The organism is Rhizobacter sp. P2_H3, assembly GCF_056403355.1.
On sequence record NZ_JBFUFQ010000004.1, the window covers coordinates 1 to 55065 of the forward strand.

The following is a 55065-nucleotide window of genomic DNA, read 5'->3' on the forward strand; positions in this document are numbered from 1 at the left end:
GCCCACGGCCGCGTGCCGCGCGTGGTGCGCCGCGGCTGCGCCATCGGCATGCGCCGCCCRCCAGGCCGTGGCGGCCTGGGCGGCCATCGCCGCGAGGCAGGCCACATACGCGAGCACCGGCACGCGCAAGGGCTGCGGCACGCCGTGCCACAGCAACGCGAGGATCGCGCCGGCCACCAGCGCATACGCGGCGAACGCCACCGGCCAGGCGCCGAAGCGCACGCCGCGCGTGAACGCGGCGATGTACGCCAGGTGCGCCAGCAGGAAGGCCACCAGCCCCGGCAGGAAGCCCTGCACCGGCCACAGCAGCGCCACATCGCCGGCCAGCGACAGCAGCAGCCCCACCCGCACCCAGCGCCGCCGCGCCGGCGCATCGGCCCCGCGCGGCCATGCGAACGCGATGATCAGCAGCGTGGTCAGCGGCTTGAACACGAACAGCCAGTGCGCCGCGATCCAGCCGTCGCCCGACGCGATGGCCAGCGCCGCGCTCGCGACGATGGCCCCTGTCCACACCATCCAGGTGATCGGCTTCATTCCGCCCCCGCCGCCGGTGCTGCCGCCTTGGCCAGTTCGGCCCGCGCCTGCGCCGCGGCGCGCAGCGCCTTCAGCTTCTCGCGCGGGTCTTCCTTCGGGCCGGCCTCGTGCAGCTTCATCTCGCCGATGAAGCGGCTCGGGATGCCCTGCACGAAATCGCGCCCGCGCTTGCGCCGGCGCAGCGTGCTCACCGCGAGCGTCGTGCGGGCCCGCGTGATGCCGACGTACATCAGCCGGCGCTCCTCCTCGAGCCGCTGCGGCGTCATCTCCTCGTCGTCGCTGCGGAACGGCAGCAGCCCTTCGTTGACGCCGGCCAGCACCACGTGCGGCCACTCGAGGCCCTTCGACGCGTGCAGCGTCGACAGCGTGATCACGTCCTGCTCCTCGCCGCGCTCGGCCAGGCTCATGATCACCGAGATGGTCTGCGCGACGTCGAGCACGCTGGTGCGCTCGGTCTCGATGCTCATGCCGCCGTCGTTCTCGATCTCGCCGCCGCAGCGCTTGGCGATCCAGTCGATGAAGTCGATCACGTTCGACCAGCGCGATGCGGCCAGCTTCTCGCTGTCTTCGCCGTCGTACAGGTGCTTCTCGTAGTCGATGTCCTTCAGCCAGCCCATCAGCAGCGCCTTCGCGTCCTCGGCGCCGGTGGTGTGGCGCGCGCGGTACTCGAAATCGCTGACGTAGCGGCCGAACTCGTGCAGCGAGCCGATCGCGCGTGCGTTGATCGCGGTGCCCAGGCTCTCGGCGAACAGCGCCTCGTACAGGCTGGTCTTCCACTTGCCGGCGAACTCGCCGAGGCTGCCGAGCGTCTGGTGGCCGATGCCGCGCTTGGGCGTGGTGACCGCGCGCAGGAAGGCCGGGTCGTCGTCGTTGTTGACCAGCAGCCGCAGCCAGGCGCACAGGTCGCGGATCTCGGCGCGGTCGAAGAAGCTCTGGCCGCCCGACACCTTGTACGGCAGCTCGGCCTTGCGCAGGGCTTTCTCGATCACCCGCGCCTGGTGGTTGGCGCGGTACAGGATCGCGAAATCCTTGAACTGCACGCCGTCGGCCGCGCCGTTCGCGCGGATCGCCTGGATGCGCGCCACTGCGCGCTCGGCCTCGTGCTCCTCGTTGTCGCACTCGACCAGCTGCACCGGCTCGCCGTCGCCGAACGCGCTCCACAGCTTCTTCTCGAACAGCTTCGGGTTGTTGCCGATCACGTTGTTGGCGGCGCGCAGGATGTAGCCGGTGGAGCGGTAGTTCTGCTCCAGCGGGATCACCTTCAGGTCGGCGTACTCCTGCGGCAGGCGGCGCAGGTTCTCGATGGTCGCGCCGCGCCAGCCGTAGATGCTCTGGTCGTCGTCGCCCACCGCGGTGAACATGCCGCGCTCGCCGACGATGCTCTTCAGCAGCTCGTACTGGATCGCGTTGGTGTCCTGGTACTCGTCGACGAGCACGTAGCGCAGCGTGTTCTGCCAGGTGGCGCGCGCCTCGGCATCGCGCTTCAGCAGCCGGTACGGCAGGCCGATCAGGTCGTCGAAGTCGACCGCCTGGTAGGCCGCGAGCCGTTCTTCATAGCGCTTCATCACCTTCTGCGCGACCACGTCGTCGTCGGTCTCGGGCTTCACGTCGTCGCTGCCCAGGCCCTCGTTCTTCCACAGGCTGATGGTCCACTGCCAGCGGCGCGCCATCGCGATGTCGGTGGTGCCGCCGGCGTCTTTCAGGATGCCGAGCACGTCGTCGCTGTCGAGGATGCTGAACTTCTCCTTCAGGCCCAGCCGCTCGCCCTCGGCACGCAGGATGCGCACGCCCAGCGAGTGGAAGGTGCTGACCACCAGGTGCTTGGCGGCGCGCGCGCCGATCAGCGACTTGGCGCGCTCGCGCATCTCCTGCGCGGCCTTGTTGGTGAAGGTGATCGCGGCGATCTGCCCCGGCGCATAGCCGGCCTGCAGCAGCCGCGCGATCTTGTGCGTGATCACCCGCGTCTTGCCCGAGCCGGCGCCGGCCAGCACCAGGCAGGGGCCGGACAGGTGCTGCACCGCCTCCATCTGGGCGTTGTTCAGCGTGGAGACGGAATCGGGGGAGGAGGACACGGGGGAACGGCTCGGAAGCAAACTCGCATCGATCATAGGCGAGCGTCCGTCGCGGCGAGTCCGCGTGACTGTGATAGAACAATCGCGATCCCCTCCGAGCTTTCTTGCCGCCCCTTCCATGAGCCCCACTTCCTTCGACCGCCGCCGCCTGTTGCAATGGGCCGCGGCCACGGCATTCGGTACAGGTGCCCCGTTGTTCGTTCGGGCGGCACGTGCCGCCGACATCGACCGCTTCCCGCTCGGCATCGCCTCCGGTTCGCCGCGTGCCGACAGCGTCGTGCTGTGGACGCGCCTGATCGGTGCCGACCTGCCGGCGCGCGTGCCGGTGCAGTGGGAGCTGGCGCGCGACGAGGCCTTCACCCAGGTCGTCGCGCGCGGCACCGAGACCGCCGAGGCCGCCTGGGGCCACAGCGTGCATGCGCAGCCGCGCGAGCTCGCGCCGTCGCGCAGCTACTTCTACCGCTTCACCGCGCTCGGCGCGCGCAGCGCGACCGGCCGCACCCGCACCGCGCCGCCGGCCGGCGCGAGCGAATCGCTGGCCTTCGCGATCGCGTCGTGCCAGCGCTGGGACCATGGCCACTTCGCGGCGTGGCGCCACCTTGCCGACGAATCGCCCGACCTGGTCGTCTTCCTCGGCGACTACATCTACGAGTACGGCCCGGTCGCCGGCCGCGTGCGCGTGCACGAGGGCAGCGGCGACGCGACGACGCTCGCGCAGTACCGGGCCCGCTATGCGCAGTACAAGGGCGATGCCGACCTGCAGCGCATCCATGCCGTGGCGCCGTGGATCGTCACCTGGGACGACCACGAGGTCGCGAACGACTACGCGAACGACCAGGGCCAGGACCTGGCGCCGAACTTCCTCGAACGCCGCGCCGCAGCCTACCAGGCCTGGTGGGAGCACATGCCGCTGCCGCTGTCGGCGCGGCCGGTGCGCGCGAATGCGCAGGTGTTCGACCGCTACGACTGGGGCGCTCTGGCGCGCTTCCATGTGCTCGACGACCGCCAGTACCGCGACCACCAGGCCTGCCCGAAGCCGGGCCGCGGCGGCTCGAGCACCATCGACCTGGCCGCCTGCCCCGAGCTGATGAAGCCCGGACGCACGCTGCTCGGCGCGGCGCAGGAGCGCTGGCTGGGCGAGGGCCTGGCACAGACCGACGCACGCTGGAACCTGCTCGCGCAGCAGACGCTGATGGCGCCGTTCACCTGGACGAAGGAAGGCCGCTTCTGGACCGACGGCTGGGCCGGCTACCCGGTCGCGCGCGAGCGGCTGCTCGACACGCTGGCCGAGCGGCGCGCCGCCAACCCGGTGGTGCTGAGCGGCGATGTGCACTGCAACTACGTCGCCGACCTGAAGCGCCGCCCCGGCGATGCGGCACCGCTCGCCACCGAGTTCTGCGGCACCTCGATCACGAGCCACGGCATGGCGCAGGACCGGCTCGATGCGGCGCTGCCGCTGAACCCGCACATCCGCTATGCGCGCAGCGAGGAGCGCGGCTACATGAGCTTCCGGCTGGATCCGCAGCGCCTGGAGGCCGCGTTGCGCGTGGTCAGCGATGCAAACGATCCCAACGCGAGCATCCGTACTGCGGCGCGCTATGGCGTCGAGGCCGGGCGGGCGGGCGCGCAGGTCGGATGACGAAGAAGGGCCAATCCACCCCTTCAAATGGGTTATTGGCGTTGCGCGCGCAGATGGCGAATACTCGCGGCACACCATGAGACAGTTCATCCGCCACCCTGTCGATCTGCCGGTCGAGATCGGTACCGGCAACCTGCACGGCCCGGCGGCTGCGGCGCATGCGCATGACATCAGCGCGGGCGGCCTGGCGGTGCATGTCGACCGCGCGGTGGCGCCGGGCGAGCATGTGCACATCTGCATTCCCTATGTGCAGCCGGCCTTCGAGGCCGATGCCCGCGTGGCCTGGTGCGAGCCGAGCGAGATCGAAGGCTACGAGGTGGGCGTGACCTTCCTCGATGCCGAGGTCGCGTTCCTCGCGCGCATGGTCGAGCAGGTGTGCCACATCGAGGACTACCGGCAGTCGGTCAGCCGCATCGAGGGCCGGCAGCTCAGCGCGGAGGAAGCGGCGACCGAATGGATCGACCGCTATGCGCGCGACTTTCCGGCCATCGCCGCCGGCCGGCCGCACTGAGCCGCCGCGCATCAGCGCGGCGAGCGCAGATCCTGCAGCAAGCTGCCCACCGCATGGACTTCTTCTTCGTGGCCCTGGTGGCGCCACGGTTCGGCCAGCGCATCGGCGTACCACGACTGCATGGCCGGCAAGGCCAGCAGGCGCGCGAGGTACTCGTTCGAACGCGCCGAGAGCGTCGGTGAATAAGTCTGCGCCCGAAAGGCCAGCGGTGCGAAGAACGCATCCACGGCCGTGAACTGCGGGCCCGCCAGGAACGGCCCGCCGAAGCGGGCGAGCCCTTCATCCCACAACGCCGAGAGCCGGTCCCACTCCGCCTGCAGCGCCGGCGGCACCGGCTCGATCCGCACCCGCACGCCACAGTTCATCGAGCACAGGTTGCGCACGGTGAAGAAGCCGGAATGCATCTCGGCGGCCGCGCTGCGCGCCCAGGCCCGCGCGCCGCGCTCCACCGGCCAGGCCCGTGGATGCGCCTCGGCCAGGTACTCGATGATCGCCAGCGAATCCCAGACCACCGTCTCGCCATCGACCAGGCAGGGCACCTTGCCCGAGGGCGAGAAGGCGCCGAAGACCTCCGCCTGCGAGCCCGCGCCGAACGGCACCAGCTGTTCGTCGAACGGGATCTGCAGCGTGCGCATCAGCACCCACGGGCGCAGCGACCACGACGAGTAGTTCTTGTTGGCGATGAAGAGCTTCAGGGGAGGGTGTGCGGCCATGCGGCAGTGTAGGCAAAGTGGCCAGGCGTGCACCGGACGGCCGGCTGTCTTAGCATCGCGCGATGGATGCCCGCTCCGCCCTCCTGTGCGCCGGATTGCTGCTGTCGCTGCCGTGCACCTCGGCGCAGGCGCAGCCGGTCGACGTGCAGGTGGTGCTGCAGGACGGCAAGGTCGTGCTCGACGTCACAGCGAGCGTGGCCGCCGAGCGCGAGCAGGTGTGGGCGGTGCTGACCGACTACGAGCACATGGCGGGCTTCGTCTCGAACCTGAAGTCGAGCGCGGTGATCGGCCATGAGGGTGGCGCGCTGCAGGTCGAGCAAAGCGGCGAGGCGCGCCACGGCCTGCTGCACTTCGCGTTCCACAGCGTGCGCTCGGTCGAGCTGGTCGCGCCGCAGGAGATCCGCTCGCACCTGGTCAGCGGCGATTTCAAGAGCTACGAGGCGACGACCCGCCTCACGGCACCCGACAGCGGGCACACGTTGATCACCTTCCACGGCGAGTACGTGCCGAACCGCTGGGTGCCGCCGGGCATCGGGCCGTCGCTGATCAAGTCGGAGACGGGCAGGCAGTACGACGAGCTGATCGCCGAGATCCGGCGGCGACAGGGCGCTGCGGCGCACGTGGCCTCGCCGGCGTCGTCGCCTGCCTCGCCCTGAAAGAGGTCCGTACACGGGCGATACTTGCCCGCTGTGCAGTCCATCCTCGCCGTCACCATCCCCTTCTTCGCGTTGGTGCTGTGCGGCTACCTCGCCGCCCGCCAGCACGTGCTGCCCGAAGCCGCGATCCCCGGCCTCAACGCCTTCGTGCTGTTCTTCGCGCTGCCGTGCATGCTGTTCCGCTTCGGCGCCAGCATGCCGTTCGCGCAGCTGATCGATCCGGCGCTGATCGGCATCTACGCCGCCTGTGCGCTGCTGGTGGTGGTGCTGACGGTCACGCTGACGATGCGGCGCGGCCTCGACCTGAAGAACGCCGCCTTCGGCGCGCTGGTCGCCGCGTTCCCGAACACCGGCTTCATGGGTGTGCCGCTGCTGGCCGCGCTGCTCGGCGAGCGCGCCGCCGGGCCGGTGATCGGCACCGTGCTGGTCGACCTGCTGCTCACCAGCTCGCTGTGCGTGGCACTCGCGCAATCGCGCCGGCACGACGGCACGCCGCACGACGACCTCGGCGTCTCGCTGCGCCGCTCRCTGCGCGGCGCGCTCGGCAACCCGCTGCCGTGGGCGATCGGGCTCGGCGCGCTGCTGGCCGCCAGCGGCCGTGAACTGCCGGGGCCGCTCGCGCAGATCGTGCGGATGCTGGGCGATGCGGCGACGCCGGTCGCGCTGTTCACGATCGGCGCCGTGCTGTGGCGCGCCGGCCAGCATGCGCACAGCCGCACGCCGCTCGGGCGCTACCTGCCGGTCGCGCTGATCAAGCTGTTCGTGCACCCGCTGCTGGTGTTCGGCCTCGGGCTGGCGGCGCGCCGGGCCGGCCTCGCGGTCAGCGATTTCGGGCTGGCCGTGCTGACGCTGGCGGCCGCGCTGCCGAGCGCGAGCAACGTCTCGCTGCTGGCCGAGCGCTACCGGGCCGACAACGGCCGCATCGCCCGCATCATCATGGCCAGCACCGTGCTGGCCTTCGCCAGCTTCTCGCTGCTGGCGGGCTGGCTGATCCCGCTGGCGGGCGGCGGCTGAGGTCGATTGAAATTCGCTATTGACGTTCTTTGATCAATTGAATTTACGGCGAGAGGCGGCTTTCCGACACTGAGGGCACCGAACCAGGAGCCCTCGCATGAGCCAAACCCCTTCCCGCCTCACCACCGCCTCCGGCATTCCGGTGGTCGACAACCAGAACTCGATCACCGCCGGCCCGCGCGGCCCGGTGCTGCTGCAGGATTTCCACCTGATCGAGAAACTGCAGCACTTCAACCGCGAACGCATCCCCGAGCGCGTCGTGCACGCGAAGGGCTCGGGTGCCTACGGCACCTTCACCGTCACGCACGACATCAGCCGCTACACCCACGCGAAGCTGTTCAGCGCGATCGGCAAGCAGACCGAGACCTTCGTGCGCTTCTCGACCGTCGGCGGCGAGAAGGGCAGTGCCGACACCGAGCGCGACCCGCGCGGCTTCGCGGTGCGCTTCTACACCGAAGACGGCAACTGGGACCTGGTCGGCAACAACACGCCGATGTTCTTCATCAAGGACGCGATCAAGTTCCCCGATTTCGTCCACACGCAGAAGCGCGATCCGCAGACGAACCTGAAGTCGGCGACGATGATGTGGGACTTCTGGAGCCGCGCGCCGGAAAGCCTGCACCAGGTGACGATGCTGTTCAGCGACCGGGGCACGCCGGACGGCTACCGCCACATGGACGGCTTCGGCAGCCACACCTTCAGCCTGGTCAACGCGGGCGGCGAGCGGGTGTGGGTCAAGTGGCACCTGAAGACGCAGCAGGGGATCAAGAACCTGCTGCCCGAGGACGCGGCACGGCTGGCCGGCAGCGACCCCGACCATGCGCAGCGCGACCTGTTCGGTGCCATCGCGGCGGGCGACTTCCCGAAGTGGAACGTGTTCATCCAGGTGATGACCGAGGCCGAGGCGGCGACGTGGGAAGCGCGCACCGGCTGGAACCCGTTCGACCTGACCAAGGTGTGGCCGCACAAGGATTTCCCGCGCATCCCGGTCGGCGTGCTGGAGCTGAACCGCAACCCGGTGAACTACCACGCCGAGGTGGAGCAGGCCGCGCTGTCGCCGGCCAACATCGTGCCGGGCCTGGGCTTCAGCCCCGACAAGATGCTGCAGGGCCGGCTGTTCGCGTACCACGATGCGCAGCTGTACCGCGTGGGCACCAACCACCAGCACCTGCCGGTGAACCGGCCGCGCTGCCCGGTGCACCACCAGCAGCGCGACGGCAGCATGGCCGGCAGCGCGGGCGACCCGAACGGCAGCAGCGCCGCGCAGAACTACGCGCCGGTGGATGCGCGCGGCAGTGCGCCGCAGGGCTTCGGGCACGGCGACGCCGGCTGGCCGCTGGATGGCGCGGCCGCTCGCTACGACGAGCGCGGCGAGTCGGACGACTTCACGCAGGCCGGCAACCTGTTCCGCCTGCTGCCGGCCGACGAGCAGGAGCGCCTGACGAGCAACATCGCGAACGCGATGCGCGGCGTGCCGTCGGATGAGATCCGCCTGCGGCAGATCGGGCACTTCACGAAGGCCGATCCGGCCTACGGCGCCGCGGTGGCCCGCAAGCTGGCCGAAGGGGGTGCACGATGAAGACCGTCCGCCTCGCGATCGGGATGCTGATCAACGGCCTCGGCTTCGGCATCCTGATCACCCACTGGATAGCCTGATCGGCATACTGGCGAGATGCATGCAGCCACCCTGAACGCACTCGCCAGTTTCCCCGATCAGCTCGCGGCCTTCTACGCCGAGGTTCCCCGCGGGTACGAGACCTTCGTGCCCGACAGTTGGGACGGCGTGCCGAGCGAGGCCTTGTCGCCGCTCGCGCAGCTGTGCCACGTGCGCGACATCGAGATCGACGGCTACCACGTGCGCCTGCGGCGCACGCTGGACGAAGACCGGCCGCTGCTCGCGTCGATCGACACCGATGCGCTCGCGATCGAGCGCGACTATGCACATGCCGATGCGGCGCAGGCGCTGGCGGCGTTCCGCGTGGCGCGCGAGCAGACGCTGGCGCTGCTGCGGCGCATCGAGCCGCCCCAGTGGGAGCGCACCGCCGTGTTCGAGGGCTATGGCGCGCTGACGCTGCTCAGCCTGGTGCACTACCTCGCGAGCCACGACCAGCAGCACCTGGCCGGCCTGCAGTGGCTGCTCGGCAAGATCGACGCGGCGCGCGCGGCTTCGGCCGTCAGCTGAATCCTTACCAGCTGAGCGGATTGACGCGGTAGAACCGGCTCAGTTCGGCGAACAGCGCCGGATGCTGCGCGGCCATCTGCGGCGCCTGCTCGAAGAACACCTCGCTCGCGACCGCGAAGAACTCGGCCGGGTTGGTGGCGCCGTAGTGGCTCAACAGCGTCTCCTCGCCGCGCTCGGCCTGCTGCTGCAGCAGCGCGAATTCGCTGCCGAACACCTGCGCCCAGCGCGCGCGGTGGCGGCGGCCGATCCACGGTGCGCCGTTCGCGTCGCCGTTCTCCTGGTCGAGCTGGTGCGCGAACTCGTGGATCACGACGTTGCGGCCGTCGTCCGCCTCGGCGGCGCCTTCCAGCGCGTCGTGCCACGACAGGATCACCTGGCCCTGCGACCACGATTCGCCGGCCAGCACCTGGCGCTGCTCCTGCAGCACGCCGGCCGGGCCGGTGTGCACCTTGTCGACGACGAAAGCGCCCGGGTAGACCAGCACCTGGCTCAGGTTCGGGAAGTAGCCGGGCCGGCGCTTGTTCAGCAGCAGCAGGCAGGCCTGCGCGGCGATCGTCACGCGCATCGCCTCGGTGACCTCGAGGCCGCCGCAGCCGATGAACACCTTTTCGGCGAGGAACACCTGCATGTGCTTCTTCAGCTGCAACTGCAGGTCGGCCGGCATGCCGCGCACATAGGGCACGTGCCGGCGCAGGATCTGCCGCCATTCGGCCGGGAACGGGCGGGCGCGCACCCGGCGGCGGCGCAGTTCGATCCACGACGGTTCGCCGATCAGCCAGGCGATGAAGGCGCCGACGAGGCACACGACGATGATGAGGGTCAGCACGGTGTGGTGTCCTTGTCGGTGGAGATTCCCACGTGGAGCCGGGCTCCGGCATTTCAATGCGAGTGTGCGGCGGGAGCTTGCCTCCAAAGGTAACCGCCGGCCCCACTGCTACAGTGGCGACCGCTTTTCACGGCCCGCGCCCATGTCACATCCCATCGTCATCCTCGGCACCGGCCTCGCCGGTTTCACGCTCGCGCGCGAACTGCGCAAGCTCGACACCACGACCCCGCTCGTCATCGTCAGCCGCGACCAGGCCGGCTTCTATTCGAAGCCGATGCTGTCGAACGCGCTGGCCGGCAAGAAGACCGCCGCGTCGCTGGTGATGAAGCCGGCCGAGAAGATGGCGGCCGAGTTGAACGCGACGCTGCGCGCGAACGCGGTCGTCGCGCGCATCGACACGGCCGCGCAGGTGGTCGAGCTCGATGGCGGCGAGGCGATCGCCTACCGCGACCTGGTGCTCGCGCTCGGTGCCGACCCGATCCGCGTGCCGCTTGCCGGCGATGGCGCCGACGACGTGCTGTCGGTCAACGACCTCGACGACTACGCCCGCTTCGCCGACCGGCTCGACGGCGTGCAGCGCGTCGCGATCCTCGGCGCCGGGCTGATCGGCTGCGAGTTCGCGAACGACCTGCTCGCGCGCGGCATCGCGCCGACGGTGATCGATCTTGCACCGCGCGCGCTGCCGCGCTTGCTGCCGGAGCAGGCCAGCACGCGGCTGCGCGAGAAGCTGGAGGCGGCCGGGGTGGGCTTCCGCTTCAACACCTCGGTCGCGGCGGTGCAGCGCGACGGCAGCGGCTTCACGCTGACGTTGAAAGATGGCGGCACGCTCGCCGCCGACCTGGTGCTGTCGGCCGTCGGCCTGCGCCCGCGCACGGGGCTCGCGCACGCAGCCGGCATCACCACCAACCGCGGCATCGTGACGAACCGGCTGCTCGCGACCAGCGCCGCGAACGTGCATGCACTCGGCGACTGCGCCGAGGTCGACGGCCACACGCTGCCCTATGTGATGCCGATCATGCAGCAGGCCCGCGCGCTGGCCGCGACGCTGGCCGGCAAGCCGACGCCCGTCGTCTACCCGGCGATGCCGGTGATCGTGAAGACGCCGGCCTGCCCGACGGTGGTGTGCCCGCCGCCGCTCGACGCGTCGGGCGCGTGGACGGTGACGCTCAGCGACGACGGCTGCGATGCGCGCTTCCACAGCGGCGACGGGCAGCTGCTCGGCTTCGCGCTGCTCGGCAGTGCCACGGCGCAGCGGCAGGCGCTGGTGCCGCAGGTGCCGGGGCTGCTGGTGTAGCTGACGCGTCAGCCGGCCTTCCGGCGTGCCGCAATGCGCCGCGCCGCCGCGTTGCCGTGGAAGAACGCCTCCTCGAACACCGAGTACCCCGACAGGTCCGCATGCGCGAACTGCACCCGGCCGCTGCCTGAGGCCAGTGCCGCCAGCGCGGGGTTGCCGCGCACGCCGGGCAGCGGAATGCTCATCGCATGGCCGTAGCGCATCAGGTCCATGCGCACCAGCTTGTCGGGCAGGTCCGGATGGGCGCCGACCAGCGTCTGCACGACGGCCTGCGACCAGGCCTGCCACGGCTGCTCCAGCAGGCGCTTGCGCTGCGCGATCAGCTGCGCCTCGTTGTCGCCGCCCAGCGCCCAGTAGACCGTCAGCACCATCGGCCCGGGGTAGGGCCGCGTCGCCTGGTGCATCGCGTCGACATACCCGAGCGTGCTGCTGCCGTACAGCACGTTGTCCCACGACGGCGGCGCGCCGGGCTGGTCGACCAGCGCGTCCGACAGCTGCAGGTTCGCGACCAGCCACGGGGCATGCCGCATCCCGGCCACCGCCGCCTGCAGCGCGGCCGGCGGCGTGCGCAGTACGCGGGCCGAGATGAACAGCGGCGTCGCGAGCACCGCGTGTGGCGCGATCCAGCGTTCGGTGCGCTGCGCCTTCGCGTTCCACAGGTCCAGCGTCACCTCGTGCCGGCCTTCCTCGAGCGCCAGCGCGACGCAGCCATCGTGCAGCCGGCCGCTCAGCGGCGTCGCCAACCGCTGCGCGAGCCAGGCGTTGCCTTCGGGCCAGGTCAGCACGCCGTCGTCGCGCGCCCGCGCGTCCCGGGGGTCATCCCCCGGGGCATGGAAGCCGTGCCGGCTCGCGAAGTAGTGCAGCCCGGCCCAGGCCGATACCTGTGCGGCCCCGGCGCCGTAGTCGTCGCGGCAGCAGTAGTCCAGGTACCAGCGCAACGGCGGGGCGGTGATGCCCTGGTCGTCGAGCCAGCGCGCGAATGTCACGCCGTCGAGGGCCTGCATCGCCGGCGTCCACGCGGCGCGTGCTGTCGGCAGCGCGAAGCTGCCGGTCGGCCCGGCCAGCGACACCAGCTCGGCGAAGCGCCGATACTGCGCCAGCGTCGCGTCGCGCTGCGATTCGGGCAGCGCCGCGATCGGCGGCAGCAGGCCGTCGTGCCAGTGGCCGTCGATGAAGAGCCGCTCCTGCGGGCTGTGGCACAGGTGGCGCTCGTCCCACACCGCGCGCCCGCCCTCGCTGCGGCGCAGCCCCAGCGATTCGAGCAGGCCGATCAGCTCCACCGCGTCGTCGCCCGGCACCGGCAGGTAGTGCGCGCCGAGCGGGCAGGCCATGCCGCCCATGCGGTGCGCGCGGCTGTTGCCGCCGGCGCCATCCTCCAGGTCGAACACGTGCACGTCGTCGATGCCGGCCAGGCCGAGTTGACGCGCACACGACAGCCCGGCGATGCCGGCGCCGACGACGATCACGCCGGCGCGCTTGTGCACCGTCGGCTCGGCCAGCGTGCGGCCGCCGTCGCGCAGCCGGTGGCCGCGCTCGTGCTGCGCGCCGACCCATTCGCCGCCGTAGGCTGCAGGACGTTTCGCATCGCAGCCGGCCAGGCCGGTGAGGGCAGGCGCCGCCAGCGCGGCGGCCGTTGCGGCGAGCAGCGTGCGCCGGTCGCGGTCGGGGAGCTCGCTCACTGGTGCACCTTGCCCCATTCGTCCTCGAAGGTCTGCACCAGCACCTGGTTCGACAGCCGGTTCACGTCGGCCGGCACGCGCGCCATGTCGATCGGGAAATCGAACAGCGCCGGCAGCCCACCGAGGCTGATGAAGCGCAGCCCCTCGGGCAGCTGCGTCGGCATGCGGTACGGCCGGCGGCTCGCGAGGATGAATCCCCATTCGCCGAAGCTCGGCACGTGCGCGTGGTACGGCGTCACCTGCAGGCCGGCGGCCTCCAGCGTGGTCGCCACCGTCCAGAAGCTCTTGCGCGCGATCAGCGGCGAGGTGGTCTGCACCACCGCGTAGCCGCTCGCGTTCAGATGCTGCTCCACCAGCCGGTAGAAGCCGGTGGTGTAGAGCTTGCCGATCGAGAAATTGGTCGGATCGGGGAAGTCGATGACGATCACGTCGAACGCGCCCGGGTTCTGCTCCAGCCACGCGAAGGCGTCGGCGTTGACGATGCGCAGCTTCGGCGAATGCAGCGCATCGGCGTTCAGCGCGCGCAGCATCGGCGACTGCGCGAACAGCGTCGTCATGTGCGGGTCGAGCTCGACCAGCGTGACCTGCTCGACGCCGGGGTACTTCAGGATCTCGCGCACCGCCATGCCGTCGCCGCCGCCCAGCACCAGCACCTGGCGCGGCGCGCCGTGGCCGGCCATCGCCGGGTGCACCAGCGCCTCGTGGTAGCGGTACTCGTCGCGCGAGTGGAACTGCAGGTTGCCGTTCAGGAACAGCCGCACGCCGACGCTGCTCGAGGTGACGACGATGCGCTGGTAGGCGCTGCTCGCGCTGTAGACGATGCGGTCGGCGTAGAAGCGGTCCTCGGCCCAGCTGCTGACGCGCTCCGCGCCGGCGAAGGCCGCGAGCAGCGCGGCGATGACGCCGCCGCACGCGAGCGCATGCAGGCCCCAGCGCCGCAGCTCGCCCCTGAACAGCCACAGCGCCCACACCGCGACCGCGGCATTCAGCAGCCCGAAGAACGCGCCGGTGCGGATCAGCCCGAGCTGCGGCACGAACAGCAGCGGGAACGCGATCGCGACGACCAGCGCGCCGAGGTAGTCGAAGGTCAGCACCTGCGAGACCAGGTCCTTCAGCGCATAGCGTTCGCGGAAGTGGCGCTTCAGGATGCGCATCACCAGCGGGATCTCCAGCCCCACCAGCGTGCCCACCAGCAGCACCAGCGCATACAGCGCGAAGCGGAACGACGGTGCGGCCAGCGTCTGCAGCGCGAACAGCGCGAGCGGCATCAGCCCGCCGACCAGCCCCACCAGCAGCTCGATGCGCAGGAAGTGCGCAATGATCTGCCGCTCGAAGAAGCGCGACAGGTACGAGCCGATGCCCATCGCGAACAGGTAGCTGCCGATGATGGTCGAGAACTGCAGGATCGAATCGCCCAGCAGGTAGCTCGCCAGCGTGCCGGCCGCGAGCTCGTAGACGAGCCCGCAGGCGGCGACGACGAAGACGGACGCGAGCAGCGCCACCTCGGCCGGGCGGATGCCTGTTGCGGCGCCCGTTGGATGCGCCGGGCCGAGCGCCGGGCCGTCCCAAGCCGGCCCGGATCCCCCTGGGGGATCGGACGATGTACTCATCGGACGAGGGGTTGTCAGTTCGTCAGCCGTGGATCGCCGCGGAGACGATCATCCCGATCGCGATGCACATCGAGCCGACGACGATCGCGAGCGCCACGTTCTTCTTCTCGACGATCTCGGCCCACAGGTCATAGGGCGTGATCTTGTCGACGATGATGAAGCTGATCCAGAAGACCAGCACGCCGATCAGTGCAAACAGGATGGAGCCGACGAAGATGCCGGGCTTCATCCATTCGATTCCCATCATGAGAGCCTCCTGTGTGGGGTTGTCTTCACTTGTGGCCGCCGCCGCTCGAGAAGCCGCCGAACGAGCCGCCGCCGGTGCGAAAACCGCTGCCGCCGCTGCGGTTGCTGTTCAGGCAATTGACGTACTCCTGCGAATTCTCGCCGTAGGTGCTGCGCAGGCCGCTGCAATCGGCCGAGCTGCTGCTGCTGCAGCGGAACAGCATCAGCAGCACCGCGATCACGAACATCGCAACGAAGATCTTGGCCAGCAGCCCGCCCGAGCCTGACGTGGGCAGTGCATCCCGCTGCAGCGCCGCGCGCCGGCCGCTGTCCAGCCGGAAGGCCTTCATCACGTCGTCGGCGCTCATCGCGTCGCCGGCCGACCAGACGATCTCGTCGCCCGTCTGCTCGCGGTTCAGCCGCTTGCTGCCGGACTGGTAGTCGGTGTTGAGTGTGCGCTGCGCGCGCGTGAGCTGCCAGTAGAACTCGCCGAGCACGTAGGTGACCTGCCCGGTGTAGGTGTAGAGCTTGCGGTAGGTCGCGCCCTGGTACACCGCCGCGTCACCGCGCAGCTGCGGCACGCCGGTGATCGGCGCCGTCCAGCTCCAGCCGTCCTCCGCATCGACGATGAACGCGAAGCCCTCGGTGCGGTGGTACAGCAGGTACTCGCGCCAGAAGGTCTGCTCGTCGTCGGCGCCGTCGGGCAGCTCGCAGCGCTCGACATAGCCGACCACCTGCCACGGCAGCGGCGCCTTGCCGCCGAGCGCCAGCGTGCCGACGCTGCCGAGCGGGATCTGCGGCTCGCTGCCGTTGTCCTGCACGTAGTGCGCGAGGTCGCCGCCGACGCCCTGCGACACGTCGACCACCGAATGGCACTGGTGGCAGACGATCGATTGCGTCGTCGCGAGCTTCACCTCCAGCGAGGTGCCGCAGTTCGGGCATTCGATGCTGCGCGCCTTCAGCGTCTTCTGCGCCTGCTCGGCGAGGCCCGTCATCGCGAGCTCGCTGATCGCGACCGCGCGGCCGACCGACCACTTCGGCGCGGCCGGATCGCTGTAGTCGAGCGTGCCGACCTCGTCGCGCGTGCTGCGCAGGTCGCTGACGACGAAGCCGCGCTCCGTGTTCGGCTTGACCGGCAGCTCGCCCTGCGCCGCGATCAGCTTCGCGGCCGAGACCGACGCGACCGACCACGGCTGGCCGTTGACGATCTGCTGCTGGCCCGGCCGCAGGCTGGCCGCCTCGGGCACCGCGGCCTGCAGCGGCTGGTCGAACGCGAGCACGTAGCGGCCGTTGTCCTCCGACAGCCAGCCGCTGCGCCCGTTGTCGAACAGCGCATGCCATTCGTTCCACGTGCCCTCGGCGTAGCGGTACTGCAGCCGGCCCACCAGCGTGAAGGCGGCACCCTGCACGCGCCCGCTCGCACCGAGCTGCAGCGGCGAATGGTCGTCGAACAGCTCGGCGCTCTGGCCGATCCTGCGCAGCGCGTCGCCGTCGCGCACGATGGTGCTGCGACAGAAGCTGCAGACCGCGAACGCCGACGCGGCCGAGCGGAACTCGACCTCGGCGCCGCAGTTGGGGCAGGGCGCGCGGTAGGCGCGCTGAGGGCTGGGTTCGGTTGCCAAGAACTGGGTTCTAGACCAGCTTCTTCAGCAATTCGGCCTTCTTGGCGTCGAACTCGTCCTGCGTCAGGATGCCCTTGGCCTTCAGGTCGCCCAGCTTCTCGAGCGTGGCCATCACCTCGTCGGGGCGGATCGCTGCCGCGGCGGCTCCCGCGACCGGCGCTGCCGCCGGCTGCTGCAGCCCATGGCTCAGCTGTTGCGCCAGCACCTGGCCGAGCGCGACACCGGCGCCCAGGCCCATCGCATCGCCGGCGATGCCGCCACCGCCACCGCCGCCCTCGGCGAACTTCGGCAGCGCCTGCGCCGTCTGGTACTGCATGAACTTGCCCATGTCGTTGCCGACCATGCCCATGCCGATCTTCTGGTCGAGGATCTTCTGCAGCTCCTCGGGCAGCGAGATGTTCTGCAGCGTGACGCTCTCGAGCAGCAGGCCGAGCTTGTTGAACGACGGCTGCGTCGCTTCCTGCAGCGCCTTCGCGAACTCGACCTGGTTGGCTGCGAGGTCGAGGAAGGCGATGCCGCTGGACGCGACCGCGTCGGAGATGTGCTGCAGCATCAGCGCGCGCAGCTGGCCGTCGAGTTCGGCGGTGGTGTAGCTGGCGCGCGTGCCCGAGACCTCGGTGTGGAACAGCTTCGGGTCGGCGATGCGGTAGCTGTAGTTGCCGAAGCCGCGCAGGCGCACCGCGCCGAAGTCCTTGTCGCGGATCGTCACCGGCTGGGTCGTGCCCCAGCGCTGGTCGATCTGCTGGCGGGTGCTGAAGAAGTAGACGTCGCTCTTGAACGGGCTCTGGAACAGCTTGTCCCAGTTCTTCAGGTAGGTGAGCACCGGCAGCGTCTGCGTCGTCAGCTTGTAGGTGCCGGGGCCGAACACGTCGGCCACCTTGCCCTCGTTGACGAACACCGCCATCTGCGATTCGCGCACGGTCAGCGAGCCGCCGTACTGGATCTCGTTGTCGGCCATCGGGTAGCGCCAGGCCAGCACGCCGTCGCCGGACTCGGTCCACTCGAGGATGTCGATGAACTGTTTCTTGATGAAATCCATCAGGCCCATGGCGCGAAGCTCCTGGAAAACGACCGGCTCCGGGATCGGAGTGCGGCGAATAATACGCCGCGGCATCGGCCCTTTGTCTCCCCCCTTTTTGGTGAACCGCGCGTGACGCGGCCATCCAGCGGGATCGGCTAGCGCTGGATCGGCGCGGACGCCGCGGCGCTCCACTGCATCGAGCGGCCGATGTACTCGACCCGGGCCTGCTGCTGCAGTGCGGCGAGCCCGCGCTCGACCGCCTTGCGGCGCCGTTCGGTGCGGATCAGCGCCGCGATCTGCTTGACGGCCGCCGAGCGCGAGATCGTCGCCGGCTGCGTCTGCAGCACCGTCAGCACGCGCACGCCGCCGTCTTGCGGCAGCACCAGCGTCTGGCCGACGCGCAGCGGCGCCAGGGCGTCGAGCAGCGCCTGCGGCGTCTCCTCGGGCTGCAGCGCGAACTGGCGCGCGTTCAGCGGCACGCCTTCGACGCGCAGTGCCTCCATGGTCTTGTCGGGCGTGGCCGCGGCCTGCAGCCGGGCCTTCAGCGCATCGAGGCGCGCGGCCGGCAGCGGCAGCACCGCTTCCTGCAGCCACATCAGCCGGCGCTGCGCGAACCAGGCGGGGTGTGTTTCGTAGAACTGGTCGATCTCGTCGCTGGAGGGTTCGACGGCCGTGCCGGCCAGGCGCTCTTCGTACGCGCGGGCCAGCACCTCGCGCTGCGCGGCCTCGATCATCTGCACGGTGCGCGGGTCGCGGTCGAGCCCGGCCTTGCGTGCGGCCTGCGCGGCGAGCGATTCCTGCACCAGGTCGGCCACCGCCTGGCGGCCCGCGGCCTGGGTCTGCGCGTTGCTTTCGCCGATCGCGGCGCGCGGCAGCACGAGCTCGAGCTGGTGCTCGCTGACCGGCTCGCCGTTGATCCGGAAAGCGGCTTGTTCGGTGGAGGCGCCGGCCTGCGGGCTGCACGCGCCGAGAACCGCCCCTGCGGCGGCGATGGCGGGGAGCAGGAAAAGGCGCGCGAGTACTGCGAAGGCGGGCATCTGGGGGGCTGCAAATTAGGGGGGCAACCGGCACCGTACCTCCGCGCATCCAAAGCAGCCATGCCCTGAGTCGGGGGTAGGACGGCGGCGGGCCGGTCATCGGTGGCGAATCGGTGCGAAATGTCACGATGCGGCCGTGCGCGACGGCCTCCTGCGGCGGCGCGACAATGCCGCGTTTCCGCCACACCACCGCTCACGAGGTGCCCGATGACCGCTTCCCGCCCTGCCACTGCGTCATCCGAGAAGCCGCTGACCCTCGCCGTGGTCGGCGCCGGGCCGGTGGGCCTGGCGCTCGCGCTGCTGGCCGCCCGGTCGCTGCCGCAGGCGCAGGTCAGTGTGTTCGATGCCCGGCCGCTCGACAAGGATGTGTCCGGCGACCCGCGCACGCTCGCGCTGTCGCTCGGCAGCGTGCAACTGCTGCAGCGGCTGGAGGCCTGGCAGGCCGATGCGGCGCAGCCGATCACCGAGGTGCATGTCTCGCAGCAGCCGCCGTCGCTCGGCGCGGCGCTGGCCGCGTGGGTCGGCGAGCCGGCGGTGCGCATCAGCGCGCTCGAGGAGGCGGTGCCGATGCTCGGCGCGGTGCTGAGCTATGGCGGCATCGTCGCGCCGCTGCAGCGGGCGTGGCTCGCGGCCTGCGAGCGCGAGCCGCGGCGCCTGCTCAGCCGCTTCGGCCAGCCGGTGCAGGGACTGAAGCCGGTGGGGAATGGTGAGGAGACGGGTGGGGTCGAGGTCGATGCCGGCATCGCCGAGCGCTTCGACATCGCGGTGGTGGCCGAGGGCGGCGTCTTCAGCCAGCTGCCGCGCGAGCGGCTGGGCGGCGTGCGCGAGCCGCTGCACCACGACTACCACCAGACGGCCTGGGTCGGCACCGTGACGCTCGCGAATGCCCGGCCGGGTGTCGCGTACGAGCGCTTCACGCGCCACGGGCCGGCGGCGCTGCTGCCGCTGAAGAACGGGCAGGCCTCGCTGGTGTGGTGCGTGGCGAGCAATGACGACCCGGTCGAGCCGTTGAGCGACGCGCAGCGGCTGGCGGTGCTGAACACGATGTTCGATGCCGAGGTCGGTGCGATCACCGCGGTGTCGCCGCTGAAGCGCTTCGCGCTCGGGCTGAGCGCCGAGCGCACGCTGACCGACGGGCGCACGGTGCGCATCGGCAACGCGGCGCAGACGCTGCACCCGGTGGCGGGGCAGGGGCTGAACCTCGGCCTGCGCGATGCGTTCGAGCTGGTGCAGGCCTTGTCGCGCAACGCGGACGTGGCGCAGGTGTTGCGGCGCCTGGAGTGGCAGCGCGGGCCGGACCGCTGGGCGATGATCGCCGCGACTGATTTCCTGGCGCGCAGCTTCACGTGGAAGCTGCCGGGGGCGGGGGCGGCGCGCGGGCTGGGGATGGTGGCGCTGCAGGCGTTGAAGCCGCTCAAGTCGGCGCTCGCGCGGCAGATGATGTTCGGTTCCCGCTGAAACCCGTCAAGGTTCCAGCTTCAGGAACAGATCCCGGTCCGGCGCGAAGTTCGCATAGAGCGGCAACAGCGCTCCCCCCATCGCCCGTGCATCCGAGCCGATCGTGCCGGGCAGCACCTCTGGCCGCGCGACGCCTTCCCAGCTGTAGCCGTCCAGCGCCACCGTCAGCTCGCGCAGCAGCGCGGCGAGCAGCCCGCGGCCGAACGAGCCGTCGATGATCACGCCCTCCAGGTCGAGCAGGCAGGCGGCCGTGTGCACGGCCAGCGCGATGCCGGGGCAGGCCTCGCGCAGCCAGGCCTCGGTGATCGGCAGCCACGGCGCCGTCAGCGCGCGCTCGTCCAGCCAGGCCTGTTCGGCCAGCCCGGCCTCGCGCCAGCGCGCCTCCAGGTCGAACAGCGAAGCCACGCTCAGCAACTGCCGCGGCAAGCCGTGGCCGTCGCTCGCGCCCAGCGCCAGCGAGCCCACCGCGCCGGCGTTGCCGCTGACGCCGCCGCGCAGGTGGCTGTCCAGCACCAGCCCGCCGCCGATGAAGGTGTCGATGAAGACGTAGAGGTAGCTGCGCATGCTGCGCCCGCGGCCCGCCACCAGCTCGGCCACGCAGGCGGCCGCGGTGTCCTTCACGAACACCACCGGCAACTCGGTCAGCGCGGCCACGCGGGCGCGGATGTCGATCAGCGCCCAGGCCTGCGCCGCCTCGGCCGACACGCCGAGCAGCGATTCCCAGCCGCCCAGCGACAGYGGCGCCGCGACGCCCACGCCGTGCAGCACGCGCGCGCGCTCGGGGCCGAGCCGCCCGCGCAGCTCGGCGAGGCCGTCGGCGATCTCGTTGAACAGGCTGCGCGGATCCGGGAAGGCATAGGCCCGCACCAGCCGCTCGCGCACCTGCCCGGTGAAGTCGACCAGCAGCATGTCCATGCCGCGCCGGCCGATCTTGATGCCGATCGAGAACGCGCCGTCCGGGTTCAGCGCCATCGGCACCGACGGCTGGCCGACCTTGCCGCGCACCGGCGCCTGCTTGACGACCAGCCCGTCGCCCTCGAGCCGGCCGATGATCAACTGCACCGTCTGCGGCGTCAGGTGCGTGAGGCGCGCGATCTCGGCCTTCGGCAGCGCGCCGTGCAGCCGGATCGCCTGCAGCACCACGCGCTCGTTGAACTGGCGCATGCCCACGTGGTTGGAGCCGCGCGGGCGCAGCCGGCTGCTCGCCTGAAGCTCGGTCATTCGATCAGGGCCGAAGGGCGTCGGCGATGACGCCCTTCTTGAAGAGGATGTTGGCGAATGGTTGCATCTCGCCAGTCTGCACGATCGCGTACGCGCCGCGCACGCGCTCGTAGAACGCGAAGCGCTCGATGGCCTCGCACTGCGCGCCCAGCGGGTCGAGGATCTCGCGCTGCAGCGCCGAGCGGTAGCCCTCGGCCGTGCCGCTCACCTGCATGAAGGCCACCGGCCGCGGCACCGCGTCGTCGAGCGGGAACACCGACAGCACGGCCGCGCAGGCCCGTGCCATGCCGATGCCCGGCAGCCGCAACACCGGCTGGCGGCCGGCCAGCGATTCGGCGGTGAAATTGGCGTCGGCCAGCACCACCTCGTCGCCGTGGCCCATCTCGCACAGCAGCTTCAGCAAGGCCGGCGTCAGCACGGGGTCGATGTTCTTCAGCATGGGGTTCCGGTACCGGAATTCAGGCCAGGCAGTCGGCCGGCAGCTCGTCGACCCGCTTCGCGCCGGTCATCACCGCCACCGTGTCGCTCATGCTGATCTTCTTCGGGTTGACCACCGCCGCGCGCTTGCCGAGCCGCGCGATGTGGATGCGGTCGGCGATCTCGAACACGTGCGGCATGTTGTGGCTGATCAGGATCACCGGCAGCCCCTTGTCGCGCACGCGGCGGATCAGCTCGAGCACCATGTTGCCCTCCTTGACGCCGAGCGCCGCGGTGGGTTCGTCCATGATGACCACGTGCTGCGCGAACGCCGCCGCGCGGCCCACCGCGACGCACTGGCGCTGCCCGCCCGAGAGGGTTTCCACCGCCTGCGTCATCGAGCGGATGCCCACCTTCAGCTCGTTCATCCGCGTGATGCTCTCCTCGAGCATCTTCTTCTTGTCGAGCATGCGCAGCACGCTGCCCAGGAAGCCGGGGCGGCGCAGCTCGCGGCCGAGGAACAGGTTCTCGGCGATGCTCATCGCCGGCGCCACCGCGAGATCCTGGTAGACCGTCTCGATGCCGGCGCGGCGCGCGTCGATCGGGCTCTTGAAGTGGATGATCTTGCCGTCGAGCTTGATCTCGCCCTCGTCGGGAATGGTCGCGCCCGACAAGGCCTTGATCAGCGAGGACTTGCCGGCGCCGTTGTCGCCGATCACCGCGAGGATCTCGCCGGCGCGCAGCTCGAAATCGGCACCGTCGAGCGCGACGACCTGGCCGTAGCGCTTCACGAGGCCGCGGGCCTCCATCACGAGAGGGGCTCGAGCGCCCGTTGCGGTATCGGCAGCCATCAGCGCGCTCCCTTGCGAGAAAGTTGGTCGGTGGCCACGGCCAGGATCACCAGCACGCCGGTCACCAGCACCTGGTAGATCGACGACACGCCCATCAGCGTCAGCCCGTTGCGGAACACGCCGACGATCAGCGCCCCGACCAGCGAGCCGAGGATCACGCCGCGCCCGCCGAACAGGCTGGTGCCGCCGAGCACCACCGCGGTGATCGCGTCCAGGTTCTCGGTCTGCCCGGCGTTCGGGTCGCCGACGCCGGTGCGCGCCACCGACAGCAGCGACGCGATGCCGTAGAACACGCCGGCCAGCACGTAGACCCCGAGCAGCACGCGCTGCGTCGGGATGCCGGTCAGCCGGGTCGCCTCAGGGCTGTTGCCCACCGCGTAGACGTGGCGGCCCGAGGCCGTCTCGCGCAGCGCGAACCAGGCCAGCCCGTACAGCGCGAGCATCAGCACCACGCCGTAGGCGACGTTGGTGGTGCCGCCGAGTGCGAAGGTGTTGCCCAGCATCGTCATCGCCTCGGGCACGTCGGTCACCGTCTGCGAGTTCGAATACAGCTGCGTGATCGCGAACGCGATGTTCAGCGTGCCCAGCGTGACGATGAACGGCGGCAGCTTGATGCGCGTGACGAGCAGCCCGTTGACCAGCCCGAACAGCGTCGTCACGCCGATGCCGCACAGCACGGCGAGGAGCGGCGGCAGCCCGAGCTCGGTCGCGAACTTCGTCATCACGATGCCGCCCAGCGCCATCACCATGCCGCAGGACAGGTCGATGCCGGCGGTCAGGATGATCAGCGTCTGGCCGATCGCGATGACGCCGACCACCATCACCTGCTGCAGCACCAGCGACAGGTTGCCGCCGGTCAGGAAGCGTTCGTTCTGCGTCGCGAAGAAACCGCAGGCGAGCAGCAGCGCGATGAAGGGGCCGAGCGTCGCGAGCGGGGGCAGCCGCCCCTTCATCACTTCTTGCCCCAGCACAGGTCCGTGCCGGTCTTCACGTCCTTGCTGTCGACCCCCGCCACCGGCTTCGCGGCGATCAGCGTGACGCCGGTGTCGGTGTAGCCGCTCGGCTTCTTGCCGGTCTTCGCGTACTCGATGCCGGCCTCGACGCCCATCGCCGCCATCTTCAGCGGGTACTGCTGCGAAGTCGCTGCGATGATGCCGGCGCCGACGTCCTTGATGCCCTGGCAGCCGCCGTCGACCGAGACGATCGTGACGCCCTTCTCCTTGCCGGCCGACTTCAGCGCCTTGTACGCACCGGCGGCCGCCGGCTCGTTGATCGTGTAGACGAGGGTCACCTCGGGGCTCTTCTGCAGGCAGTTCTCCATCGCGGTCTGCGCCTTGGCCTGGTCGCCGTAGCTGTCGGCCATGCAGACCACCTCGGCGGCCTTGCCCAGCTCGTTGCTCTTCGCATCGGGGGCGGCCAGGCCGAAGCCCTTCAGGAAGCCGTTGTGGCGCTGCGCGCCGACCGGGTGGCCGGGGAACAGGTCGAGCGTGACGATCTTCACCGGCTTGCCTGCCGTCGCGACCTTCGCGTACTGGCCGATCAGCACGCCGGCCTGGTAGTTGTCGGTCGCGAACAGCGCGTCGGTGCCCTCGGTCGGGTCGGTCGGGCTGTCGAGCGCGATCACCAGCACGCCCTTGTCGCGCGCCTTCTTGATGGCCGGCACGATCGCCTTCGAGTCGCTCGGCGTGATCAGGATGGTCTTGGCGCCGGCGGCGATCATGTTCTCCATCGCGGTCACCTGGCCGGCGTTGTCGCCATCGGCCTTGCCGGCGCCGCTCAGCAGCTTTGCGCCCTTGGCCTTCGCGGCCTCGTTGGCGCCTTCCTTCATCTTCACGAAGAACGGATTGGTCTCGGTCTTCGTGATCAGGCCGATGATCGGCTGGTCGGCAGCGTGGACCGACGCGGCGCCGGCTGCGAACAGGGCAGCGGCGGCGATCGACGACAGGATCGGCAGGGTCTTCAGGCGCATGTCTTGTCTCCGGGTGTTGTGGGGTCTGGATGCGAAAGCGCGTATCGGCAGCGCGCAGCAAAGTATGGGCAACGGCGTTTAATAAATCAAGTTGATTGATTAATGGAAAACCCTGTAACCTCCGCGACCCGCCGGGGGCAAGCTGGCGCGCCCTTTTGCGCGCCCTTTTCTGGAGAGTCCGATGTTCGTGGTGTGTGGCGAAGCCTTGATGGATGTGTTCTCGACCGGTTCGACACCGACGGGTGTCCGCATGGATGCGCGCATCGGCGGTTCGCCGTTCAACGTCGCGGTCGGGCTGGCGCGGCTCGATCAGCCGGTCGCATTCTTCGGCGGCGTGTCGAGCGGCTTCCTGGGCGAGCGGCTGGTGGCGGCGATGCGGGCGGAGCGCGTCGACACGCGGGCGCTGCACGTCAGCAGTGCGCCGACCACGCTCGGCCTGGTCGGGCTGGATGCGGCCGGCGTGCCCTCGTATGCGTTCTACGGCCACGGCGCGGCCGACCGCGAGGTGCCGCTCGAGGCGCTGCAGCGCGTGCCGGGCGATGCGAAGGTGATCCACGTCGGCTCGTTCAACACCGTCGTCGAGCCGGTGGCGGGCACGTTGCGGGCGCTGGTCGAGCGCGAGCACGGGCGCTGCCTGATCTCCTACGACCCGAACATCCGGCTGAACGTCGAGCCCGAGGTCGCGCGCTGGCGCGAGCAGCTGCAGTGGATGCTGCCGCGCACGCACCTGCTGAAGGTCAGCGACGAGGATCTCGCGCTGCTGTACCCGGGCGTCGAGCACGAGGTGCTGGCCCGGCAGTGGCTTGCGGCCGGCGTGACGCTGGTGGTGGTGACGCGCGGCGCGAAGGGGGCGATCGGCTGGACGGCCGGCGCGCAGGCCGAGGCGCAGCCGGTGGTGGTGGCGGTGATCGACACGGTCGGTGCCGGCGACACCTTCCAGGCGGCGCTGCTGACCTGGCTGGCCGAGCGCGACGCGCTGTCGGGGCGGGCGATCGCGGCGCTGGACGGCGCACAGCTGGCCGATGCGCTGAACTTCGCGGCGCGTGCGGCGGCCATCACCTGCTCGCGGCGCGGGGCGGACCTGCCGCGGCGCAACGAGCTGAACTGATCAGGCCGCGATCCACCTCGGCTGGCGGTGCGTCAGCGCCGGCAGCTGCATCCGCACCTGCGCGATCCGCGCCGGGTCCAGCGTCGCCATCACGACCCCTTCGCCCTCCTCGCGCATCGCGAGCACCTCGCCCCACGGGTCGGCGATCAGGCTGTGGCCGAAGGTGCGGCGGCCGTTCTCGTGCAGCCCGCCCTGCGCCGGCGCGATCACGTAGCACTGGTTCTCGACCGCGCGCGCCCGCAGCAGCAGCTCCCAGTGCGCCTTCCCGGTGGTGTGCGTGAACGCCGCCGGCACCGCCAGCAGGTCGCACGGCGGCGACATCATCGCGCGGTACAGCTCGGGGAAGCGCAGGTCGTAGCAGATGCTCAGGCCGACGCGCAGCCCGTCGGCGTCGAAGGTCACCGGCTCGCTGCCGGCCCGCAGCACGCGGCCTTCGTCGAAGTTCTCGCGGCCGTTGTCGTAGCGGAACAGGTGCATCTTGTCGTAGCGCGCCGCGAGCGTGCCGTCGGGTGCGAACACGCAGCTCGCGTTGAGCACGCGGTCGGGGCTGCCGGTGCCGGACTCGTTGAATGCGCCGATGCGCATGGGCAGCGTGCCGCCGATGATCCAGATCCCGTGGCTGCGCGCCGCCTCGGACAGCATCGCCTGGATCGGCCCGTCGCCCGGCGCCTCGGCCAGCGCGAGCTTGTCGCGGTCGCTGTGGCCCATCAGGCAGAAGTACTCCGGCAGCCCGACCAGCCGGGCGCCTGCCGCGGCGGCCTGCGCGATCAGCCGGCGGGCATGGTCCAGGTTCTCGTCGACGCGCGGCGTCGAGACCGTTTGAAGTGCGGCGATCAGCATCGGGGTTTCCCTGAAGAATGTGGCCTTCCTCACGCCGTGAGGGCCAGAGCGCAAGAGCTTACGTCGGACTCCGGGCCTGCGCCCGTCACAGGAATAGCAGCTGGGGCAGAATCCGACCGCCTTCCTTGACACGGGCAGCAACGTCTCATGGCTCTCGAGTCTTCCACCCTGGGCGCACCGGCCGCCGCTGCATCCACGCCGCCCGGCCCGGCACGCGCCGAGCACAGCCGCTTCGTGCAGCGGATCCGCCGCCGCTTTGGCGCCGAGCTGTCGCTGCTGGCGCCCGGCCTGCCGACCCGCGAGCCGATCGAGGCGCTGATCGACGCGCTGCTGGCCACCGAGCGCACGCTGCCGAGCGCGCTGCGCGTCGCCCGCCACCTGGTGCTGGAACGCCTGGCCGTGCTCGACATCGAGCAGGGCGCGGCGATGGAGGACATCACCCGCGCGATGACCGAGCTGGCCGAGACCACGCTCGACCGCGCGATCGCGCAGGCGCAGCACGAGCAGGACCAGCGCTACGGCGCGCCGCTGAACGCCGACGGCCGGCGCATCGACTTCTGGGTCGTCGGCATGGGCAAGCTGGGCGCGCGCGAGCTGAACGTCTCGTCCGACATCGACCTGGTCTACGTCTATGAAGAAGACGGCGAGACCGCCGGGCCGCAGCAGGTCACCGCGCACGAATACTTCTCGCAGCTCGCGCGCAGCCTGTACGCGCTGATCGGCGACACCACCGACGACGGCTTCGTGTTCCGGGTCGACCTCGCGCTGCGCCCGAACGGCAACTCCGGCCCGCCGGTGGTGAGCCTCGCGATGCTGGAGGAGTACTTCCTGGTGCAGGGCCGCGAGTGGGAGCGCTTCGCATGGCTGAAGAGCCGCGTCGTCGCGCCGCGCGAGAGCGTGCGCAACGGCCGCGCGCTCGCGCTGCGCTCCACCGTGACCAGCTTCGTCTACCGCCGCTACCTCGACTACGGCGTGTTCGAGGGGCTGCGCCAGCTGCACCGCAAGGTGCGCGACGAAGCGCAGCGCCGGGCCGCCGGCCGGCCGGAGCGCGCGAACGACGTGAAGCTGTCGCGCGGCGGCATCCGCGAGATCGAGTTCATCGTGCAGCTGCTGCTGGTGGTGCGCGGCGGGCAGTTCCCCGAGATCCGCACCCGCTCGACGCTGAAGGCCCTGGCCAAGCTGACCGCCGGCGGCTTGATGAAGCCGGCCAGCGCCGACCGGCTGGCCGAGGCCTACACCTTCCTGCGCCGCATCGAGCACCGCATCCAGTTTCTCGACGACCAGCAGACGCATTTGCTGCCGACCGCCGACGAGGACCTGAACTGGATCGCGCGCAGCATGGGCCTGCACTGCGGCAAGGTCTCGTGCGAGCTGCTCGAACTGCTGGGCGCGGCGCGCGAGATGGTCGCGCTCGAATTCGACGCGCTGCTGCACGAAGGCCAGGCGCCCGCCGCCTGCCCGCCCGGCAAGAAGGCCGGCAGCTGCAAGACCTGCGGCCCGCCGCCGCAGCCGGTCGACAGTGAGGACTTCATCGAGAAGCTGCCGCCGGAGATCGCCAGCCGCGTGCGCAGCTGGTGCGGCCAGCCGAAGATCCGCGCGCTGCGCGACGACAGCAAGGTGCGGCTGGCGCGGCTGATCACGCGCACGGTCGAGGCCGTCGGCGACCGGCGCTGCACGATGGACGCCGCGGCGCGCTTCGTCGACTGGGTCGAGCCGCTGCTGCGCCGCGAGAGCTACCTCGCGCTGCTGGTCGAGCGGCCCGAGGTGCACAACCGGCTGCTGCGCCTGCTCGGCCTGGCGCGCTGGCCGATGCGCTACCTGATGCAGCACCCGGGCGTGATCGACGAGCTGGCCGACGAGCGCCTGCTGCACGGCCGCTTCGACGCCACCGAATTCATCGCCGACCTGGAGGCGCGCCACGAGGCCTGGGAGCGCTCCGGCCAGGCCGATGAAGAGTCGCTGCTCGACACGCTGCGCCGCGCCCACCATGCCGAGGTGTTCCGCACGCTGGTGCGCGACGTCGAGGGCCACATCACGGTGGAGCAGGTGGCCGACGACCTGTCGGCGCTGGCCGATGCCACGCTGCAGTGCGCGCTGAACTGGGCCTGGGGCCACCTGAAGCTGCGCCATCGGCCGGCGCCGCGCTTCGCGGTGGTGGCCTACGGCAAGCTGGGCGGCAAGGAGCTCGGCTACGGCAGCGACCTCGACGTGGTGTTCCTGTACGACGACGGCGACGAGCCGGACACCGACCGCGCCGCCGAGGTCTATGCCGCCTTCGTGCGCAAGCTGATCACCTGGCTCACGCTGCGCACCGCGGCCGGCGAGCTGTTCGACATCGACACCGCGCTGCGGCCGAACGGCAGCTCGGGCCTGCTCGTCACCTCGCTGGCCTCGTTCGAGAACTACCAGCGTGGGCGCGGCAGCAACACCGCGTGGACCTGGGAACACCAGGCCGTGACGCGGGCGCGCTTCTGCGCCGGCGATGCGGAACTGGCGCCGCGCTTCGAGGCGGTGCGCCGCGCGGTGCTGTGCGCGCCGCGCGACCCCGCCGCGCTGCGCACCGAGGTGCAGGCGATGCGCGAGAAGGTGCGCAGCGCCCATCCGGTGCGCGGCGCGTTGTTCGACGTCAAGCACAGTGCAGGCGGCATGATGGACGCCGAGTTCGCGGTGCAGACGCTGGTGCTGGCGCATGGCGCGCAGCATCCGGAGCTGCTCGACAACGTCGGCAACATCGCACTGCTGCAGCGTGCCGAGGTCTGCGGGCTGCTGCCAGCCGGCGTCGGCAGCGCGGCGGCCGATGCCTACCGCGAGTTGCGCCGCGCGCAACACCGGGCGCGGCTCGACGAGCAGCCGACCCAGTTCGATCCGGCGCCGCTGGCCGCGTACCGCGATGCGGTGCTCGCGCTGTGCGCCGTGGTGTTCCCCGCGTCGGCCGGCGCTTGATCACCAAGGGTCCCCGCGCATTGCGACAGCCCGGGCGGGCCTGGGGACTGCTGTCCGCATCGATCTTCCTCGCGACGCTCGCGGCCCAGGCGGTGCCGAAGGCGGTGCTCGACTGGCAGCCCGGGCTCGCGGCCACCGAGCCGTGGCGCTGGTGGACGGCGCTGTTCGTGCATTTCAGCCTGCTGCACCTCGGTGCCAACCTGCTCGGGCTGGTGCTGGTCGCGACGCTCGGCCTGTCGGCGCGCGTGCCGTGGCCGATGAGCGCGGCGTGGTTCGCGGCCTGGCCGCTGACGCACCTTGCGCTGCTGCTGCAGCCGGAGTTGCGCCACTACGGCGGGCTGTCGGGCGTGCTGCATGCGGCGGTGGCGATCGTCGCGGTGCACCTGCTGACGGCGCCGCAGGTGCCGCGCCATCACCGGTGGATCGGCGGCGCGGTCCTCGCGGGCCTGTGCGCGAAGGTGGTCAGCGAGTCGCCGTGGCTCGGGCCGGTGCAGCACACGCCCGGCTGGGACATCGGCGTCGCCCCGATTGCGCATGCGTGCGGGCTGGTCGTCGGCGTCGCCTGTGCGCTGATCGCCGCGGGCCTGCAGCGCCGTCCCGCCGGAACCGGACCCCATGACTGAACGAAAGAGCGCGCTCGATACGCTGGCCGTGACCTCGCTGATCGGCCTGTGCTTCCTGTGGGGGCTGAACCAGGTCGCCGCGAAGGCGGCGCTGCCCGAGGTGCCGCCGCTGCAGCAGGCGGCGCTGCGCTCGGCGGGCGGCGCGCTGCTGGTGTTCCTGTGGTCGCGCTGGCGCGGCATCCGGCTGTTCGAGCGCGACGGCACGCTGGCCGGCGGACTGCTTGCCGGCGCACTGTTCGCCGCCGAGTTCGTCTGCATCTTCCTCGGGCTGCAGTTCACCAGCGCGTCGCGCATGGTGGTGTTCATCTACCTGTCGCCATTCGTCGTCGCGCTCGGCATGCCGTTCATCGCGCACTCGGAGCGGTTGTCGGGCGTGCAGGTGGGCGGGCTGGTCGCCGCGTTCGCGGGCGTCGCGTGGGCCTTTGCCGAGGGCTTCTCGCGGCCGGCCGTCGGCGCGCACCAGTGGATCGGCGACGCGCTCGGGGTGACGGCCGGCGTGCTGTGGGGCGCGACCACGCTGTCGATCCGCGGCACGAAGCTGTCGGGCGCCTCGGCCGAGAAGACGCTGCTGTACCAGCTCGGCGTGTCGGGTGTGCTGCTGACGCTGGGCGCGCTTGCCAGCGGGCAGCCGCTGCCGCACGCGCTGTCGCCGCTCGCCTGGGGCTCGCTCGCATTCCAGGTGGTGGTGGTCACGTCGGCCAGCTACCTGATGTGGTTCTGGCTGGTGCGTCACTACCCGGCGACGCGGCTGGCCGCGTTCACGCTGCTGACGCCGGTGTTCGGGCTGCTGCTCGGGCTGTGGCTGCTGGGGGAGCCGATCACCGCGCGGCTGGTGGTGGCGCTGGCCGGTGTCGCGATCGGGATTGCGGTGGTGAACCGGCCGGCGAAGGCCTGATCAGGAATTCAGGCGCGGATGCGCTTCACCAGGGCCGTCGTCGAGTAACCGTCGACGAACGGGATCGCCAGCGCCTGGCCGCCCCAGCTGCGCACGAGCCGCGTTTCCTCCAGCGTCTCCATGTCGTAGTCGCCACCCTTCACGTACAGGTCGGCCCGCACCTCGCCGAGCAGCGCGACCGGCGTCTTCTCGTCGAAGAGGGTCACCAGGCTCACGCTCTCCAGCGCGGCGAGCACGCAGGCGCGGTCGGTCTCGGCGTTCAGCGGCCGGTCGGGCCCCTTGCCGAGCAGGCGCGCCGACGCGTCGCTGTTCAGCCCGATCACCAGGCTGCCGCCCAGTTCGCGCGCCTGCGCGAGGTAGCTGACGTGACCGCGGTGCAGGATGTCGAACACGCCGTTCGTGAACACCAGCGGGCGCGGCAACGCGGCCAGCCGCGCGGGCAGCTGCTCGCGCGGGCAGAGCTTGTCGAGGAACGACGCCACCGGGCCGTCGTGCATCAGGCCGGCTGCGCGCCCGGGCCGGCGCCCTTGGCTGCGGCCGCGATCGCCGCCGCCATCTCCTTGCGGAAGCGGTTCAGCTCCTGCACGCTCGCGAAGCTGCGTTCCATCAGCAGGCTCATGTTGTGCAGGATGCGCTCGACGACCTTGGTCTCCCAGACCGCGTCGAACTGGATCTGGCGATCCAGCCACTGCTCCAGCCACTCGGGGTTGGGCAGGCGGCTCTGGATGGTGTCGCGCGGGAACAGCTTGACGTTCACGTGCAGGTTGGTCGGGTGCAGCGCCTGCGCGGTGCGGCGGGCGCTGGCCATCAGCACGCCGACCTTCGCGAACGCGGCACGCGCTTCATCGCCGAACTTCTGCATCGCGCGCTTCATGTAGCGCAGGTAGGCACCGCCATGGCGGGCTTCATCGCGTGCGAGCGTCTCGTAGATGGCCTTGATCACCGGCTCGCTGTGCCATTCGGCGGCGCGGCGGTACCAGTGGTTCAGGCGGATCTCGCCGCAGAAGTGCAGCATCAGCGTCTCGAGCGCCGGCGCCGGGTCGAACTCGAAGCGGATCGCGTGCAGCTCCTCTTCGCTCGGCACCAGGTCGGGCCGGAAGCGGCGCAGGTACTCCATCAGCACCAGCGAGTGCTTCTGCTCCTCGAAGAACCAGACGCTCATGAAGGCGGAGAAATCGCTGTCATCGCGGTTGTCGCGCAGGAACATCTCGGTGGCCGGCAGCGCCGCCCACTCGGTGATCGCGTTCATCTTGATGGTCTGGGCTTGCTCTTCGCTGAGCTGGCTGCCATCGAACTGATCCCAGGGAATGTCGGTGTCCATGTTCCATCGGACAGCCTCGAGTTGCTTGAACAGTTCGGGGTAAAGCATGGTAGGGCCTGTGGAAGTCCGGCGGCATTCTAGACGGGCCATCGTGACAGTCCGTCACATGACAGACGACATGAAGGTTATCGCGCGGCTTGTTCGCGCCAGCGCCGCAGCGCGCCCTGCAGGTCGCCGAGCGTCGCCAGCGCCGTGATGCCGGCTGGCGTGCGCCGGTGCAGCACCGGTGCCGCACCGCCCACCCACACCTCCACCGGCGGCGCGAGCTTCGCCCGCAGCTCGACCAGGCTGTCGGTGACCTGCTGCGGGTGGGTGGCGCCGCTGAAGGCCAGCACGACGATGTCGGACCGGAAGGCCCGGGCTGCCAGCACCGTATCCCACAGCGGCGTCTGCAGCCCGAGCGATGTGCAGTGCGCGCCGTCCACGCCCAGCAGCACCTCGGCCAGCAGCAGCCCCAGCCCGTGCGGCTCGCCCGGGAAGGTGGTCAGCAGTACCTTCGGCCGTGCCTCGGCCGGCGGCTGCGGCAGCAGGTACAGCGCCTGGCGCATCACGCCGTGCAGCACCTCGGTGCAGGCGTGCTCCTGGAAGATCTCCAGCTGCCCGCGCATCCAGGCGTCGCCGACCAGCGTATTGAGGGGGACCACCACTTCCACGACGAAGCGGGCGAGGCCCAGGCTCAGCTGGGCCTGCGTCAGCAGGCGTCGCAAGGCAGCCAGGTCATGGGCACGAACGAGTTCGAGGTACTGGATCAAGGCCGGCGCGACCGGTTCGACGGGGCGGGCTGCGGCGGCGCGGCGCACCGGTTCGGGGCTGCTCTCGCTGAGCCGGCGCAACTCGTCGATCGGCATGCCGACGACCCGGCCGGGCCGGTGCCCGCCATCCATCAGCCGGCGCACGATGCGCAGTTTCTCGACCTGGTCGAGCGGATACGAGCGCTCGCCGAGCGCATCGCGCTGCGGCAGCGGAAAACCGTAGCGGCGCTCCCAGACCCGCAAGGTGTCCTTGCTGAGCCCGGTGTCGCGCTCGACGGCGGAGATCGACAGGGTCGGGGCTTTCATCGTGGCGCGCCCGGGTTGACAAGCGGCCCGCGCAGTTCAACATCGTCCAGGGCAAACCCGGACAATGACGACAAAATTGAGCGATTCGTTGACATCGACACCCATCCTGACTTGAACGAGCCCACCCGCATGATCCGCTTCCGCCACTTCCGCCACTTCCGCCACTTCCGACTTCCCCTCGCACTCGCCTGGACCGTGCTCGCCGGCGCGCTGCTGGCACCCGTTGCCGCCTCGGCGGCCCCGGCCTGCCCGGCCTTGCTGGACCGGCAGGCGCTGCGCCTGCAGGACGAGAAGCCGCAGAACCTGTGCCAGTACGCCGGCCAGGTCGTCGTGATCGTCAACACCGCGAGCTTCTGCGGCTTCACGCCCCAGTACAAGGGCCTGGAGGCGCTGTACCAGCGCTACCGCGACCGCGGCCTGGTCGTGCTGGGATTCCCGTCCAATGATTTCGGCGCGCAGGAGCCGGGCTCAAGCAAGGACATCGCCGACTTCTGCGAAAACACCTTCGGCGTGAAATTTCCGATGTTCACGAAGACCCGCGTGGCCGAGTCTGGCGGCGCGCAGGTCGATCCGCTGTACGTGGAACTGCGCAGGCGGACCGGCGCCGCGCCGAAGTGGAACTTCCACAAGTACGTGGTCTCGCGCGACGGCAGCGCGGTGCAGAGCTTCGCCAGCACGGTCGAGCCCGATGACGCGGCCTTCGTGCGCGAGATCGAGCGCCAACTCGGCGCGAAGTGATGGGCCGGGCACGCCGCTTCGATGTCACCGGCCGCGCCGACGCCCGGCGCCGGGTCACATCGGGACATGTTTTTTTTCGGTGAATGACGGAACTCACGGGAACACTGGGCGTCTCATCCCTCCAGAGACGCGCCGGGGCGCATGCCTGCGGCACGTCTCTGGATCCGGTTCTTGCGTTGCACAGCCGGCCTGCTCCGCAGGCTGAAATCCCGAGGCGGTTCTCCTCCTCCCTCCTCCCTCCCTCCTTCGCCGCGGGGCGCTGTGCAGCGGTTTTTATTCCCGGCCCGGGCCCGTGTGCCCCGGCCGCCTCGACCTTCCTGGTCGACGGGGCCTGAGCGGCTTGATCAGGTAGCGCCCGTGGATCCGGCTCCGCCGGGCCACCCGGCGCGCGCCCTCGAGGGGGCGCGCGGCGCCTCGGGGGCGGGGGTCATCAAAGCCAGCCCTTGCGCCTGAAGTACCAGAACGGGGCGATCACGCTGAGCACCATCAGCACCAGCGCGTACGGGTAGCCGAGCGACCAGTCGAGCTCCGGCATCGCCTTGAAGTTCATCCCGTAGATGCTCGCGATCAGTGTCGGCGGCAGCAGCGCGACGCTCGCCACCGAGAACAGCTTGATGATCTTGTTCTGGTTGATGTTGATGAAGCCGACCGTCGCGTCCATCAGGAAGTTGATCTTGTCGAACAGGAACGCGGTGTGGCTGTCCAGCGAATCGATGTCGCGCAGGATCTGGCGCGATTCCTCGAACTGCTCGGCGTTCAGCATGCGGCTGCGCATCATGAAGCTCACCGCGCGCCGCGTGTCCATCACGTTGCGGCGGATGCGGCCGTTCAGGTCTTCCTCGCGCGCGATCGCGGCCAGCACCAGCGCGGCGTCGCTGTCGGTGATCTCCTTCTTCAGCACGCGCGCGCCGACCGCCTCCAGGCTGTCGTAGATGCCTTCGAGCGCATCGGCGCTGTACTCGGCATCGGCGTCGTAGAGCTTCAGCAGCACGTCCTTCGCGTCCTCGATCAGGGCCGGGATGCGGCGCGCCCGCAGGCGCAGCAGCCGGAACACCGGCAGGTCTTCGCCGTGGATCGAGAACAGCACCTTGTTGTGCAGGATGAAGGCGACCCGCACGTTGCGCGGGGTCTGGTCGTCATCGATCAGGAAGTCGGAGCGGATGTGCAGCTCGCCGTTGTCTTCTTCGTAGAAGCGGGCCGATTCCTCCAGGTCGTCGTCGACCACGTCCTCGGGGATGGTGACGCCGAAGTGCTCGGCGATCCAGCTCTTTTCCTCGGGGGTGGGCGCTTCGAGGTCGACCCACACCGGCGTCACGTGGGCCAGCGTGTCGGCGCTCGCGATCTCTTCCTGAAACAGCCGGCCGTTGACCAGCGTGAACACATTCAGCATGCAAGGGCTCCGGCAGACGTTCAGGTCAACGGCGGATTATCACATCGCTGAAAACGTCGACCTTCTCACGCCTGCCGCGCCGCGTCCAGCACGGGGCGCCGATACCAGGGTTTTGCGGGTGTCTTTAGCTTGTCACACCCCGCGTGCAGGTGCACACTGGTTTCAACGACCTCCCGGTCCACCCTCTCCTCACGCATCGCCTCATGCCGTTCACGGCGACCCCCTCCCAGCTTCCCCCCCACCTCTGCGAAAGGAGATCTCATGAATTTGACGATCAGCGGACACCACCTCGAGGTGACGCCAGCACTCCGTGAGTATGTGCTCACAAAGCTGGATCGGATCACGCGTCATTTTGACCAGGTGGTGGATATCAACGTACTGCTATCCGTCGAGAAGCTGAAGGAGAAGGAACGCAGGCAAAAGGCTGAAGTCACGCTGCATGTGAAGGGAAAGGACATCTTCGTCGAGAACTGCCACGAGGACCTCTACGCCGCCATCGACCAGCTGATGGACAAGCTGGACCGGCAGGTCTGCCGCCACAAGGACAAGCTGCAGGACCACCACCATGTGGCTGCCAAGCGGATCGATGCGACCTTGTGAATCCGCCACCCGCGGTGAAATCCGCGGATGCGACCGTCGAGCGGCCTGCGGGCCGCTTTTTCTTTCGGCCGGCGCAGGTGCCGGTTGGGTTTCTGCAAGGTTTCGCCCGCACTTGGTGCGCCGACCCCCTCGAACCGGGTCGGTACGTTGCTGCAATGCAGCGTCGCGTGCAGAATTTGGCCTTCGGCGGGGCAGTCCGACGTTGCGCCGTCAACCCGGTTTCTATAATTTCCCGTTAAGACTGACACGGCATACCGCCGTGGCACATCGCCGAATGAATGCCTCCATCCGAGGCCAGAAGTGACCCGCCGATGAATCGACTCGCCGCCATTCTCCCCGTGACCAACGTCCTGATCGACGTGGAGGCCACCAGCAAGAAGCGTGCGTTCGAGCATGCGGGCCTGCTGTTCGAAAACCAGCACGCCATTGCGCGTGCCACGGTCACCGACAACCTGTTCGCCCGCGAGCGCCTCGGTTCCACCGGGCTGGGCCATGGGGTTGCAATTCCGCACGGCCGCATCAAGGGCCTGAAGAATCCGCTGGCCGCCGTGGTGCGCGTGCAGCAGCCGATTCCGTTCGATGCACCCGATGACGAGCCGGTCAGCCTGCTGATCTTCCTGCTGGTGCCCGAGGCTGCCACGCAGCGCCATCTCGAGATCCTCTCCGAGATCGCCGAGATGCTCAGCGAGCGCGAGCTGCGTGAGCGCCTGAAGAGCGAGGCTCCGGCCGCACGCGTGCATGAGCTGATCTCCAATTGGGAACCGCTGAAGTCGGTGGCATGACCCCGTCGGCGGGGTTCGGCGGGGCTGGCGCGTGAAACCGTCGGTCATCAGTGCGGAGGCGCTGTTCGAGGAGCACCGCCCGGCGCTGCGCTGGGAATGGATTGCCGGACATGCCCATCCGGAGCGCCGCTTCGACGAGGCGGCGGTGCGCAACGCGCAATCGGCGGCCGACCTGGTCGGCTACCTGAACTACATCCACCCGTACCGCGTGCAGATCGTCGGGCGGCGCGAGGTCGCCTACCTGCAGGATGCGTCGCTCGAGGACCAGGAGCGTCGCATCCAGCGCATCGTGACGCTGGAGCCGCCGGTGGTGATCGTCGCCGACAAGCAGGTGCCGCCGAACCGGCTGGTCGCGTTGTGCGACCGTGCCGATATCCCGTTGTTCGTCACCGACGAATCGGCCGGCCATGTGATCGACGTGGTGCGCGGCTACCTGAGCCAGCTGTTTGCCGAGCGCACGACGCGGCACGGCGTGTTCATGGACATTCTCGGCGTCGGCGTGCTGCTGACCGGCGAATCGGGCCTGGGCAAGAGCGAGCTGGGGCTGGAGCTGATCTCGCGCGGGCACGGGCTGGTGGCCGATGATGCGGTCGACCTGTTCCGCATTTCGCAGACGGCGCTCGAGGGGCGTTGCCCGGAGCTGCTGATGAACCTGCTGGAGGTGCGCGGCATCGGCCTGTTGGACATCAAGGCGATCTTCGGCGAGACCGCGGTGCGCCGGAAGATGCGGCTGAAGCTGATCGTGCACCTGGTGCGCAAGGAGACGCTGGACCGTGATTTCGAGCGCCTGCCTTACGAGCCGCTGAACGAGGACATCCTCAACGTGCCGGTGCGCAAGGTGGTGATCGCGGTGGATGCGGGGCGCAACCTGGCCGTGCTGGTCGAGGCGGCGGTGCGCAACACGATTCTCCAGCTGCGCGGCATCGACACGTATCGCGAATTCATCGAGCGGCATCAGCGGGCGATGCAGAACCCAGACATGGAGTGAGGTTGCCCTGCCCGGGCGGGGGGCCGGACGCTGCGCTGTACGAGCAGGTTTCGCCCTGCCGGGCGAGTCACTTTCATTTGTCTTGCCAAATGAAAGTAACCAAAGCAAAGGCGCTTTGAAAACCATACGGTTCGTTCAGTCTCGCTKCGGACAACACTGACRCTTCGGCTGCACATCCCCGTTCATTGGGATTGTTGTTCTCCCGYKCCCCTCGWCTCGCTCGCTTCGCRTCGCATCGTCATGCACCAGCGACGGCGCGGCGTCATCCAGGCGATGCGCAGCGAGTCGGGTGGAGAAGAACGGCCAACAATCCCAATGAAAGCGGGGCACAAGCCGAAGCGTCAGTGTTGTCCGCAGCGAGACTGAACGAACCGTATGGTGTTGTATTGAGGCCCTTTGCTTTGGTTACTTTCATTTGGGCCTCAAATGAAAGTGACTCGCCCGCCGGGGCGAGTCCCGGCCCCCGCCCGGGCAGGGCTCTACTTTTTGTACTCGCAGTTCTTCTTGGTGCACACCGCATACAACGCCAGCGCATGGTCCTGCAGCTCGAAGCCCCGCGCGTGCGCGATGTTCTTCTGCCGCTTCTCGATCTCGGCGTCGTAGAACTCCTCGACCTTGCCGCAGTCCAGGCACACCAAGTGGTCGTGGTGCTTGCCCTCGTTGAGCTCGAACACCGCCTTGCCCGACTCGAAATGGTTGCGCGACAGGATGCCGGCCTGCTCGAACTGCATCAGCACGCGGTACACCGTCGCCAGCCCGATGTCGGCCCCTTCGACCAGCAGGGCCTTGTAGACATCCTCCGCGGTCATGTGCCGCTGCGTGGTGTTCTGGAACACGTCGAGGATCTTGATGCGCGGCAGCGTGGCCTTCAGGCCGCTGCTCTTGAGTTCGTCGGCGTTGGACATGGCAAATCTCGGTGGCGCTGCAAGGGCAGGGCGGCCGGAGCCACCCGCTAGAATCGCCGAATCATATCGAGGTTGATGCCCGCTTCCCGGCGCGCACGCACATCACCATGCGTTCTTTCCCGTTCCTGGCGCTGGCCGCCGCTGGCGCCGCGCTGTCTGCAGGCTCGCTCACCGGCTGCAGCTCGCTGCAATCCTCCGACAACTTCCTGGGCGTCATCACCCCCTACCGCGTCGAGGTCGTGCAGGGCAACGTGCTGACCAAGGAGCAGGTGGCGCTGGTGAAGCCGGGCCTGACCCGCGCCCAGGTGCGCGACGTGCTCGGCTCGCCGCTGCTGACCGACACCTTCCACGCGAACCGCTGGGACTACGTCTTCACGATCAAGCGCCAGGGCGCCGAGCCGCAGCAGCGCAGCGTCGTCGTGCTGTTCGACGGCGACAAGATGGCCAGCATCAACGCGCCCGAACTGCCGAGCGAACGCGACTTCGTGCAATCGATCGACACCTTCAAGACCTCGCGCAACGCACCGCCGCTGGCGTTGACCGAAGAGCAGCTGAAGGCGCTGCCGGTCCCGCCGAAGCCGCCCGAGCCCGCCGCATCGGCGCCCGAGGGCCCGATCCGCAGCTACCCGCCGCTCGAGCGCTCATGAGCGCCAGTCCGTTGCGCATCGCCATCGCCGGCGCGAGCGGCCGCATGGGCCGCATGCTGGTCGAGGCTGTCACGGCGACCGACGACGTCGTGCTCGCCGGCGCGCTCGATCGCTCCGGCAGCCCGGCGCTCGGCCACGACGCCACCGCCTGGCTCGGCCGCACGAGCGGCGTCACGATCACCGACGACCTGCGCGCCGGCCTCGCGAACGCCCAGGTGCTGATCGACTTCACGCGCCCCGAAGGCACGCTCGCCCACCTGGTGGTGTGCCGCGAGCTGGGCGTCAAGGCGGTGATCGGCACCACCGGCTTCAGCGATGAACAGAAGGCCGCGATCGCCGACCATGCGAAGCACCTCGCGATCATGATGTCGCCGAACATGAGCGTCGGCGTCAACGTCGCGTTCAAGCTGCTCGAACTCGCCGCCCGCGCGCTGAACGAAGGCTACGACATCGAGGTCATCGAGGCCCACCACCGCCACAAGGTCGACGCACCGAGCGGCACCGCGCTGGCGATGGGCGAGGTGGTGGCCAAGGCGCTGGGCCGCGACCTGAAGGACTGCGCGGTCTACGGCCGCGAAGGCGTCACCGGCGAGCGCGATCCATCGACGATCGGCTTCGCGACGGTGCGCGGCGGCGACATCGTSGGCGACCACACCGTGCTGTTCGCCGGCACCGGCGAGCGCATCGAGATCACGCACAAGAGCTCGAGCCGCGTCACCTACGCGCAAGGCAGCTTGCGTGCGGCCCGCTTCCTCGCGTCGCGATCGAGCGGGCTGTTCTCGATGAACGACGTGCTGGGCCTCTGAGCAGCGCATGACGAGCATCGAACACTTCTGGCAGCAGGGCGACCTGATCACGCGCAGCGTCGCCGCGCTGTTGCTGCTGATGTCGGTCAGTGCCTGGGTGCTGATCTTCTGGAAGGGCTGGCTGCTGCGCCGTGCGCGGCTCGACATCGCCCGCGCCGTGCCGGCCTTCTGGGCCGCGCCCACGCTCGACGGCGGCCGCGAGCAGCTCACCGCGTTCGACCGCGAAGCCGTGCTGCGCCCGCTGCTCGACGCTGCGATGGCCGTGCCGCCGGCCGGCACGCTCGAAGGCCTCGGCCGGCTCGAATCGCAGCTCACGCGCCGCCTGCGCGACGCACTGCACGCGGTGCTCGCGCAGCTGCAGTTCGGCCAGGTGCTGCTCGCGTCGATCGGCAGTACCGCGCCGTTCATCGGGCTGTTCGGCACGGTCTGGGGCATCTACCACGCGCTGTTGAGCATCTCGGCGGGGGGCTCGATCACGATCGAGAAGGTGTCGGGCCCGGTCGGCGAGGCGCTGGTGATGACGGCCGCGGGCCTGGCGGTCGCGATCCCCGCGGTGCTGGCCTACAACGTGTTCGGCAAGCGCGTCGGCGCCTGCGAGGCCGAGCTCGAGGGCTTCGCGCACGACCTGCGCGAGATGATGATCGACCACAGCCGCGACGCCGCCGTGGCCGTCGCTGCCGCGCAGGCCTGAGCGGAGGACCGGCCATGGCCTTCGGTCGCCTCGAACGCACCGCCGGGCCGACGCCGATGAGCGACATCAACATGACGCCGCTGATCGACGTGATGCTGGTGCTGCTGGTGATCTTCATGATCACCGCGCCGCTGATGAGCAGCAGCCTCAAGCTCGACCTGCCGCGCGCCGAGGCCGCGACGCCGAGCGAGACGCCGGATTTCATCGCGGTGGCGATCGATGCGCAGGGCCAGTTGTTCGTCGGCGACAAGCCGGTCGAGGCCGCTGCCTTCGCCGATCAGGTCGCGCAGGCGGCGCAGAAGAACCCTGCGACCGAGGTGCAGCTGCGCGCCGACCGCACGGTGCCGTATGGCCGTGTCGCCGAGCTGATCGGCGTCGTGCAGAAGGCCGGGCTGAACCGCATCGGCTTCGTCGCCGAGGCAGCGGCCGCGCCGGCTCAGGCTGCCAGCCACTGACGGAATGCCGCGGCTGCGGCGCGTGGATCCTCGGCCTGCGTCAACGCACTCACCACCGCGATCGAATCGACGCCGGTCGCCGCCACCTGCGGCGCGCGTTCCAGGCTGATGCCGCCGATCGCGACCACCGGCCAGGCCGGCTTCAGCCACGACACCCATTGCGCCAGCCGCTCCGGCCCGACCGGCTCATAGGCCATCGCCTTCAGCGTCGTCGGGTAGACCGGCCCGATCGCGATGTACGACGGCCGCAGCGCCTGCGCGCGGCACATCTCCAGCGGCGTGTGCGAGCTGACGCCCACGCGCAGACCTGCAGCCTGGATCGCGCCGAGATCGGCCGTGCCGATGTCCTCCTGGCCGAGGTGCAGGCCGTAGGCGCCGAGGTCGAGCGCCTCGCGCCAGTGGTCGTTGATGAAGAGCTGCGCGCCCGGCACCTCGCGCGCCGCTCTCACCGCCGCGCGCAGCTGCGCCGTCAGCTCGGCCTGCGGCAGGCTGCCTGCCTTCAGGCGCAACTGCAGCGTGCGCACGCCCATCGCGAGCGCGCGCTCGATCCAGTCGGCATCGGGCAGCACCGCGTAGAAGCCGAGCGGCCCGCTCAACGGCGCGAAGGCGGCTGCCGGCATGGCCCCGTCATCAGCCCAGCGGAAGTCGGGCAGGTGCGTGCTGTCGGCCAGTGCCGCCGCGTTCGTGTTCGGTCTGCCCGGGCCGACCTCGAGCGCCTGCGCGAGGCCGGCCGTCACGCGCAGCTTCGCGACACAGGCGGCATCGAACACGCCCCAGCCCTGCGCGAGCGCGCCGGCCAGCGCGGCCGAGAACACGCAGCCGCTGCCGTGCGCCGAGCCGGCCAGGCGCGGTGACGACAGCGATGCGCGTCGCGCGCCGGCCATCACCTCGTCGATGCTGCGGTCGCCCTCCGCATGCCCGCCTTTCAGCACCACGGCCGCCGGACCGTCGAGCACGCCGAGCCGCTGCGCTTCCGGCAGGTTCGGCGTGATCACGTCGGCCTCGCGCGCGAGCGCACGCACCGCGTCGAGCCACGCGCGTTCGTCCGCATCGTGGCTGCTGTGTCCGTTCGACGCGCCGAGCACCGGATCGAGCACGACCGGGCAGCGGCGCGCTGCCACGAACTCATGCACCTCGCGCAGCACCTCCAGCGAACCCAGCATGCCGAGCTTGATGGCCGCCGGCTCGCCATCGCGCAGCAGCGCCTGCAACGCGTCGCGCACCCACTTGGCCGGGACCGGTTGCAGCGCGCCCAGGCCGCGGCTGTCCTGCACCGTCAAGGCCGTCACGACACTGCTGCCGGCGAGGCCCATCGCCTGCCAGGTCGCGAGGTCGGCGGTGATGCCGGCGCCATGCACCGGGTCGTGCCCGGCGATCGTCAACAAGGGTCGCATCGTCGTGTCCTTCAAGCCTGGTGCCAGAACGGCATGCCGAGCGTCGGTGTCGAGGCCTGCGCCGTCTGCCGTTCGCCCATCGGCGTGGCCTCGAACGCCAGCCGCCCCGCGTCGACCGCCTGCGCGAACGCGCGCGCCATGCGCACCGGGTCGCCGGCCTGCGCGACCGCGGTGTTCAGCAGCACCGCATCGAAGCCCATCTCCATCACCTGCGCCGCGTGCGACGGCCGGCCGAGCCCGGCATCGACGATCAGCACCGCATCGGGCAGCCGCGCGCGCAGCGTCTGCAGCGCATACGGGTTCTGCGGCCCCCGCCCGGTGCCGATCGGCGCGGCCCACGGCATCACCGCGGCGCAGCCGGCCTCGTGCAGGCGCTGCGCGAGCACCAGGTCGTCGGTGGTGTAGGCGAGCACCTGGAAGCCCTCGCGCACCAGCACGCGCGCGGCCTCGAGCGTGCCGAACGGGTCGGGTTGCAGCGTGTAGTCGTCGCCGATCACCTCGAGCTTGATCCACGGCGTGTCGAACAGCTCGCGCGCCATCTGCGCGAGCGTGATCGCCTCCTGCGCGTCGTGGCAGCCGGCGGTGTTCGGCAGCACGTGGCAGCCGAGCGCGCGCACGCGTTGCCAGAACGCGTTGCCGCCGCCGTGCTCCGGCTGCAAGCGGCGCAGGCCGACGGTCAGCACCTGCGTGCCGCTCGCCTGCACCGCATCGGCCAGCACCTGCGGCGACGGGTAGTGCGCGGTGCCGAGCAGCAGGCGGCTCGCCAGCGGGGTACCAGCGAGGGTCCATGAAGTCATGTCAGCCTCCGGTCACGGGTGCGATCACGTCGATGCGGTCGCCGGGCTGCAGCCTCTGCAGCGGCCACTGCGCACGCGGCACGAACTGCCGGTTGATCGCGCACGCCATCGCGGCCTGCGCGTCGTAGCCCTGCTGCTGCAGCAGTTCCGCGAGGGTGACGGCCGGCGTCTGCAGCGCGCGGCCGTTCATCGACACCTCGGTCGTCAGGTCACTCATGGCATCGTCTCCTGAAGCAGTTGGTCCACCAGCGCGGGTGCGCACAGGTAGCCGTGGCGGTACAGCCCATTGAGCTGCCAGACGCCGTCGTGCCGGCGCAGTTGCGGCCGGTGGTCGTCGAGCGCCGGGCGCAGCGCCGCATCGATGCGCAGCACCCGCGCCTCGGCGAACGCCGGGTGCAGGCTGTACAGCGCGCTGCCCAGCTCCAGCACCGAGCGCAGGCTGGGCGGGCCGGCGTCTTCCGATTCGAGCTCGGTCGCGCCGACGACGAAGCGCTGCTTCGGCCGCGGTGCCACGTAGAGCTGGTAGCGCGGGTRCATCAGCCGCACCGGCCGCTGCAGCGCGATGCCCTCGCACTCGACGCTGAGGATCTCGCCGCGCACGCCGCGCAGCCCCGGCCAGTCGGCGCGCGCGCCGAGGCCGCGTGCGTCGATCACCAGCGGCGCGCGGAACTCGCCCTGCGCGGTGCGCAGCCCGCCGGCGTGCAGCTGCTGCACCGGCTCGTCCTCGTGCCAGTGCACGCGGAAGCGGTCCAGCGCACGCGCCAGCGCGAGCAGCAGTTCGTCGTTGGCGAGCTGCCCTTCGCCGGCCAGCAACAGGCCGCGGTTGAAGCGGCCGGCGAGCGCAGGCTCATGCTCGGCGACGCCGGCCGCATCGAGCGCCTGGATCGCGTGCTGCTCCGCCGGCGCCAGCTTGTGCCGCAGCACCCGCTCGAAGTGATCGAGGCTGCCGCCATCGGCCGCATGCGCGAGCACCAGCGTGCCGGCGCGGCGGAAGTACACCGGCCGTCCGCTGTCGGCCTGCAGCGCGAGCAGCCAGTCGGGCCACAGCGCCATCGCCTGCTGCGCGAGCGCATGCACCTGCGCATCGGCCACGGCCAGCTCGGCCAGCGGCGACAGCATCGCCGCGGCCACCGCGCTGGCCGAGCGCGCATCGTCGCGCCGCGCCGCGTCGAACAGCCGCACCTGCCGCCCGGCGCGCGCAAAACGCCACGCGCACAGCCGGCCGGCCAGCCCCGCGCCGGCGATCAGCACATCGCTGTCGCTGCCGTTGTCCACGCGCATGTCAGAGATAAAGTTCGCCGCCGTGCGCGCGGAACTCCTCGGCCTTGCCGTCCAGCGCCTGGCGGATCTCGATCACCGGCTTCGCCGCCGCGTCGCGCTGCGCGAAGGCCCGCACCTCCTGGCTGATCTTCATCGAGCAGAACTTCGGGCCGCACATCGAGCAGAAGTGCGCGACCTTCGCGTTCTCCTTCGGCAGCGTCTCGTCGTGGTAGGCCATCGCGGTGTCGGGGTCGATCGCGAGGCGGAACTGGTCCTCCCAGCGGAACTCGAAGCGCGCCTTCGACACCGCGTTGTCCCACATCTGCGCGCCGGGGAAGCCCTTCGCCAGGTCGGCCGCGTGCGCGGCGATCTTGTAGGCGATCAGGCCCTGCTTCACGTCGTCGCGGTTCGGCAGGCCCAGGTGCTCCTTCGGCGTCACGTAGCACAGCATCGCGGTGCCGTACCAGCCGATGTTGGCCGCACCCATCGCCGACGCGATGTGGTCGTAGCCGGGCGAGATGTCGGTGATCAGCGGGCCGAGCGTGTAGAACGGCGCCTCGGCGCACGCCGCCAGCTGCTTGTCGACGTTCTCCTGCACCAGCTGCAGCGGCACATGGCCGGGGCCTTCGATCATCACCTGCACGTCGTGCTGCCAGGCCACCTGCGTCAGCTCGCCCAGCGTGTGCAGCTCGGCGAACTGCGCCTCGTCGTTCGCATCGGCGATCGAGCCGGGGCGCAGGCCGTCGCCGAGCGAGAAGCAGACGTCGTACGCCTTCATGATCTCGCAGATCTCGCCGAAGCGTTCGTACAGGAAGCTCTCGCGGTGGTGCGACAGGCACCACTTGGCCATGATCGAGCCGCCGCGCGAGACGATGCCGGTCAGGCGGTTCGCGGTGAGCGGCACGTGCGCGAGCCGCACGCCGGCGTGGATGGTGAAGTAGTCGACGCCCTGTTCGGCCTGCTCGATCAGCGTGTCGCGGAACAGCTCCCAGGTGAGTTCCTCGGCGCGGCCGTTCACCTTCTCCAGCGCCTGGTAGATCGGCACCGTGCCGATCGGCACCGGCGAGTTGCGCAGGATCCACTCGCGCGTCTCGTGGATGTTCTCGCCGGTCGACAGGTCCATCACCGTGTCGGCGCCCCAGCGGATCGCCCACACCAGCTTGTCGACTTCCTCCTCGATGCCCGAGGTCACTGCCGAGTTGCCGATGTTGGCGTTGACCTTCACCAGGAAGTTGCGGCCGATCACCATCGGCTCGCTCTCGGGGTGGTTGATGTTGCAGGGGATCACCGCGCGGCCGCGCGCCACCTCGCTGCGCACGAACTCGGGCGTGATGTCGTGCACGAGCGCCGCGCCGAACGGGTGGCCGCGCTGCGGCAGGCGCTCGGTCGCGAGGCGCTCGCGCAGCTGGGCCTTCACCAGGTTCTCGCGCAGTGCGATGAACTCCATCTCGGGCGTCACGATGCCGCGGCGCGCGTAGTGCATCTGCGAGACGTTGGCGCCGGGCTTCGCGCGGCGCGGGAGCGGCGGGTTGGCCATGCGCAGCGCGGCCAGCGCCGGGTCGTCGAGCCGGGTGCGGCCGTAGGCGCTGCTGATGTGCGGCAGGGCTTCGGAATCGGCGCGGTCGGCGATCCACGCACGGCGCAGTGGCGGCAGGCCGTGCGTGATGTCGATCGCGGCCTGCGGGTCGGTGTAGGGGCCCGAGGGGTCGTAGACGCGCAGCGGAGGGTTCGGCTCGCGCAGCGGCTCGCCGTGCGGCTGCTGCACCAGCGTGTCGGAGAGCGCGATCTCGCGGAACGGCACGCGCAGGTCGGGGCGGCTGCCGTCGAGGTAGACCTTGCGCGAGCCGGCGAACGGCGCGCGGGTGATGCGGCGGGAGAGCTCGTCGGTGTCGACGGAGGATGCTTGCTTGGCCATGCGGTCTCCAGAGGTGGTGTGCCTGCCTGGGAGACCGTGCCCTGCGGTGAGCAGATGCGACCGGTGGCCGAGTGCTGTTTCCTACGCGGGGATGACCCCGATCAGGTTCAACGGGTTAGGCACTGAAGCCCTCTCAGCCTTGGATTCGCATCCTCGGCACCCCGACAAGCGAGCGGATTCTAGGACAGTTGCCGGAACTGTCCCGGCGTGACGCCCATTCGCGCCCGGAACCGGTTCACCAGGTGGCTCGCGCTCGCCAGCCCGCATTGCCGCGCCACCTCGTCGAGTGGCGCCTCCGAATGCCGCAGCAGCTGCTTGGCCCGCTCGATGCGCAACCACAGCACCCAGGCGTGCGGCGCGATGCCGAACGAGGTGCGGAACATGCGCGCGAAGTGATGCTCGGAGAGCGCGGCGACGGCGGCCATCTCGCCGATCGTCAGCGGCTGGTCGAGCCGCGCCTCGGTCCAGTCGACCAGCCGCCGGCGCACGTGGGCCGACAGCCCGCCGCGCGGCGGCGCGCRGTGGCCGCGCGTGGCGTGTGCGAGCAGCAGCGCGGCCAACGCCTCGTGTCCCAGCGCATTCGCCTGCAGCCGCGCCTGCGGGTCGTGCCAGTCGAGCAGGGCCAGCGCATGAAGCGGAGCGGCCACGCCGGCGTCGGCCACGAAGGTCAGGTCGGGCACCTGCACCTCGCGCGGTTCGCGGTCGAGCAGCCGCACCGCCAGCGGCGCCAGCTGCGCCTCGTCGAAGTACAGGTGCACGAAGCTCTGCTCCTCGCGGCCCACCACCCAGCGCGATTCGTGGCCGGCCGGCATCACGCACAGCCGGCCCGGCTCGCCGCGCAGATCGGGCGCCTCGTGCCGCCAGGTGCCGTGGCCGCCGCTCAGGTACAGCGACAGCGTGTGGTGAGAGGGCCGGCTGTAGCGCGTCGCATCGGCCGCGTTGCGCCACACCGCGGCGGCCAGCCCGTCGCCCAGCACGGCGCTGCGCTGCAGCCGGGCGCGCGAGTGCGTCAGCACGTCGAACACCTCGTGGCGGGACAGGTCGGGCGGTGTGGCGGTGGCCATGGCCTCGCCACTGTAGCCGCCGCCTCGCGTGCGCGCGCGAGGCGCCCGCGACAAACCGCAGTTTTGTGCAACCAGGGTCACGCCATGCGGCCGACACTGGCGCGATGAACCTCTTCCTCTACGTGCTCACCGTGCTGATCTGGGGCACCACCTGGATCGCGCTGAAGCTGCAGCTCGGCGTGGTGCCGATCCCGTGGTCCATCGCCTACCGCTTCGCGCTGGCGGCGGCCGTGCTGTTCGCGTGGCTGGCCATCACCGGGCGGCTGAAACGGCCCGATGCCCGCGCGATGAAGCTGATCGCGGCGCAGGGCGTGTGCCTGTTCTGCCTGAACTTCATCTGCTTCCTGCACGCGAGCCGCTTCATCCCGAGCGGGCTGGTCGCGGTGCTGTTCTCCACCGCGACGGTGTGGAATGCGTTCAACGCGCGGGTCTTCCTCGGCCGGCCGCTCGCGCCGCGCGTGCTGGCCGGCAGCGCGCTCGGCATGCTGGGCCTGGCAGCACTGTTCTGGCCGGAGCTGACGCGCCACGATGCGTCGCCCGGCACGCTGACCGGCCTCGCGCTCGGGCTGGCCGGCACGCTGTGCTTCTCGGCCGGCAACATGCTGTCGACGCGCCTGCAGGCGCTGGGCCATGCGCCGGTTGTCACCAACGCGTGGGGCATGCTGATCGGCTCCACGGTGCTGGCGCTCGGCTGCGGCGTCGCCGGCGTCGGCTGGGCCTTCGATCCGTCGCCCACCTACGTCGGCGCGCTGCTGTACCTCGCGATCCCCGGCTCGGTGATCGGCTTCACCGCCTACCTCACGCTGGTGGGCCGCCTCGGGCCGGAACGCGCGGCCTACAGCACCGTGCTGTTCCCGGTGGTCGCGCTGAACGTGTCGGCCTGGGTCGAGGGCTATCAGTGGACGGCGCCGGCGCTGCTCGGGCTGGTGCTGGTGATGGCCGGCAACGTGATCGTGTTCCGCAAGCCGAAGGCGGCGCCGGCGGCCGCTGCCGTCACAGCCCCAGTTCGCTGAGCCCGGCGTGCTCGTCCGGGCGGCGGCCGAGCGGCCAGTGGAACAGGCGCTGTTCCGGCTGGATCGGCAGGTCGTTGATGCTCGCGTAGCGGCGCTCCATCAGGCCCTGCGCGTTGAACTCCCAGTTCTCGTTGCCGTAGCTGCGGAACCACTGGCCGGAATCGTCGCGGAACTCGTAGGCGAAGCGCACGCCGATGCGCGGCCCGCCGAAGGCCCACAGCTCCTTGATCAGCCGGTAGTCGAGCTCGCGCGCCCACTTGCGCTGCAGGAAGGCGCGCACCTGCTCGCGGCCGACCGGGAACTCGGCGCGGTTGCGCCAGCGCGTGTCCTCGGTGTAGACGGCGGCGACGCGGTCGGCGTCGCGGCTGTTCCAGGCGTCTTCGGCCAGGCGGACCTTCTGGCGGGCGGATTCCTCGGTGAACGGGGGCAGCGGCGGGCGGGGTGTTTCCATGGGGGCTCCTGTTTCGGGGTGTAGACAGGTCTGTCTATGTGCCGCATCTTGAGGCAGACAGATCTGTCTGTCAAACTGCGGGCCATGACGAACGCCACGGCCCCGCTCGAACCCCGCCAGCGCATCCTCGAGACCGCGATGCGCCTCTTCTACGCCGACGGCATCCGCGCGGTCGGCATCGACCGGCTGATCGCCGAATCGCAGGTGGCGAAGGCCTCGTTCTACCGGCACTTCCCGTCGAAGGACGACCTGGTGCTGGCCTTCCTGCGCTTGCGGCACGAGCGCTGGATGAACTGGTTCGCGGGCAGGCTGGAGGCGCGCTGCGCAGCCGCCGGCCCGGCGATGGAGCGTGCGGCCGAGGTGCTGCGCGAATGGTTCGAGGAGCCGGATTTCCGCGGCTGCGCCTTCATCAACACGCTGGCCGAAGGCTCGGCGCAGGGCGAGGCGATCAGCGTGGTGCAAAGCCACAAGGACGAGCTGCAGGATTGCCTGCTCGCGCTGGCGCGCCGCTGCGGCCACCCGCAGCCGGAGCGGGCGGCGGAAGATGCGCTGCTGATCGTCGAGGGCGCGATCGTGCGCGCGCACATGACGGGCGACGCCGGTGCGGCCGATGTCGCGCGCCGTCTGCTGCAGAAGTCCTGGTCGTGAACTGACACGGTGTTCCCCGTCGCTACACTGGCCCGCAGCCCGGACTGGCCGGGCACCTCACGGGAGCCGCACAGATGGTCGTCGAAGCCGAGGCACTGCGCTGTCTCCGGGTGGCGATGGGCCAGCCGGCGTCGAACTTCCGCGACGGGCAGTGGGAGGCCATCGACCACATCGTGAACCGGCGCGGCAAGGTGCTCTGCGTCCAGCGCACCGGCTGGGGCAAGAGCATGGTGTATTTCGTCGGGGCGACGTTGATGCGGGCGCAGGGCGCCGGCGTCACGCTGATCATCTCGCCGCTGCTCTCGCTGATGCGCAACCAGATCGAGGCGGCGCACCGGCTCGGCTTGAAGGCGCTCACCGTCAACTCGACCAACCGCGACGATTGGGAGGCCGTGCGCACTGAACTGCTCGCCGGCCAGGTCGACCTGCTGCTGATCTCCCCGGAACGCCTGGCCAACGACGAGTTCGTGGCCGGCACCTTGCAGCCGATTGCGGCGCGCATCGGGCTGCTGGTGATCGACGAGGCGCACTGCATCTCGGACTGGGGCCACGATTTCAGGCCCGACTACCGGCGCGTCGGGCAGGTGCTGGCCCGCCTGCCGGCCCACATCGCGGTGCTCGCCACCACGGCCACGGCCAACCGGCGCGTGGCGCAGGATGTGGCGGCCCAGCTCGGCACCGGCGTGGTGGTGCAGCGCGGGCCGCTGCTGCGCGAGAGCCTGGCGCTGCAGAACATGCGGCTGGCGGGGGCGGCAGACCGGCTGGCGTGGCTGGCCGATCGCATTCCGCAGCTGCCCGGCAGCGGCATCGTCTACACGCTGACCACGCGCGATGCCGACCGTGTCGCCGAGTGGCTGCAAGGGCGCGGGATCGATGCACGCGCGTACCACGCGGGCAAGCACGACGACGAGCGGCAGGCGATGGAGCAGGCGCTGCTGGCCAACGACATCAAATGCCTCGTCGCGACCACGGCGCTCGGCATGGGCTACGACAAGCCGGACCTGCACTTCGTCATCCACTACCAGACCCCCGGCAACGTGGTGGCCTACTACCAGCAGGTGGGCCGGGCCGGCCGGGCGATCCCCGCGGCCTGCGGCGTGCTGCTGTCGGGGGATGAGGAAGAGGACATCAACGAGTACTTCCGCGAGGCCGCGTTCCCGCCGGAGTGGCAGGTGGACCGGATCCTCGGTGCGCTGGAGGCTGCCGACGGGGGCTTGAGCGTTCGCGCGCTGGAGCGGGCCGTCAACCTGCGGCAGTCGCAGATCGAGAAGGTGCTCAAGCTGTTGGTGGTCGAGCCGGACTCGCCGGTGCTGCGCATCGATGGCGCGTGGTACCGGACCGCGCAGCCGTTCCAACTCGACAAGGCGCGCATCGCGCACCTCACGCGGCAGCGCGAGGACGAGTGGGCGCAGATGAAGCACTACCTTGCCAACGAGCGCTGCCTGATGCTGTTCCTCGCCGAGGCGCTCGACGACGCCGGGGCGTCGGCGTGCGGGCGTTGTGCCGTGTGCCTCGGCCGGCCCGTGCTGCCGATGGAGGTCGAGCGAGCCACGCTGATCGAGGCGTTGCGCTTCGTCAAGCGCAGCGAGATGCCGCTGGAGCTCAAGAAGCAGTGGGACGTCGAGGCGCTGCCGCAGTACCGGGCCGACCACGGCTGGAGCAAGCAGACCATCCCCGCGGCGCTGCGCGGCGAAGAAGGCCGGGTGCTGTCCCGCTGGGGCGAGCCGGTCTGGGGCCAGCTGGTGGCGCGGGGAAAGGCGCAGGGCCGCTTCGACGACGAGCTGGTCGAGGCGTCGGCGGACATGATCCGCCACCGGTGGCCCGCAGCGGCACGGATCAGCTGGGTGACCTGCATCCCGTCGATGCGCTACCCCGAGCTCGTGCCGGACTTCGCCAGGCGGCTTGCCGATGCGCTGGGTGTACCGTTCCGGCCGATCATGTCGAAGACACGCGAGACGCAGCCCCAGAGAGACATGGAGAACCGATTTCACCAATGCCACAACCTCGACGGCGCGTATGCCGTCGAGCCGCAGCCGGGCACGGATGGTGCCGTGCTGTTGGTCGACGATCTCGTCGATTCCGCGTGGACCCTGACGCTCGCTGCGGCGTTGCTGCGACAGACGGGCACGGCGGCGGTCTACCCGTTCGCGCTGGCCCTCACCTCGGCGAAGTAGCGACCCCATGAGTGTTCAGGGATTGAGTGCGGATGGCGAGGCGGTTCTGCTGCTGTGCGGGCGGTTCGGCGGCGAGCGGCAGGAAGCGTTCCAGCCGCTGTCGATGCGGGACTGGGCGGTGTTCGCCCCCTGGCTGAACCAGCGCGGGATGCGGCCTGCCGACCTGCTGTCCGCCGCGGCGCACGCGCAGTTGGACGGCGTGCAGGAGATCGAACTCGAGCGCCCCCGCATCGAGTTCCTGCTGGCCCGCGGAACCGCGATGGCCCTGGCCCTGGAGCGATGGAGCCGTGCCGGCCTGTGGGTGATCTCGCGAGCCGATGCCGCGTACCCGGGGGCCCTGAAGCGCCGGTTGAAGCATGCCGCGCCGCCCTTGCTGTACGGTGCGGGCCGCCCGGAGCTGCTCGACCTGGGCGGCCTCGCGATCGTCGGCTCGCGCGATGCCGGCGAGGCGGCGCTCGAGTTCGCGCGCCAGACCGCGGCCACGTGTGCCGACGAAGGGATGGTCGTCCTCTCGAGCGGTGCGCATGGTGTCGAGATGGCCGCGATGCAGAGCGCGCTGGAGGCCGGTGGCCAGGCCGTCGGCGTGCTGCCCGGCGACCTGCTCAAAGCCAGCCTCGGGCGGCTGAACCGCGGCGGCTTGCAGCAGGGCCGCCTGACCCTGGTGTCACCCTGCGCGCCGCAGGCCGGCTTCGATGACGGCCAAGCAATGGCGCACAACAAGTACCTCTGCGCGCTGGCAGACCGGACGGTGGTGATCGATGCCGAAGGCCTGCGCGATCACTTCGAGCGAGACACCTGAAGACTCAGGCGGGCACCCGCGTCATCTGCATCGTCCAGTTCGTCAGCCACTCCTCCCCATCGGGCGAGAAGGCCTGCTCCCAGCGCGCTGCATCCGGCCCCTGGCGCTGCCAGACGAAGCGTGCGTACACCTTGCGGCCGTTGTCTTCATCCTCGCCGTAGAACTCGCCGCGGTCGCCATCGAAGCCGCCGCGCACCGGCGGAAACAGGATGCCGCTGCGGTTGTGCGCCCAGTAGATCGACCATTGCCGCTTCGCGGTATCGAACAACCGCAAGGTCATGCCCGACCAGTCCTGGGTCGTGAAGTCGATCTGTTCGACGTTGGCGATGCCGCCGAGGCGCGGCTCGCACGCGAGCACCGAAGGAAACTCCTGCCAGTCGTCGCTGCCCGGCACGCGCGTCGCGAGGCGCCGGTTGAGCACCTGCCAGCGGCCGTGCAGGAAATCGAAGTCGTCCGGTTGCCCGGTGCGGTCCAGCGTGTAGCTCATCGTGTTCTCCGGTGAAAGGCGCTCAGCGCCAGGCCGAGCCGGCGGTGGGCTGCAGGCGGAACATCTCCGGTGCTGCGCGCAGCTGCGACAACCAGCGCGGCCACACCGCATCGCGCCAGATCGCCGAGGTGAACAGCCGGTCGGCGCAGTCGAGCTGGTGGACCACGCTGTCGAAGCGGCAGATCCACACGAAGGCCTCGGTGTCGGTGCGCACCGGCAGCGCCGGGAAGTCGTTGGCGGCGTGCTCGGTCTTCAGCACCGCCTGCACGTCCATGCCGGCGGCCACCAGGCAGGGCCGCACCTCGTGCTCGAAGCGCTGCACCAGCTGCGGCGTGGCCGGCGCATCGAGCCGGCACACCACGGCGAGCAGCATGCCGGGCCGTGCCGCATGGGTCGCGGCGGTCTGCACGTTGCGCAGCAGCAGCACGTTCGACGAATCCTGCATCGTCGCGTTGGCGGCGTTGCGGTGCCGCTGCCACACCGGGCCGCCGTAGAACGCGGCCAGCGCCTCGCGCCGCTCGGCCATGTTCGCGAAACCGCGCAGCCAGACGAAGTCGTCGGGTGCGTCGAGGTCGCGGAACTGGCCGAGCACGCGCATGCCGCAGTCTTCCTGTGTGTGCACGAACTCGCGGTCGAACAGCTCGATCAACGTCTCGCGCCGGCCGGGGTGCAGCGCATAGCGCCGCAGCTCGACGATGGCACAAGGGGACGGAATCGTGTCAGCAGCCGCGGCACGGGCCGGGCGCTCCAGCGTCATCACGGTCATCGGGGCATCTCCTCGTCTCTGGGGAGGGTGATGCTGCGCCGGGCATGCTGACAACCTGTGTCAGTAGAGTTCAGCAGAAATCAGCCGACCACCGTGCTGTCGCGCCCGCTCAGCTTCGCCTGGTACATCGCCTTGTCGGCCCGCTCGATCGCGGCCTGCAGCGCCTCGCCGTCGGCGCAGGTGCTCAACCCGGCCGAGAAGGTCAGCCGCAGCCCCGGCGCCACGGCGTCGAAAGGGGCCGCCGCGAGCCCGGCGCGCAACCGATCGACGCATTGCAGCGCCTGTGCCTGCGGCGTCGCCGGCAGCATCAGCAGGAACTCCTCGCCGCCCCAGCGCCCGAGCACGTCGGTGTCGCGCAGCGCGGCCTGCGCGGCGTCGGCGAAGATCTTCAGCACCCGGTCGCCGGCCGCGTGGCCGTGGTTGTCGTTGATCGGCTTGAAGTGGTCGAGGTCCATCAGCACCAGGCTCAGCGGCAGGCCGTGGTGCTTCTGCCGCACGCGCTCGGCATCGAGCAGCTCGGTCAGGTGGCGGCGGTTCACGAGGCCGGTCAGGTCGTCGCGCGTGGCCAGGTGGTGGATCTTCGCGAGCGCCTGCTGCAGCTCCGCCTGGCGCTGCCGCAGCTTCGCGCGCAGCCGGCCCATGCTGACCGCCAGCGCCGACATCGCCGTCATCAGGATCAGGCAGAAGCCGAACTGGATCGCCTCGATGTGCGGCGGGAAGCGCGCCGGGTCGGTGCGCGCCTTCCACAGCATCACGCCGCCCAGCATCGCCAGCGCCTGCGCGCCCAGCAGCCGCGCCTCGCGCGGCGACATCACGAACATGCCCCACACCAGGTTCAGCAGCATGATCGCCATCACCGCGCCGCGCAGCTGCGGGTTGATCGCATAGCCCCAGGCGGTGACCGAGATGCCGAACACCGATTGCGACATCGTCAGCGACGGGTCGTGCGACAGCCG

The 55065-nt window shown here is 70.2% G+C and carries 55 protein-coding genes and 1 riboswitch (1 of these 56 only partly in view); of the genes, 24 read left to right on the forward strand and 31 right to left on the reverse strand.

All coding sequences use genetic code 11. From position 1 onward, the window contains the following. Both AC1D1T_RS01300 and AC1D1T_RS01305 read right to left on the reverse strand, forming a co-directional pair. Nucleotides 1–534, reverse strand: a 534-nt coding sequence (locus tag AC1D1T_RS01300) for a lysoplasmalogenase family protein (protein WP_477991260.1), incomplete at its 3' end; no start/stop codon positions are given. After that, nucleotides 531–2642, reverse strand: a complete 2112-nt coding sequence (locus AC1D1T_RS01305) for an ATP-dependent helicase (protein ID WP_477839430.1) — start codon at nt 2640–2642, stop codon at nt 531–533. The genes AC1D1T_RS01300 and AC1D1T_RS01305, both read right to left, overlap by 4 nt. A gap of 82 nt (nt 2643–2724) precedes the next feature. On the opposite strand from AC1D1T_RS01305, the gene AC1D1T_RS01310 reads away from it, so the two are divergent. Together AC1D1T_RS01310 and AC1D1T_RS01315 are read left to right on the forward strand one after the other, a co-directional pair. Beyond that, nucleotides 2725–4245, forward strand: a complete 1521-nt coding sequence (locus AC1D1T_RS01310; RefSeq protein WP_477824751.1) for an alkaline phosphatase D family protein — start codon at nt 2725–2727, stop codon at nt 4243–4245. Between the two features lie 76 nt (nt 4246–4321). After that, complete coding sequence (locus AC1D1T_RS01315) at nt 4322–4756, forward strand: PilZ domain-containing protein (protein WP_047501777.1); 435 nt, start codon at nt 4322–4324, stop codon at nt 4754–4756. Between the two features lie 11 nt (nt 4757–4767). Here the strand turns inward: AC1D1T_RS01315 and AC1D1T_RS01320 are convergent, their stop codons facing one another. Next, the gene (locus tag AC1D1T_RS01320) at nt 4768–5469 is read right to left on the reverse strand and encodes a glutathione S-transferase N-terminal domain-containing protein (RefSeq protein WP_047501779.1); all 702 of its coding nucleotides are present in this window, start codon (nt 5467–5469) and stop codon (nt 4768–4770) included. Nucleotides 5470–5531: 62 nt separating this feature from the next. Between AC1D1T_RS01320 and AC1D1T_RS01325 the strand changes: the two genes are divergently transcribed. The 4 genes from AC1D1T_RS01325 to AC1D1T_RS01340 all read left to right on the forward strand — a co-directional run bounded on the left by AC1D1T_RS01325 (nt 5532) and on the right by AC1D1T_RS01340 (nt 9321). After that, the gene (locus tag AC1D1T_RS01325) at nt 5532–6125 is read left to right on the forward strand and encodes an SRPBCC family protein (RefSeq protein WP_477824752.1); all 594 of its coding nucleotides are present in this window, start codon (nt 5532–5534) and stop codon (nt 6123–6125) included. 33 nt (nt 6126–6158) lie between these two features. Beyond that, nucleotides 6159–7139, forward strand: a complete 981-nt coding sequence (locus AC1D1T_RS01330) for an AEC family transporter (RefSeq protein WP_477839432.1) — start codon at nt 6159–6161, stop codon at nt 7137–7139. A 97-nt stretch (nt 7140–7236) separates the two neighbouring features. Then, nucleotides 7237–8718: a catalase gene (locus tag AC1D1T_RS01335; protein ID WP_465111564.1), complete on the forward strand. Its 1482-nt coding sequence runs from the start codon at nt 7237–7239 to the stop codon at nt 8716–8718. A 93-nt stretch (nt 8719–8811) separates the two neighbouring features. Then, nucleotides 8812–9321 (forward strand): DinB family protein, encoded by a 510-nt coding sequence (locus AC1D1T_RS01340; protein ID WP_477824755.1) that lies wholly within the window; start codon nt 8812–8814, stop codon nt 9319–9321. 4 nt (nt 9322–9325) lie between these two features. Here AC1D1T_RS01340 and AC1D1T_RS01345 read toward each other — a convergent pair whose 3' ends face one another. Beyond that, nucleotides 9326–10147, reverse strand: a complete 822-nt coding sequence (locus tag AC1D1T_RS01345) for a M90 family metallopeptidase (RefSeq protein WP_477824756.1) — start codon at nt 10145–10147, stop codon at nt 9326–9328. 142 nt (nt 10148–10289) lie between these two features. Between AC1D1T_RS01345 and AC1D1T_RS01350 the strand changes: the two genes are divergently transcribed. Further along, nucleotides 10290–11441, forward strand: a complete 1152-nt coding sequence (locus AC1D1T_RS01350; protein ID WP_465111567.1) for an NAD(P)/FAD-dependent oxidoreductase — start codon at nt 10290–10292, stop codon at nt 11439–11441. A gap of 8 nt (nt 11442–11449) precedes the next feature. Here AC1D1T_RS01350 and AC1D1T_RS01355 read toward each other — a convergent pair whose 3' ends face one another. The 6 genes from AC1D1T_RS01355 to AC1D1T_RS01380 form a co-directional block, all read right to left on the reverse strand. Continuing rightward, on the reverse strand, nt 11450–13120 hold the full coding sequence (locus AC1D1T_RS01355; protein ID WP_477824758.1) for an FAD-dependent oxidoreductase: 1671 nt from the start codon (nt 13118–13120) through the stop codon (nt 11450–11452). After that, complete coding sequence (locus AC1D1T_RS01360) at nt 13117–14730, reverse strand: polyamine aminopropyltransferase (RefSeq protein WP_477824759.1); 1614 nt, start codon at nt 14728–14730, stop codon at nt 13117–13119. Before AC1D1T_RS01360 ends, AC1D1T_RS01355 begins: the two co-directional genes overlap by 4 nt. A 22-nt stretch (nt 14731–14752) precedes the next feature. Then, on the reverse strand, nt 14753–14974 hold the full coding sequence (locus AC1D1T_RS01365) for a DUF350 domain-containing protein (RefSeq protein ID WP_047593230.1): 222 nt from the start codon (nt 14972–14974) through the stop codon (nt 14753–14755). 28 nt (nt 14975–15002) lie between these two features. Further along, complete coding sequence (locus AC1D1T_RS01370) at nt 15003–16577, reverse strand: DUF4178 domain-containing protein (protein ID WP_047501796.1); 1575 nt, start codon at nt 16575–16577, stop codon at nt 15003–15005. A 10-nt stretch (nt 16578–16587) separates the two neighbouring features. Next, the gene (locus AC1D1T_RS01375; protein ID WP_477824760.1) at nt 16588–17625 is read right to left on the reverse strand and encodes an SPFH domain-containing protein; all 1038 of its coding nucleotides are present in this window, start codon (nt 17623–17625) and stop codon (nt 16588–16590) included. 128 nt (nt 17626–17753) lie between these two features. Next, nucleotides 17754–18635 carry an EpsD family peptidyl-prolyl cis-trans isomerase gene (locus tag AC1D1T_RS01380; RefSeq protein WP_477824761.1) on the reverse strand — a complete coding sequence of 294 codons (882 nt, stop codon included), beginning with the start codon at nt 18633–18635 and terminating at the stop codon, nt 17754–17756. Nucleotides 18636–18842: 207 nt separating this feature from the next. On the opposite strand from AC1D1T_RS01380, the gene AC1D1T_RS01385 reads away from it, so the two are divergent. Next, a complete protein-coding gene (locus AC1D1T_RS01385) occupies nt 18843–20093 on the forward strand; it encodes an FAD-dependent monooxygenase (protein WP_477824762.1) in 1251 nt (416 codons plus the stop codon). Between the two features lie 6 nt (nt 20094–20099). Here the strand turns inward: AC1D1T_RS01385 and AC1D1T_RS01390 are convergent, their stop codons facing one another. Genes AC1D1T_RS01390 through AC1D1T_RS01410 form a run of 5 tightly spaced genes read right to left on the reverse strand, consistent with a single transcriptional unit; the run spans nt 20100 to nt 24551 of the window. Then, complete coding sequence (locus AC1D1T_RS01390) at nt 20100–21314, reverse strand: ROK family transcriptional regulator (protein WP_477824763.1); 1215 nt, start codon at nt 21312–21314, stop codon at nt 20100–20102. A 4-nt stretch (nt 21315–21318) separates the two neighbouring features. Beyond that, nucleotides 21319–21753: an RbsD/FucU family protein gene (locus tag AC1D1T_RS01395; RefSeq protein WP_047501804.1), complete on the reverse strand. Its 435-nt coding sequence runs from the start codon at nt 21751–21753 to the stop codon at nt 21319–21321. Between the two features lie 19 nt (nt 21754–21772). Next, entirely contained in the window at nt 21773–22582 is an 810-nt protein-coding gene (locus AC1D1T_RS01400; RefSeq protein WP_477824764.1) for an ATP-binding cassette domain-containing protein, read from the reverse strand. Then, nucleotides 22582–23535: an ABC transporter permease gene (locus AC1D1T_RS01405; RefSeq protein WP_465111577.1), complete on the reverse strand. Its 954-nt coding sequence runs from the start codon at nt 23533–23535 to the stop codon at nt 22582–22584. The genes AC1D1T_RS01400 and AC1D1T_RS01405 overlap by 1 nt, the downstream gene beginning before the upstream one ends. Continuing rightward, nucleotides 23535–24551, reverse strand: coding sequence for a sugar ABC transporter substrate-binding protein (locus AC1D1T_RS01410; RefSeq protein WP_047501809.1), 1017 nt, complete (start codon nt 24549–24551; stop codon nt 23535–23537). Before AC1D1T_RS01410 ends, AC1D1T_RS01405 begins: the two co-directional genes overlap by 1 nt. Before the next feature lie 181 nt (nt 24552–24732). Here AC1D1T_RS01410 and AC1D1T_RS01415 point away from each other — a divergent pair, with 181 nt between their 5' ends. After that, complete coding sequence (locus tag AC1D1T_RS01415; protein ID WP_477827854.1) at nt 24733–25659, forward strand: carbohydrate kinase family protein; 927 nt, start codon at nt 24733–24735, stop codon at nt 25657–25659. Here AC1D1T_RS01415 and AC1D1T_RS01420 read toward each other — a convergent pair whose 3' ends face one another. Then, nucleotides 25660–26499: a carbon-nitrogen hydrolase family protein gene (locus tag AC1D1T_RS01420; protein WP_477839820.1), complete on the reverse strand. Its 840-nt coding sequence runs from the start codon at nt 26497–26499 to the stop codon at nt 25660–25662. It lies immediately after the preceding gene. A 147-nt stretch (nt 26500–26646) separates the two neighbouring features. On the opposite strand from AC1D1T_RS01420, the gene glnE reads away from it, so the two are divergent. Genes glnE through AC1D1T_RS01435 form a run of 3 tightly spaced genes read left to right on the forward strand, consistent with a single transcriptional unit; the run spans nt 26647 to nt 30960 of the window. Then, nucleotides 26647–29442 carry a bifunctional [glutamate--ammonia ligase]-adenylyl-L-tyrosine phosphorylase/[glutamate--ammonia-ligase] adenylyltransferase gene (gene glnE / locus AC1D1T_RS01425; protein ID WP_477991262.1) on the forward strand — a complete coding sequence of 932 codons (2796 nt, stop codon included), beginning with the start codon at nt 26647–26649 and terminating at the stop codon, nt 29440–29442. Nucleotides 29443–29462: 20 nt separating this feature from the next. Then, the gene (rrtA, locus tag AC1D1T_RS01430) at nt 29463–30065 is read left to right on the forward strand and encodes a rhombosortase (protein ID WP_477991264.1); all 603 of its coding nucleotides are present in this window, start codon (nt 29463–29465) and stop codon (nt 30063–30065) included. After that, nucleotides 30058–30960 (forward strand): DMT family transporter, encoded by a 903-nt coding sequence (locus tag AC1D1T_RS01435; RefSeq protein WP_477828137.1) that lies wholly within the window; start codon nt 30058–30060, stop codon nt 30958–30960. The genes rrtA and AC1D1T_RS01435 overlap by 8 nt, the downstream gene beginning before the upstream one ends. A gap of 8 nt (nt 30961–30968) precedes the next feature. Here AC1D1T_RS01435 and rfaE2 read toward each other — a convergent pair whose 3' ends face one another. From rfaE2 to AC1D1T_RS01450, 3 genes are all read right to left on the reverse strand, one after another. Next, entirely contained in the window at nt 30969–31457 is a 489-nt protein-coding gene (gene rfaE2 / locus AC1D1T_RS01440) for a D-glycero-beta-D-manno-heptose 1-phosphate adenylyltransferase (RefSeq protein WP_477828138.1), read from the reverse strand. Next, nucleotides 31457–32329, reverse strand: a complete 873-nt coding sequence (locus AC1D1T_RS01445; protein WP_047501823.1) for a ferritin family protein — start codon at nt 32327–32329, stop codon at nt 31457–31459. The genes rfaE2 and AC1D1T_RS01445 overlap by 1 nt, the downstream gene beginning before the upstream one ends. Nucleotides 32330–32406: 77 nt before the next feature. Further along, nucleotides 32407–33339, reverse strand: coding sequence for a MerR family transcriptional regulator (locus AC1D1T_RS01450; protein ID WP_047501825.1), 933 nt, complete (start codon nt 33337–33339; stop codon nt 32407–32409). Nucleotides 33340–33468: 129 nt separating this feature from the next. On the opposite strand from AC1D1T_RS01450, the gene AC1D1T_RS01455 reads away from it, so the two are divergent. Further along, nucleotides 33469–34077, forward strand: a complete 609-nt coding sequence (locus tag AC1D1T_RS01455) for a glutathione peroxidase (protein WP_477826972.1) — start codon at nt 33469–33471, stop codon at nt 34075–34077. A gap of 430 nt (nt 34078–34507) precedes the next feature. On the opposite strand, the gene corA is transcribed toward AC1D1T_RS01455, so the two are convergent. Continuing rightward, nucleotides 34508–35467, reverse strand: coding sequence for a magnesium/cobalt transporter CorA (gene corA, locus AC1D1T_RS01460; protein WP_047501827.1), 960 nt, complete (start codon nt 35465–35467; stop codon nt 34508–34510). Nucleotides 35468–35728: 261 nt separating this feature from the next. Between corA and hpf the strand changes: the two genes are divergently transcribed. The 3 genes from hpf (at nt 35729) to hprK (ending at nt 37837) form a co-directional block, all read left to right on the forward strand. Continuing rightward, the gene (gene hpf / locus AC1D1T_RS01465) at nt 35729–36067 is read left to right on the forward strand and encodes a ribosome hibernation-promoting factor, HPF/YfiA family (RefSeq protein ID WP_047501829.1); all 339 of its coding nucleotides are present in this window, start codon (nt 35729–35731) and stop codon (nt 36065–36067) included. A gap of 311 nt (nt 36068–36378) precedes the next feature. After that, nucleotides 36379–36849, forward strand: a complete 471-nt coding sequence (locus AC1D1T_RS01470; protein WP_047501831.1) for a PTS sugar transporter subunit IIA — start codon at nt 36379–36381, stop codon at nt 36847–36849. Nucleotides 36850–36880: 31 nt separating this feature from the next. Beyond that, entirely contained in the window at nt 36881–37837 is a 957-nt protein-coding gene (gene hprK / locus AC1D1T_RS01475; protein WP_465111587.1) for an HPr(Ser) kinase/phosphatase, read from the forward strand. 479 nt (nt 37838–38316) lie between these two features. On the opposite strand, the gene fur is transcribed toward hprK, so the two are convergent. Beyond that, nucleotides 38317–38742, reverse strand: a complete 426-nt coding sequence (gene fur / locus AC1D1T_RS01480; RefSeq protein WP_047510768.1) for a ferric iron uptake transcriptional regulator — start codon at nt 38740–38742, stop codon at nt 38317–38319. A 107-nt stretch (nt 38743–38849) separates the two neighbouring features. Here fur and AC1D1T_RS01485 point away from each other — a divergent pair, with 107 nt between their 5' ends. From AC1D1T_RS01485 to AC1D1T_RS01500, 4 genes are read left to right on the forward strand one after another with little or no spacing between them, the layout of a single operon-like run. After that, nucleotides 38850–39389, forward strand: a complete 540-nt coding sequence (locus AC1D1T_RS01485; RefSeq protein WP_052212979.1) for an outer membrane protein assembly factor BamE — start codon at nt 38850–38852, stop codon at nt 39387–39389. Further along, nucleotides 39386–40195: a 4-hydroxy-tetrahydrodipicolinate reductase gene (dapB, locus tag AC1D1T_RS01490; RefSeq protein ID WP_477824705.1), complete on the forward strand. Its 810-nt coding sequence runs from the start codon at nt 39386–39388 to the stop codon at nt 40193–40195. Before AC1D1T_RS01485 ends, dapB begins: the two co-directional genes overlap by 4 nt. A 7-nt stretch (nt 40196–40202) precedes the next feature. Then, the gene (locus tag AC1D1T_RS01495; RefSeq protein ID WP_477824706.1) at nt 40203–40886 is read left to right on the forward strand and encodes a MotA/TolQ/ExbB proton channel family protein; all 684 of its coding nucleotides are present in this window, start codon (nt 40203–40205) and stop codon (nt 40884–40886) included. Between the two features lie 14 nt (nt 40887–40900). After that, the gene (locus tag AC1D1T_RS01500; RefSeq protein ID WP_465111590.1) at nt 40901–41341 is read left to right on the forward strand and encodes an ExbD/TolR family protein; all 441 of its coding nucleotides are present in this window, start codon (nt 40901–40903) and stop codon (nt 41339–41341) included. Here AC1D1T_RS01500 and thiE read toward each other — a convergent pair. The 6 genes from thiE to AC1D1T_RS01530 all read right to left on the reverse strand — a co-directional run bounded on the left by thiE (nt 41323) and on the right by AC1D1T_RS01530 (nt 47771). Beyond that, a complete protein-coding gene (gene thiE, locus AC1D1T_RS01505) occupies nt 41323–42735 on the reverse strand; it encodes a thiamine phosphate synthase (RefSeq protein WP_477824707.1) in 1413 nt (470 codons plus the stop codon). The genes AC1D1T_RS01500 and thiE overlap by 19 nt on opposite strands. 11 nt (nt 42736–42746) lie before the next feature. Beyond that, entirely contained in the window at nt 42747–43532 is a 786-nt protein-coding gene (locus AC1D1T_RS01510) for a thiazole synthase (protein WP_477824708.1), read from the reverse strand. Between the two features lies 1 nt (nt 43533). Next, nucleotides 43534–43749 carry a sulfur carrier protein ThiS gene (thiS, locus tag AC1D1T_RS01515; RefSeq protein WP_477824709.1) on the reverse strand — a complete coding sequence of 72 codons (216 nt, stop codon included), beginning with the start codon at nt 43747–43749 and terminating at the stop codon, nt 43534–43536. Further along, entirely contained in the window at nt 43746–44813 is a 1068-nt protein-coding gene (locus AC1D1T_RS01520; protein WP_477991266.1) for an FAD-dependent oxidoreductase, read from the reverse strand. Before AC1D1T_RS01520 ends, thiS begins: the two co-directional genes overlap by 4 nt. Nucleotide 44814: 1 nt before the next feature. Further along, nucleotides 44815–46707 carry a phosphomethylpyrimidine synthase ThiC gene (gene thiC / locus AC1D1T_RS01525; protein ID WP_477824711.1) on the reverse strand — a complete coding sequence of 631 codons (1893 nt, stop codon included), beginning with the start codon at nt 46705–46707 and terminating at the stop codon, nt 44815–44817. A gap of 61 nt (nt 46708–46768) precedes the next feature. Beyond that, a riboswitch (TPP riboswitch) is annotated at nt 46769–46881 on the reverse strand. A 5-nt stretch (nt 46882–46886) separates the two neighbouring features. Then, nucleotides 46887–47771, reverse strand: a complete 885-nt coding sequence (locus AC1D1T_RS01530) for a helix-turn-helix domain-containing protein (protein WP_477991268.1) — start codon at nt 47769–47771, stop codon at nt 46887–46889. A gap of 104 nt (nt 47772–47875) precedes the next feature. Between AC1D1T_RS01530 and AC1D1T_RS01535 the strand changes: the two genes are divergently transcribed. Further along, nucleotides 47876–48784 carry a DMT family transporter gene (locus AC1D1T_RS01535; protein WP_477824712.1) on the forward strand — a complete coding sequence of 303 codons (909 nt, stop codon included), beginning with the start codon at nt 47876–47878 and terminating at the stop codon, nt 48782–48784. Here the strand turns inward: AC1D1T_RS01535 and AC1D1T_RS01540 are convergent. Further along, a complete protein-coding gene (locus tag AC1D1T_RS01540; RefSeq protein ID WP_477824713.1) occupies nt 48765–49235 on the reverse strand; it encodes a nuclear transport factor 2 family protein in 471 nt (156 codons plus the stop codon). The two genes, AC1D1T_RS01535 and AC1D1T_RS01540, sit on opposite strands and share 20 nt — an antisense overlap. Before the next feature lie 84 nt (nt 49236–49319). Here AC1D1T_RS01540 and AC1D1T_RS01545 point away from each other — a divergent pair, with 84 nt between their 5' ends. The 3 genes from AC1D1T_RS01545 (at nt 49320) to AC1D1T_RS01555 (ending at nt 52856) form a co-directional block, all read left to right on the forward strand. Next, nucleotides 49320–49883 carry a TetR/AcrR family transcriptional regulator gene (locus tag AC1D1T_RS01545; RefSeq protein WP_477824714.1) on the forward strand — a complete coding sequence of 188 codons (564 nt, stop codon included), beginning with the start codon at nt 49320–49322 and terminating at the stop codon, nt 49881–49883. A gap of 74 nt (nt 49884–49957) precedes the next feature. Next, a complete protein-coding gene (locus tag AC1D1T_RS01550; RefSeq protein ID WP_477824715.1) occupies nt 49958–52057 on the forward strand; it encodes a RecQ family ATP-dependent DNA helicase in 2100 nt (699 codons plus the stop codon). Between the two features lie 7 nt (nt 52058–52064). After that, entirely contained in the window at nt 52065–52856 is a 792-nt protein-coding gene (locus tag AC1D1T_RS01555; protein ID WP_477824716.1) for a DNA-processing protein DprA, read from the forward strand. Between the two features lie 4 nt (nt 52857–52860). Here the strand turns inward: AC1D1T_RS01555 and AC1D1T_RS01560 are convergent, their stop codons facing one another. The 3 genes from AC1D1T_RS01560 to AC1D1T_RS01570 form a co-directional block, all read right to left on the reverse strand. Then, nucleotides 52861–53343 (reverse strand): hypothetical protein, encoded by a 483-nt coding sequence (locus AC1D1T_RS01560; protein WP_477824717.1) that lies wholly within the window; start codon nt 53341–53343, stop codon nt 52861–52863. A gap of 22 nt (nt 53344–53365) precedes the next feature. Beyond that, complete coding sequence (locus AC1D1T_RS01565; RefSeq protein ID WP_465111600.1) at nt 53366–54109, reverse strand: NIPSNAP family protein; 744 nt, start codon at nt 54107–54109, stop codon at nt 53366–53368. An 80-nt stretch (nt 54110–54189) separates the two neighbouring features. Beyond that, on the reverse strand, nt 54190–55065 hold the 3' portion of the coding sequence (locus tag AC1D1T_RS01570) for a GGDEF domain-containing protein (protein ID WP_477824718.1). 234 nt of this gene lie beyond the right edge of the window; only the last 876 of its 1110 coding nucleotides appear in the window; its start codon lies off the right edge, out of view — the gene reads right to left on this strand; the stop codon is at nt 54190–54192.

Bases quoted from the DNA above. Each gene is read 5' to 3' on its own strand.
- AC1D1T_RS01470 (WP_047501831.1), top strand. From the start codon at position 36,379: ATGAATCGACTCGCCGCCATTCTCCCCGTGACCAACGTCCTGATCGAC.
- AC1D1T_RS01450 (WP_047501825.1), bottom strand. From the start codon at position 33,339: ATGAAAGCCCCGACCCTGTCGATCTCCGCCGTCGAGCGCGACACCGGG.
- AC1D1T_RS01420 (WP_477839820.1), bottom strand. From the start codon at position 26,499: ATGCTGATCGCCGCACTTCAAACGGTCTCGACGCCGCGCGTCGACGAG.
- AC1D1T_RS01315 (WP_047501777.1), top strand. From the start codon at position 4,322: ATGAGACAGTTCATCCGCCACCCTGTCGATCTGCCGGTCGAGATCGGT.
- AC1D1T_RS01435 (WP_477828137.1), top strand. From the start codon at position 30,058: ATGACTGAACGAAAGAGCGCGCTCGATACGCTGGCCGTGACCTCGCTG.
- AC1D1T_RS01535 (WP_477824712.1), top strand. From the start codon at position 47,876: ATGAACCTCTTCCTCTACGTGCTCACCGTGCTGATCTGGGGCACCACC.
- AC1D1T_RS01380 (WP_477824761.1), bottom strand. From the start codon at position 18,635: ATGCCCGCCTTCGCAGTACTCGCGCGCCTTTTCCTGCTCCCCGCCATC.
- AC1D1T_RS01410 (WP_047501809.1), bottom strand. From the start codon at position 24,551: ATGCGCCTGAAGACCCTGCCGATCCTGTCGTCGATCGCCGCCGCTGCC.
- AC1D1T_RS01385 (WP_477824762.1), top strand. From the start codon at position 18,843: ATGACCGCTTCCCGCCCTGCCACTGCGTCATCCGAGAAGCCGCTGACC.
- AC1D1T_RS01510 (WP_477824708.1), bottom strand. From the start codon at position 43,532: ATGACTTCATGGACCCTCGCTGGTACCCCGCTGGCGAGCCGCCTGCTG.
- thiC (WP_477824711.1), bottom strand. From the start codon at position 46,707: ATGGCCAAGCAAGCATCCTCCGTCGACACCGACGAGCTCTCCCGCCGC.
- AC1D1T_RS01405 (WP_465111577.1), bottom strand. From the start codon at position 23,535: ATGAAGGGGCGGCTGCCCCCGCTCGCGACGCTCGGCCCCTTCATCGCG.
- AC1D1T_RS01325 (WP_477824752.1), top strand. From the start codon at position 5,532: ATGGATGCCCGCTCCGCCCTCCTGTGCGCCGGATTGCTGCTGTCGCTG.
- AC1D1T_RS01500 (WP_465111590.1), top strand. From the start codon at position 40,901: ATGGCCTTCGGTCGCCTCGAACGCACCGCCGGGCCGACGCCGATGAGC.
- AC1D1T_RS01395 (WP_047501804.1), bottom strand. From the start codon at position 21,753: ATGCTGAAGAACATCGACCCCGTGCTGACGCCGGCCTTGCTGAAGCTG.
- AC1D1T_RS01310 (WP_477824751.1), top strand. From the start codon at position 2,725: ATGAGCCCCACTTCCTTCGACCGCCGCCGCCTGTTGCAATGGGCCGCG.
- AC1D1T_RS01560 (WP_477824717.1), bottom strand. From the start codon at position 53,343: ATGAGCTACACGCTGGACCGCACCGGGCAACCGGACGACTTCGATTTC.
- rfaE2 (WP_477828138.1), bottom strand. From the start codon at position 31,457: ATGCACGACGGCCCGGTGGCGTCGTTCCTCGACAAGCTCTGCCCGCGC.
- AC1D1T_RS01350 (WP_465111567.1), top strand. From the start codon at position 10,290: ATGTCACATCCCATCGTCATCCTCGGCACCGGCCTCGCCGGTTTCACG.
- AC1D1T_RS01335 (WP_465111564.1), top strand. From the start codon at position 7,237: ATGAGCCAAACCCCTTCCCGCCTCACCACCGCCTCCGGCATTCCGGTG.
- AC1D1T_RS01400 (WP_477824764.1), bottom strand. From the start codon at position 22,582: ATGGCTGCCGATACCGCAACGGGCGCTCGAGCCCCTCTCGTGATGGAG.
- AC1D1T_RS01360 (WP_477824759.1), bottom strand. From the start codon at position 14,730: ATGAGTACATCGTCCGATCCCCCAGGGGGATCCGGGCCGGCTTGGGAC.
- thiS (WP_477824709.1), bottom strand. From the start codon at position 43,749: ATGAGTGACCTGACGACCGAGGTGTCGATGAACGGCCGCGCGCTGCAG.
- fur (WP_047510768.1), bottom strand. From the start codon at position 38,742: ATGTCCAACGCCGACGAACTCAAGAGCAGCGGCCTGAAGGCCACGCTG.
- thiE (WP_477824707.1), bottom strand. From the start codon at position 42,735: ATGCGACCCTTGTTGACGATCGCCGGGCACGACCCGGTGCATGGCGCC.
- AC1D1T_RS01545 (WP_477824714.1), top strand. From the start codon at position 49,320: ATGACGAACGCCACGGCCCCGCTCGAACCCCGCCAGCGCATCCTCGAG.
- glnE (WP_477991262.1), top strand. From the start codon at position 26,647: ATGGCTCTCGAGTCTTCCACCCTGGGCGCACCGGCCGCCGCTGCATCC.
- AC1D1T_RS01305 (WP_477839430.1), bottom strand. From the start codon at position 2,642: ATGATCGATGCGAGTTTGCTTCCGAGCCGTTCCCCCGTGTCCTCCTCC.
- AC1D1T_RS01565 (WP_465111600.1), bottom strand. From the start codon at position 54,109: ATGACCGTGATGACGCTGGAGCGCCCGGCCCGTGCCGCGGCTGCTGAC.
- AC1D1T_RS01495 (WP_477824706.1), top strand. From the start codon at position 40,203: ATGACGAGCATCGAACACTTCTGGCAGCAGGGCGACCTGATCACGCGC.
- AC1D1T_RS01365 (WP_047593230.1), bottom strand. From the start codon at position 14,974: ATGGGAATCGAATGGATGAAGCCCGGCATCTTCGTCGGCTCCATCCTG.
- hpf (WP_047501829.1), top strand. From the start codon at position 35,729: ATGAATTTGACGATCAGCGGACACCACCTCGAGGTGACGCCAGCACTC.
- AC1D1T_RS01455 (WP_477826972.1), top strand. From the start codon at position 33,469: ATGATCCGCTTCCGCCACTTCCGCCACTTCCGCCACTTCCGACTTCCC.
- AC1D1T_RS01375 (WP_477824760.1), bottom strand. From the start codon at position 17,625: ATGGGCCTGATGGATTTCATCAAGAAACAGTTCATCGACATCCTCGAG.
- AC1D1T_RS01485 (WP_052212979.1), top strand. From the start codon at position 38,850: ATGCGTTCTTTCCCGTTCCTGGCGCTGGCCGCCGCTGGCGCCGCGCTG.
- AC1D1T_RS01320 (WP_047501779.1), bottom strand. From the start codon at position 5,469: ATGGCCGCACACCCTCCCCTGAAGCTCTTCATCGCCAACAAGAACTAC.
- AC1D1T_RS01445 (WP_047501823.1), bottom strand. From the start codon at position 32,329: ATGCTTTACCCCGAACTGTTCAAGCAACTCGAGGCTGTCCGATGGAAC.
- AC1D1T_RS01540 (WP_477824713.1), bottom strand. From the start codon at position 49,235: ATGGAAACACCCCGCCCGCCGCTGCCCCCGTTCACCGAGGAATCCGCC.
- AC1D1T_RS01340 (WP_477824755.1), top strand. From the start codon at position 8,812: ATGCATGCAGCCACCCTGAACGCACTCGCCAGTTTCCCCGATCAGCTC.
- corA (WP_047501827.1), bottom strand. From the start codon at position 35,467: ATGCTGAATGTGTTCACGCTGGTCAACGGCCGGCTGTTTCAGGAAGAG.
- AC1D1T_RS01555 (WP_477824716.1), top strand. From the start codon at position 52,065: ATGAGTGTTCAGGGATTGAGTGCGGATGGCGAGGCGGTTCTGCTGCTG.
- AC1D1T_RS01550 (WP_477824715.1), top strand. From the start codon at position 49,958: ATGGTCGTCGAAGCCGAGGCACTGCGCTGTCTCCGGGTGGCGATGGGC.
- AC1D1T_RS01415 (WP_477827854.1), top strand. From the start codon at position 24,733: ATGTTCGTGGTGTGTGGCGAAGCCTTGATGGATGTGTTCTCGACCGGT.